Origin of the sequence: Klebsiella sp. BDA134-6 (assembly GCF_015601345.1) — a bacterium.
GTDB classification, from domain to species: Bacteria; Pseudomonadota; Gammaproteobacteria; order Enterobacterales; family Enterobacteriaceae; genus Klebsiella; species Klebsiella grimontii.
The window spans coordinates 3,905,824-3,963,494 of the sequence record NZ_CP064784.1; the positions used below are offsets into that span (position 1 = coordinate 3,905,824).

The 57,671-nt window shown below is 49.4% G+C and carries 48 protein-coding genes (2 of these 48 only partly in view); 10 read left to right on the plus strand and 38 right to left on the minus strand.

Going from position 1 to position 57,671, the window contains the following annotated elements; translation table 11 throughout:
- The 18 genes from gndA to galF form a co-directional block, all read right to left on the minus strand.
- Window positions 1-811 carry the 5' portion of an NADP-dependent phosphogluconate dehydrogenase gene (gene gndA / locus IYV58_RS18040; RefSeq protein WP_142446880.1) on the minus strand. The gene continues 596 nt to the left of window position 1, outside the view, so 811 of the gene's 1,407 nt are visible here — the first part of the coding sequence; it begins with the start codon at window positions 809-811; its stop codon lies off the left edge, out of view.
- Between the two features lie 125 nt (window positions 812-936).
- Window positions 937-2,070: a polysaccharide pyruvyl transferase family protein gene (locus IYV58_RS18045; protein WP_142446881.1), complete on the minus strand. Its 1,134-nt coding sequence runs from the start codon at window positions 2,068-2,070 to the stop codon at window positions 937-939.
- Window positions 2,067-3,410 carry a Coenzyme F420 hydrogenase/dehydrogenase, beta subunit C-terminal domain gene (locus IYV58_RS18050; RefSeq protein ID WP_142446882.1) on the minus strand — a complete coding sequence of 448 codons (1,344 nt, stop codon included), beginning with the start codon at window positions 3,408-3,410 and terminating at the stop codon, window positions 2,067-2,069. The genes IYV58_RS18045 and IYV58_RS18050 overlap by 4 nt, the downstream gene beginning before the upstream one ends.
- A complete protein-coding gene (locus IYV58_RS18055) occupies window positions 3,407-4,921 on the minus strand; it encodes an oligosaccharide flippase family protein (protein ID WP_142446883.1) in 1,515 nt (504 codons plus the stop codon). The genes IYV58_RS18050 and IYV58_RS18055 overlap by 4 nt, the downstream gene beginning before the upstream one ends.
- Window positions 4,922-4,976: 55 nt before the next feature.
- Window positions 4,977-5,969, minus strand: coding sequence for a glycosyltransferase family 2 protein (locus IYV58_RS18060; RefSeq protein ID WP_142446884.1), 993 nt, complete (start codon window positions 5,967-5,969; stop codon window positions 4,977-4,979).
- Between the two features lie 21 nt (window positions 5,970-5,990).
- On the minus strand, window positions 5,991-7,238 hold the full coding sequence (locus tag IYV58_RS18065) for a hypothetical protein (protein ID WP_142469836.1): 1,248 nt from the start codon (window positions 7,236-7,238) through the stop codon (window positions 5,991-5,993).
- Between the two features lie 23 nt (window positions 7,239-7,261).
- On the minus strand, window positions 7,262-8,221 hold the full coding sequence (locus IYV58_RS18070; RefSeq protein ID WP_142446886.1) for a glycosyltransferase family 2 protein: 960 nt from the start codon (window positions 8,219-8,221) through the stop codon (window positions 7,262-7,264).
- Between the two features lie 26 nt (window positions 8,222-8,247).
- Entirely contained in the window at window positions 8,248-9,369 is a 1,122-nt protein-coding gene (locus IYV58_RS18075) for a glycosyltransferase (protein WP_131096432.1), read from the minus strand.
- A 46-nt stretch (window positions 9,370-9,415) separates the two neighbouring features.
- Window positions 9,416-10,387: an EpsG family protein gene (locus IYV58_RS18080; protein ID WP_142446887.1), complete on the minus strand. Its 972-nt coding sequence runs from the start codon at window positions 10,385-10,387 to the stop codon at window positions 9,416-9,418.
- Between the two features lie 27 nt (window positions 10,388-10,414).
- The gene (locus IYV58_RS18085) at window positions 10,415-11,263 is read right to left on the minus strand and encodes a glycosyltransferase family protein (protein ID WP_142446888.1); all 849 of its coding nucleotides are present in this window, start codon (window positions 11,261-11,263) and stop codon (window positions 10,415-10,417) included.
- A gap of 335 nt (window positions 11,264-11,598) precedes the next feature.
- On the minus strand, window positions 11,599-12,510 hold the full coding sequence (locus tag IYV58_RS18090) for a glycosyltransferase family 2 protein (protein WP_142446889.1): 912 nt from the start codon (window positions 12,508-12,510) through the stop codon (window positions 11,599-11,601).
- A gap of 27 nt (window positions 12,511-12,537) precedes the next feature.
- Window positions 12,538-13,965: an undecaprenyl-phosphate galactose phosphotransferase WbaP gene (gene wbaP / locus IYV58_RS18095; RefSeq protein ID WP_142446890.1), complete on the minus strand. Its 1,428-nt coding sequence runs from the start codon at window positions 13,963-13,965 to the stop codon at window positions 12,538-12,540.
- Between the two features lie 101 nt (window positions 13,966-14,066).
- Entirely contained in the window at window positions 14,067-16,232 is a 2,166-nt protein-coding gene (locus IYV58_RS18100) for a polysaccharide biosynthesis tyrosine autokinase (protein ID WP_142446891.1), read from the minus strand.
- 16 nt (window positions 16,233-16,248) lie between these two features.
- The gene (locus tag IYV58_RS18105; RefSeq protein ID WP_131096444.1) at window positions 16,249-16,683 is read right to left on the minus strand and encodes an arsenate reductase/protein-tyrosine-phosphatase family protein; all 435 of its coding nucleotides are present in this window, start codon (window positions 16,681-16,683) and stop codon (window positions 16,249-16,251) included.
- Window positions 16,684-16,685: 2 nt separating this feature from the next.
- Entirely contained in the window at window positions 16,686-17,822 is a 1,137-nt protein-coding gene (locus IYV58_RS18110; protein WP_131096445.1) for a polysaccharide export protein, read from the minus strand.
- A 130-nt stretch (window positions 17,823-17,952) separates the two neighbouring features.
- On the minus strand, window positions 17,953-19,386 hold the full coding sequence (locus tag IYV58_RS18115) for a capsule assembly Wzi family protein (protein WP_142469835.1): 1,434 nt from the start codon (window positions 19,384-19,386) through the stop codon (window positions 17,953-17,955).
- A 997-nt stretch (window positions 19,387-20,383) separates the two neighbouring features.
- On the minus strand, window positions 20,384-21,013 hold the full coding sequence (locus IYV58_RS18120) for a phosphatase PAP2 family protein (protein ID WP_131096447.1): 630 nt from the start codon (window positions 21,011-21,013) through the stop codon (window positions 20,384-20,386).
- Window positions 21,014-21,473: 460 nt separating this feature from the next.
- Window positions 21,474-22,370 (minus strand): UTP--glucose-1-phosphate uridylyltransferase GalF, encoded by an 897-nt coding sequence (gene galF / locus IYV58_RS18125; protein WP_024360046.1) that lies wholly within the window; start codon window positions 22,368-22,370, stop codon window positions 21,474-21,476.
- Window positions 22,371-23,328: 958 nt separating this feature from the next.
- Here galF and IYV58_RS18130 point away from each other — a divergent pair.
- Window positions 23,329-24,915 carry a TerC family protein gene (locus IYV58_RS18130; RefSeq protein WP_004122529.1) on the plus strand — a complete coding sequence of 529 codons (1,587 nt, stop codon included), beginning with the start codon at window positions 23,329-23,331 and terminating at the stop codon, window positions 24,913-24,915.
- Between the two features lie 243 nt (window positions 24,916-25,158).
- On the opposite strand, the gene asmA is transcribed toward IYV58_RS18130, so the two are convergent.
- The 4 genes from asmA to alkA form a co-directional block, all read right to left on the minus strand.
- A complete protein-coding gene (gene asmA / locus IYV58_RS18135; RefSeq protein ID WP_064362738.1) occupies window positions 25,159-27,006 on the minus strand; it encodes an outer membrane assembly protein AsmA in 1,848 nt (615 codons plus the stop codon).
- Window positions 27,007-27,033: 27 nt separating this feature from the next.
- The gene (gene dcd, locus IYV58_RS18140) at window positions 27,034-27,615 is read right to left on the minus strand and encodes a dCTP deaminase (protein WP_004122535.1); all 582 of its coding nucleotides are present in this window, start codon (window positions 27,613-27,615) and stop codon (window positions 27,034-27,036) included.
- 90 nt (window positions 27,616-27,705) lie between these two features.
- A complete protein-coding gene (gene udk, locus IYV58_RS18145) occupies window positions 27,706-28,347 on the minus strand; it encodes a uridine kinase (protein WP_004122537.1) in 642 nt (213 codons plus the stop codon).
- Between the two features lie 114 nt (window positions 28,348-28,461).
- Window positions 28,462-29,310, minus strand: a complete 849-nt coding sequence (alkA, locus tag IYV58_RS18150) for a DNA-3-methyladenine glycosylase 2 (RefSeq protein ID WP_049131073.1) — start codon at window positions 29,308-29,310, stop codon at window positions 28,462-28,464.
- Between the two features lie 136 nt (window positions 29,311-29,446).
- Between alkA and yegD the strand changes: the two genes are divergently transcribed.
- On the plus strand, window positions 29,447-30,799 hold the full coding sequence (gene yegD / locus IYV58_RS18155) for a molecular chaperone (protein WP_142446893.1): 1,353 nt from the start codon (window positions 29,447-29,449) through the stop codon (window positions 30,797-30,799).
- A gap of 124 nt (window positions 30,800-30,923) precedes the next feature.
- Here yegD and IYV58_RS18160 read toward each other — a convergent pair whose 3' ends face one another.
- The 4 genes from IYV58_RS18160 to fdnG form a co-directional block, all read right to left on the minus strand.
- Window positions 30,924-32,210 carry a citrate synthase gene (locus IYV58_RS18160; RefSeq protein WP_004122544.1) on the minus strand — a complete coding sequence of 429 codons (1,287 nt, stop codon included), beginning with the start codon at window positions 32,208-32,210 and terminating at the stop codon, window positions 30,924-30,926.
- Between the two features lie 280 nt (window positions 32,211-32,490).
- A complete protein-coding gene (fdoI, locus tag IYV58_RS18165; RefSeq protein WP_004122546.1) occupies window positions 32,491-33,120 on the minus strand; it encodes a formate dehydrogenase cytochrome b556 subunit in 630 nt (209 codons plus the stop codon).
- Window positions 33,117-34,019 (minus strand): formate dehydrogenase subunit beta, encoded by a 903-nt coding sequence (fdxH, locus tag IYV58_RS18170; protein ID WP_004122548.1) that lies wholly within the window; start codon window positions 34,017-34,019, stop codon window positions 33,117-33,119. Before fdxH ends, fdoI begins: the two co-directional genes overlap by 4 nt.
- 126 nt (window positions 34,020-34,145) lie before the next feature.
- On the minus strand, window positions 34,146-37,205 hold the full coding sequence (gene fdnG / locus IYV58_RS18175) for a formate dehydrogenase-N subunit alpha (protein ID WP_142446785.1): 3,060 nt from the start codon (window positions 37,203-37,205) through the stop codon (window positions 34,146-34,148).
- Window positions 37,206-37,918: 713 nt separating this feature from the next.
- Here fdnG and IYV58_RS18180 point away from each other — a divergent pair.
- From IYV58_RS18180 to IYV58_RS18195, 4 genes are all read left to right on the plus strand, one after another.
- On the plus strand, window positions 37,919-39,826 hold the full coding sequence (locus tag IYV58_RS18180; RefSeq protein ID WP_087829099.1) for a sensor histidine kinase: 1,908 nt from the start codon (window positions 37,919-37,921) through the stop codon (window positions 39,824-39,826).
- The gene (locus tag IYV58_RS18185) at window positions 39,823-40,521 is read left to right on the plus strand and encodes a response regulator transcription factor (protein WP_004122558.1); all 699 of its coding nucleotides are present in this window, start codon (window positions 39,823-39,825) and stop codon (window positions 40,519-40,521) included. The genes IYV58_RS18180 and IYV58_RS18185 overlap by 4 nt, the downstream gene beginning before the upstream one ends.
- 365 nt (window positions 40,522-40,886) lie before the next feature.
- Complete coding sequence (locus IYV58_RS18190; protein ID WP_004138686.1) at window positions 40,887-41,027, plus strand: small membrane protein; 141 nt, start codon at window positions 40,887-40,889, stop codon at window positions 41,025-41,027.
- A 108-nt stretch (window positions 41,028-41,135) separates the two neighbouring features.
- Window positions 41,136-41,753: a helix-turn-helix transcriptional regulator gene (locus IYV58_RS18195; protein WP_004122561.1), complete on the plus strand. Its 618-nt coding sequence runs from the start codon at window positions 41,136-41,138 to the stop codon at window positions 41,751-41,753.
- 299 nt (window positions 41,754-42,052) lie between these two features.
- Here the strand turns inward: IYV58_RS18195 and IYV58_RS18200 are convergent, their stop codons facing one another.
- The 7 genes from IYV58_RS18200 to IYV58_RS18230 form a co-directional block, all read right to left on the minus strand.
- Window positions 42,053-43,285, minus strand: a complete 1,233-nt coding sequence (locus tag IYV58_RS18200) for a dicarboxylate/amino acid:cation symporter (protein ID WP_211172223.1) — start codon at window positions 43,283-43,285, stop codon at window positions 42,053-42,055.
- A gap of 276 nt (window positions 43,286-43,561) precedes the next feature.
- On the minus strand, window positions 43,562-45,076 hold the full coding sequence (locus IYV58_RS18205) for an ABC transporter substrate-binding protein (RefSeq protein WP_004122573.1): 1,515 nt from the start codon (window positions 45,074-45,076) through the stop codon (window positions 43,562-43,564).
- Window positions 45,057-46,091, minus strand: a complete 1,035-nt coding sequence (locus tag IYV58_RS18210) for an ABC transporter ATP-binding protein (RefSeq protein WP_049113245.1) — start codon at window positions 46,089-46,091, stop codon at window positions 45,057-45,059. The genes IYV58_RS18205 and IYV58_RS18210 overlap by 20 nt, the downstream gene beginning before the upstream one ends.
- Window positions 46,091-47,071 (minus strand): ABC transporter ATP-binding protein, encoded by a 981-nt coding sequence (locus IYV58_RS18215; RefSeq protein ID WP_154902418.1) that lies wholly within the window; start codon window positions 47,069-47,071, stop codon window positions 46,091-46,093. The genes IYV58_RS18210 and IYV58_RS18215 overlap by 1 nt, the downstream gene beginning before the upstream one ends.
- Window positions 47,068-47,913, minus strand: coding sequence for an ABC transporter permease (locus IYV58_RS18220; protein ID WP_049113248.1), 846 nt, complete (start codon window positions 47,911-47,913; stop codon window positions 47,068-47,070). The genes IYV58_RS18215 and IYV58_RS18220 overlap by 4 nt, the downstream gene beginning before the upstream one ends.
- Complete coding sequence (locus tag IYV58_RS18225; protein ID WP_004122588.1) at window positions 47,910-48,848, minus strand: ABC transporter permease; 939 nt, start codon at window positions 48,846-48,848, stop codon at window positions 47,910-47,912. Before IYV58_RS18225 ends, IYV58_RS18220 begins: the two co-directional genes overlap by 4 nt.
- Window positions 48,848-49,747, minus strand: a complete 900-nt coding sequence (locus tag IYV58_RS18230) for a proline iminopeptidase-family hydrolase (RefSeq protein ID WP_049113251.1) — start codon at window positions 49,745-49,747, stop codon at window positions 48,848-48,850. Before IYV58_RS18230 ends, IYV58_RS18225 begins: the two co-directional genes overlap by 1 nt.
- Window positions 49,748-49,948: 201 nt before the next feature.
- Here IYV58_RS18230 and IYV58_RS18235 point away from each other — a divergent pair, with 201 nt between their 5' ends.
- Together IYV58_RS18235 and IYV58_RS18240 are read left to right on the plus strand one after the other, a co-directional pair.
- On the plus strand, window positions 49,949-50,701 hold the full coding sequence (locus IYV58_RS18235; protein WP_142481692.1) for a helix-turn-helix transcriptional regulator: 753 nt from the start codon (window positions 49,949-49,951) through the stop codon (window positions 50,699-50,701).
- Between the two features lie 84 nt (window positions 50,702-50,785).
- The gene (locus IYV58_RS18240) at window positions 50,786-51,718 is read left to right on the plus strand and encodes a proline iminopeptidase-family hydrolase (protein WP_049113253.1); all 933 of its coding nucleotides are present in this window, start codon (window positions 50,786-50,788) and stop codon (window positions 51,716-51,718) included.
- Here IYV58_RS18240 and IYV58_RS18245 read toward each other — a convergent pair.
- Window positions 51,690-52,808, minus strand: a complete 1,119-nt coding sequence (locus tag IYV58_RS18245) for a succinylglutamate desuccinylase/aspartoacylase family protein (RefSeq protein ID WP_087829100.1) — start codon at window positions 52,806-52,808, stop codon at window positions 51,690-51,692. The two genes, IYV58_RS18240 and IYV58_RS18245, sit on opposite strands and share 29 nt — an antisense overlap.
- A 14-nt stretch (window positions 52,809-52,822) precedes the next feature.
- Here IYV58_RS18245 and IYV58_RS18250 point away from each other — a divergent pair, with 14 nt between their 5' ends.
- Window positions 52,823-53,278 carry an Lrp/AsnC family transcriptional regulator gene (locus tag IYV58_RS18250; RefSeq protein WP_004122605.1) on the plus strand — a complete coding sequence of 152 codons (456 nt, stop codon included), beginning with the start codon at window positions 52,823-52,825 and terminating at the stop codon, window positions 53,276-53,278.
- On the opposite strand, the gene IYV58_RS18255 is transcribed toward IYV58_RS18250, so the two are convergent.
- The 4 genes from IYV58_RS18255 to IYV58_RS18270 form a co-directional block, all read right to left on the minus strand.
- Window positions 53,279-54,004, minus strand: a complete 726-nt coding sequence (locus IYV58_RS18255) for an ABC transporter permease (RefSeq protein ID WP_004122607.1) — start codon at window positions 54,002-54,004, stop codon at window positions 53,279-53,281.
- Window positions 54,001-54,693: an ABC transporter permease gene (locus tag IYV58_RS18260; RefSeq protein ID WP_024359158.1), complete on the minus strand. Its 693-nt coding sequence runs from the start codon at window positions 54,691-54,693 to the stop codon at window positions 54,001-54,003. The genes IYV58_RS18255 and IYV58_RS18260 overlap by 4 nt, the downstream gene beginning before the upstream one ends.
- Window positions 54,694-54,757: 64 nt before the next feature.
- A complete protein-coding gene (locus IYV58_RS18265; protein WP_004122619.1) occupies window positions 54,758-55,531 on the minus strand; it encodes an ABC transporter substrate-binding protein in 774 nt (257 codons plus the stop codon).
- Window positions 55,532-55,558: 27 nt separating this feature from the next.
- Window positions 55,559-56,320, minus strand: a complete 762-nt coding sequence (locus IYV58_RS18270) for a dimethylarginine dimethylaminohydrolase family protein (RefSeq protein WP_004122631.1) — start codon at window positions 56,318-56,320, stop codon at window positions 55,559-55,561.
- A gap of 383 nt (window positions 56,321-56,703) precedes the next feature.
- Here IYV58_RS18270 and IYV58_RS18275 point away from each other — a divergent pair, with 383 nt between their 5' ends.
- A protein-coding gene (locus IYV58_RS18275; protein WP_087829102.1) for an MdtA/MuxA family multidrug efflux RND transporter periplasmic adaptor subunit crosses the window boundary here: on the plus strand, window positions 56,704-57,671 show its 5' portion. It continues 277 nt past the right edge of the window; the window shows 968 of its 1,245 coding nt (coding positions 1-968); its start codon is at window positions 56,704-56,706; its stop codon lies beyond the right edge, outside the window.

Sequence of the window (57,671 nt, forward strand, 5' to 3'; positions counted from 1 at the left end):
GAGAGCTCTGGCTGGTCCATTTACCGGTACCTTTGTTTGCCGCTTCATCGAGGATCACATCGACCAGGTATTTACCCTTTTCATCCTTTTTGGTGAAGATGTCTTTTGTGATGTCAATGAGATAGCTGCTGAGCTCACCTTCATTCCATTCTGTAAAGGTTTGCGCCAGCTCTTCATTAGAAAGCGCGAGACCACCTTTCAGTAAAGCGTAGGCTTCTGCAATAAGCTGCATATCGCCGTATTCAATACCGTTGTGAACCATTTTGACATAATGACCAGCACCATCAGCACCGATATAGGTTACGCACGGCTCACCGTCTTCCGCGACAGCTGCAATCTGCTTAAGAATTGGAGCAACCAGTTCATAAGCTTCCTTCTGACCGCCAGGCATAATTGAAGGTCCTTTAAGCGCGCCCTCTTCACCGCCGGACACGCCGGTGCCAATGAAGTTAAAACCATCAGCAGAAAGCTCACGATTACGACGAATCGTATCCTGGAAGAAGGTGTTACCACCATCGATGATGATGTCACCCTTATCCAGGTAAGGCTTCAGAGAGTCGATGGCACTATCAGTGCCTGCGCCCGCCTTCACCATTAACAGGATACGGCGTGGAGTTTCGAGCGACTCAACAAACTCTTGCACTGTATAATGTGGGACCAGTTTCTTGCCTGGATTCTCGGCAATCACTTCTTCAGTCTTTTCACGGGAGCGGTTGAAAACGGAGACGGTATAACCGCGGCTTTCGATGTTGAGCGCAAGGTTACGCCCCATCACTGCCATACCGACAACCCCGATCTGTTGCTTGGACATTACATACTCCTGTCAGGTGTGGTCACTGCGACATGCTCGCAGCTTAAAGAGTTTAAACATGTTAACGTAAAGATCACAAAGAACATAGAAATAGTTGTAAACAATCACGTTAATGTAAAAAGGTGTTATTTTCGTAAAGAAGATGATAGATATTCTAAAGATTTTAATCGATATTCTTCTAAAGTTTTATTTACAGCTAAATAATTGATCTGAGTTTTTAATAAGTCAGCATTCACAGTTGACAAATCATATATCAGTCTATCTTCAAGCGAAAACATGCGCAAAAGTGATTTGAAACGGGCACTACCACGATCTTTATTACATATTGCTATAAAAGGTTTATTGAATATTATTGAGAAAACTGTCCCATGGAAAGAGTCTGTAATAATAAAATCTGCATCATTAAAAGACTTTAGCCAAGCCTCAATAGGGGGAAACTGATAATCGAATATATTAGATATACAGTCTTCAGTTTTATTATGTTTTGCTGGATAAGTCGTGAATACATTTTTTTTCAACACAGTTGAAATATTTTTAATAAACTTATTTTTTTCATCATTCAAATCAAGAACATAACTAAATATTTGTCCTGTTTTGTCTGGAATATTATTTTTCTCGAAAATTGACACATATTCGTCTTTCGACAATAACATAGTCGGATCAAGAACGTGCTCAGGATGAACTGAAAAATGAGTTTTACACATTTCAATTGCATCAGATTCTCTTACTGATAGGCTATCAAAGTCAACGATTAGTTTTCTACACACCGCAACTTCATCATCAGAATACTCCCATGAGTCAACGCCAAATGAAGCTGCGTAAGATATTTTCTTTACAGTGTTATTACGTTGTAGAAAACTTAAATAAAAAGGGGTGATCATAGGGGTATATTTAGGTCGCCATACCTGATCGCTGCCAACGATTACCGCATCAATATTGTGCTCACTAACAAATTTCTCAAGGGAGGCCTCATCATACAAAACAGGGGTTCTGTTGATATAATTATCAATAAACTCATTATGATACTTATTGATCAGCAATTGCTCTTTTAAGGTAAAAGATGATTTCTGCTTTTTAATGATGATACTCTTAATTTTAGAACCGATACGACGATAAAGATTTCGTTTAGGTGGTTGTTTTCTAAAATCTAATAGAATTGCATCATGCCCGAGATTGATTAGTGTTTTTTGCAATGCAAAGGCTTGAAGATTACCTCCATAATTAGTATGTAATGGAAGAGTAAGTGTAGCAACTTTCATAGTTTAGCCCCTAGAATCTTTGCAATTTTTATAATTACTCGATTATATTTATGGTTTAGATGTGTTAATTTTAATAGTTTTTTTAAATGAACGGTTATCTTGGCATTAAATCCTTCAATATTAGATGAATTTTTCCAACAAATGATACTCTCCTCTCTCGTTACAATCCTTTGTTTCTGTACTAAGTTAAAGAATATATTTTGTTTTGTCAAAAACCTTGAACGTTTTTGGGGCACTTTAAGACCTAATTTTTGAGCATGTCTAATACGGTATAGAAGCCCCTTATGACGATGATTGAAACTCCCCTGTTGCGATGACTTAACTGCAGCCAAGGAAATTGTATCGAGATTTAATTCATTTTCTTCAAGACCTTTTTTAATTAGTTCATCTGCTAGTTTACTACGAGTTATAATAACACTATTACCAAGACCTTCCTGATTGTAAGGTTTAATCCATGCATCGCCAAGTGATATATCAGCTAATTCAGTCATAACATCATCACAATAATCGCAGGCATTAGATTTAAATAGACCAGTACCCCACATATCACCTAGCTTATGCATTTCAACAACATGTATTCTTTCGCCATATTTATCACGACATGAAAATTTATAATCAGATGCAAAGCTAGAAGCATTTTTAACGCGATACTCAGGTTCTAAATATTCCCCCACACAACCAGCAGATTGGGCAAGAAAATCGGTATAAAAACGGCTTTTTAAGCCTCCACATATAATTCCAACTAGAAAAGGAATCTTTTGTCTATATTCAGGATGATATTTTTGCTTGAGTCTAATCGCTTTTAAAAAGCACGCCACACCAGAAACAGCAACAGTCCCATCTACTTTGTTTATTTCTGTAAAAAGAGTATCTAAACTAACAGGATAATACCTTGTCTTTGATATATTTTTGATATCATCCAAACATTGAAACAATTGATACCCATATCTGCCATTCATTTCACGAACAATAAACAAAGCATCTACAAATTTATTTTGAAGTAACTTTTCAAATATATATGTAGCTAAGCCACCCGATGAAGATGTTTGACGAAAATTTTTAGAATAACCTGCATATAAATTTTTATACAATCCTATACTAGGATCTTTAAAATCATAACCTTCAATGAATTCTTGAGCTAAAAAATCCTCATCATATTTATTTTCAATATTGAATGGGCAAACCCTTTCCATCAAGTTCCTGTCTGATGATTCCTTTAAAATAGGACGTAAAAAACCATCCTCATCCCAGTCCATATAAGATGCATTGCTTTTATCCTCGCTAATACAAACGCCACATCCAGTGCAAAAATTATCATTTATAATATCGTCAATATTCATCTTAATTTCCTTAAAACACCTTCAATAAAAAAACATCTTTCATTTTTCGATGTTGTAATCAATACAAAAACAATAAAAGTGATGCTCATATGTAATAAAAGACACAGCATGATCTTGAAGATAGAATCATATTGAAGTAGATTTTTCAGTAAAATATTAATTAGCATGGAGATGCAAGAGGCAAATATACATGGGATAATTGTTTTAACATACAATTCAGAAGCTTTAAATTTTGATTTTTTAGCTAAAAAATAAATGCGCAAATTTAAATTCAATAACGAAAATAAAGCCAAAGGTATAAATACAGAATAGACAGGCATGCCGTGGCTAAATAGAAAATAAGAGATAGGAAGACTTATAAAAACAAAGAAGCTTACTACTATTTGATAAACTTTAATCGCTCCAGTTGCTTGAATACCAGTAATGATACTCGATGAAAAGCTATCTATCAATGCAACAAGAAGTACAAAACGAACAAAAACAACTGTATATTCAGGTGGGTTAACTAACCATAAAGATAAAACTTGCGGGGTACAAATTAATAACGGTGAGCTGATTAAAAATAATAAGCTATAAGTGTATTTTGAACCGGCATTAATTAAAACCTGATAACGTGGTATATTTGCATCAGCATAAGCTTTGAATATTTGAGGCCTTATAGACATAACTAAGGCTTGAGTTAGAGATGTTAAGGCATTTAAGACTGAAGTTGATAAGGCATATGCCGCATTAACTGTTGTAGCGAAGAAAAGATTAATAGATATATTGATCCCCTGAGTGCGACAAACAAAAGCAAAGTTACCAAAGACATTCCAAAACGAAAAGGAAGTAATTTCTTTAATTATTTTAAGCGAAAGAATACCACCTTCAAAAGAGTAACGGAATCTTTTGACGCAATATCCAACATATATCATAAATACAATAAATGAAGATAAAAGTAGTAATGAGGAGTATATGTATAATTTTTCTCCATTTAATGTAGATATGAGTAGAGATATAATTAGCTTAGAAAAAACATCAAATATGGACATATAGGCGTAAAAAGACATATTTTCATGAGCTATAACAAGAGCATTAAATGGAGTCTGCAATATCGCTAATGCTATTGCCAAAACAGCAATTACATAAATTTTTTTTGCAACTACCAAAGAATTATCCGGAATATTTAAAAAATTGTAAACAATATAATCACGAAATATCAATAAAATAAAAACAAAACATGCAGATAATATTAAATAAGAAAAAATACTGTTTTTCACGATATCTTTTAGCTTTGGCAAATCACCACTACCTAAACTCATTGAAATAAATCGCTGTATAGATTCGTTCATTGCTGACGATATAAAAACAGTAAATCCCACCATACCATAAATCACGCTAAACAAACCGTAATCTGAGGCTCCTAACTGTTCAAGAACAACCCTCGTTGTATAAAATGAAACAAGAACTGAGACTATTGTTCTTGTTGCGAGGAAAATAGTATTTTTGACTATCAATGCGTTGTTTGACATTTATTACTTTTCGCTGTTTAAAGATAAAAAGAATAATCCTGTTAAAATAGCAGCATCAAATATTTTTTCTAATTTTAACTTTAATATAACGATAAAGTTTTATTAGTGGCTGATAAACCCTAAAAAAAGACAACAAACAGAATATACATTCTTTATTAGAAGAGAAAGGACATATTTTTTCAGAAAAAAAGGAGTGCTCATTCAAATAGAATTCATAAGGATCTTTATCATATTTTGTCGACAGCAAATTAGTATTTTTCATTATATGCTTTTTAATTTCATATCTAACGCTCCCTTTAACCGTTTTTAAAAAAAGGATTGTCTGGCGTTCAGCATGAATTCTATTTTGAAAAACTTTCTCACTGAAAATAGACGATAATGTACCTTCTTGATAGACATTATATTTATATATGATGACTGGTAATAGCATAACTTGCTTAGCACTTTTGAAAATGTTTAAGTTAAAATCAAAATCTTCAGAACAAATCAAGTTAGCATCGAATCTCAAGCAACTGATTGATTCACGTCGATATAACTTATCCCATAATGTTCCATCAGATGCGGGAAATATATAATTATTACTTAGATTGTTATGCTTAACGATGAAGTCTGCCCCACCATATACAGAATTCTCTCGAATAACTTTTTGTAATGAATTATCTTCTTTTTTATACACTTCATATGAGCAAACATAAACATCGATTTCTGAAACAATTAAAGTTTCAATGACACTATTAATATTAGCATTGATTTCATCATCTGGATCACAAAACCAGATAAACTTTGATTTTGCATTCTCTAAGCCAAAATTTCTCGCCGATGACACTCCACCATTGGTTTTATTAAAAATGTAATAGCTGTTATTAAGTGCATGATTATCTATAAATGATTTAACTACATCAAGCGTCCCATCAGTAGAACCATCATTTACTAAGATAACATTAATTTTGTTTGTTGAAACTTTTAGAGTTGACTCCAAGAATTTTAATAGCTTGGTTTCTTGGTTATATATAGGAACAATGATATCGATTATTTTAGCTTCAATCACTCAAACCTCCACATAATGAAATTACAAAATATACCAATTTCCATCTTTAAAAAACAATTCTTTATTTAAAGTTCCCATTAAAATAAAATTATCAGATTGATTATTTATGTTTTCATGATTATGAGGTTTAAGTGTTAGTTTATTTTTTGATAATTTACTGATTTTGACAGTAAAACCATCTATAATGGTTTTTGAGTCGGGAAGTATTAATGTAATATCATTCTTCCCTGAGACTAAATATCTTGAGTAATCCTTAGTAATATACCCATCGTCATTGATAACTTTTGTTTTATAACTGATGGATTCTATACTCCCATTAGGATCTATTGAAGAGACTATTGTTCCCGAGTTATCTTTCCATACAATTGAACTTTTAGCATTATGTCCGTCGAAAACAATCCCATAATAAGCCGATGACATATCATGAAAACTAGCATCTGGTTTATGAGCAACCGAATTCGAACTTATGAAACTTGTTTTTGCGCCTTGAGAAATAAAACCATAAGCCCATTGTTGTTTACCACCTCTGTCAGCTGAGCGAGCCAAATATGCTGCAGTACCTCCATATTTAGATTGTGGCAAAACAACAGTATCCAATCCATTAATAGCATTTGGATTCTTAACATTATTATTAATTATACCATTTTCTTGAATTACACCATTTTCTGCCCGGCCATTATTTGGAAAGAAAATATTAAAATTACTAGCCCATATTTTGGTTAACGGATTCACTATCAATCCAATACCATTCTTAGGAGTCCCTAAATGACCAGTTTTGCTATTAACCCAACCAGCTGTGACAATTTTATTGTGATGTACAGCAACAATATAAGTAGACCATTTTGGACTATGCAATGTATCAACTAACATTCCAGGTTTTAGATTTCCAATATCATATCCTATGGTGTTAAATGACGTTGGAGTGTATGTTACATTGCTAATTGTTTCCCACGGTTTAAAAGGTGGGGATGTGTTGTCAACATATAAAGCTACTGAATCACGGTCATGATATTTTGCCAATTGCATTATACCTTCAAAACCCAAAATTGGATAATCGAAGGGTCTTTCTGAATTGGCACTAAAACCAGCAACAACTGCATTCGTTCTCATACCGTAGGTATCTTTAGACGCGAGGTAACTCGATGCAATATTACTTGCTTTATATTCATTAGAAATGTCAAGCCGCCCTAGGCTATTAACCTTTAAACTTTCTGCATAATTCTGTATTGAATATAAGAACAATATAGTTAAACATATAACTTTTTTCACATGAACCTCGCGATAGAATCTAACTATTTTATACGATGCCCCAATAAAACATAAACAATAAAAAATACAAAATTCCGTATTGCCCCATATTTGACGACATCACCTTTTAGAAACAGCCTCAATCTTGAAGTCCATGATTTTTCGAAAGAATTAACATACTCATTGAGGATTTTTTTATGGCTATCATCAAGAATATCAGAAAAATCATCCAAGAAAAGGGAGGCCTGTTTTTTAGTGGCATTTATGGAATCGAGTACATTACTAAATCTTTTAAAATTAAACACAGAGGTTAAGACTATTTTTTTTGCACCGACTTGGTTATTTCCATGTTGCCTATAAAGGATGAAGGATTTTGGTATAAAAATAGTTTTACCTAAAGCGGTAGCAATTAATCCAATATACCAATCATGCATAATCGAATCTGCAACTGATGACTTTTTCAAAAGAGATAAAAGTGATCGATTGATAGCTGTCACACATCCAGTAACAGAGTTGCTAACAACTAAGTTAGGAAATGTGGGGTTAGGGTTAAGTTTTTGGTATTTGAACATAGAAATATGTACTGGGATAAGATCTTTATCTACAACACATAAATCAGAGTGAACTAGCACTGGTATATTTGTAAATCTATTTTTGCCTTCTTCGTCAAAAAAACAGTTTTCGAAAGTGGCAATTTTATTGGGAAGCCAAAAATCATCTTGATCACAAAAGAAAATTATATCAGCGTCCGCAGATGCAATTAAATAAGAAAAATTATTTTTGACCCCACCTTTACGTTCCGATGATAAGATTTTTATTTTATCGCACCAGTGGAAATGCTCCAAAACAATATCAATTGTTCTGTCTGTTGATGCATCATCGGAAATTAAAATTTCGCATTCATAAGACGGCATGCGCTCGAAATTTATTAAAACGGAATTAATTTGATCAACAATATATTTTTCACCATTATAAGTGGCTAATAAAACTTGTATTTTTTTCACAATTGTCTCTTTATAAAACTAGGTCATTAGACTTTATATAAAAAGGAAATTACCTTTGAGCACTGAAGTTCCCATGTGAGATTGGATTCAGCAAATTTACGCATATTCACAGGTGTATTTACAGGTAGCGAACAGTACCAATTTACTATATTGGCAATGTCAATCTCACTTTCGTCAGGAGCCACATTGTAAATAAAATCGCATCCGTTAAATGATTCGTCAATGTGACTTTTTATAAAAGGGATTCCTTTAGCCGTATATTCTTTTGACTTTAAAGAGCTATTATACAAATTACCACTTCTATGCCTTCCTAGAGAATCTATGCATACATGTGATTCTAAATATAATCTATCTAATTCTGAACCACTCAAAGAACCAAAAAACATAACCTTTTCGGAAATGTTTTTTTCAGAAACTAAATTTCTCAACCGAGTAAACTCAGGCTCACCATCCCCAACAATAAGCAACTTAATATCTACTTTACCTTTATAGTTACTTATAGATTCTATCATTCTATCATAACCATGCCAAAAAGATAATCTTGCAACCCCCAATAAAACAAATCCATCCGAAAAATTAGTGTTAAGCTTTTCTTTTAACAGTGGTACATGTTGAGGATCAATCCCATTTTCAATTTTAAGTGAAGGTCTTCCCCATATTTTCTCGCCTCCCTTCCCCATATAAATTATGGCATCAATTTTTTTCAGATATAGATACTTGCTCAAACCAAAAAGACATTCTGAAACTTTATGCTTAAATATTTTAATTTCATTTTTATAGGGATAGGTTGGTATCTCAAAAACAAATTTAAATTTAGGATTGTTTTTTTTGATAGTATTAACTAAAAGAAAAAGAAGTATAAAACTGGCGCCACCAAATGGTTTTCGAACATAGAGAATATCATAACTACGATCTACAATCTTTGCTAAATAGTAAAACAAAAGATCTTTATGCGTTTCCCCAACCATTAATACATTGGATTCCTTGGTTTCAAACTCCCTTTCAAGAACATAGCCATTTTTTGTTCGATATACAATATCAATAAGATAGCCAGCGTTTGAATATGCATATAATATATATTTTATTTTCTTCCAAATACCATCACTTTCATCTTTCAAAACTGTTGTTACGAAAAGTAATCTTTTCATCTATTTGCCTTTATTACCCAAGTGTACTTATTGTTGCATGAAAATTTTATGTGAGGAAGGGAATATGAATATCAAGTAGTTGGCCGTAGTTCTTTATACCTACAATTAGATATACCACAATGCATAAAATAAAGAAAAATGACTTTTTGTAAACCTTCGATAACAATATTAAGAAGAATAAATTACAAATTTCAAAATATCTCAAGGCTAAAACTGGAATGGAAAGCATAGAGTAAAAAATAGCGACTCCACAAAATGACATAACATATTCGTAGCTGAATACGTATTGCCGGGTTTTTTTATTTAAATATATAAATATTATGCTAACCAATTGCAAAAATGGTAATGTTGAAAACATATTAATTGTATCTCCAACACCTTGACTCTGTAATAACAGGTAGTTATTAATCCTGTCGATATTTATAATGCCTGAAAAGATCAATGTAGGTAATAATAAAACAATCGGTGAAAAAAGGAAGAACTTTCTATAACCAACAAATCTATGATTTACCGCAATATAAACAAGTATTGGCACAATTACAGAAAGGTGAAGTAAAATAGAAACTAAAAATACTAATAACTTTAGGGTCGTTTTTTTAGGAATAGCATATATTGCAAAACAAAATAGAGCCAAACTTAAAGCAATTCTTATTTGAATATATTCATGCAGGCATAACAAGTAAGACGAGTAAAAGAGCGTAAAAGCATAAATATTGTCTGTTGCTTTTGATATCGAAAACATTTTTATAGATAGCGTTACTAGTGCGCATACTAAAAGAAAATTAGCAAAGCCATCTCTCTGTACAGTAAATGGTTTGATTGACAATACAAAAAAAGGATCCTGTATGTTTTTAAAAATATTGCTTATGCTATTTGCTTGTGCATTCGTAAAATAATTCCAATAAACATAATAATCCTTCCAAATGTTAAAATCTTTAATACCAACTAAATATGAGCATATTATTACAAAAGTTATAATAAAAATGAACTTCAGATATCCTTTAAATGAAATGGTCATGCGGAAACCTATTATTAAAGATCTAATTTATAAACAATTACCGTTATTTTTTGCGCGAGGATGCCTACCTGTCATGTAGCAATTTACAAGTTTGTATGCATGTATGAATTTAAGTTTATACATATAGTATAAAAATATTTTTACTATTTCTGATTTAGCCATAAAATTTGGATAGTACTTGGCTGTCAGGGCAGCATCATATATTCGCTCATATTCTCTAAACTTCGAAATATTTTTATTAGCTCTGGATAAACTGTGCTTTAAGACAAAACTACATATAGCATCAATTTCTTGATGTTTCGATATTTCATGCAATCTTAAAAAAAATGATGTGTCAATCCCATATAATACAAATCTTTCATCAAAAACCGTATTATAAAACTTTAGAAATTTTTTTATAAACTTACTACTCAAGGCTAATCCGGAAGAAATTGATATTACTTTTGTGGCATCAACTGATCTTTCTGATGCTACAACCTCCTTTTGTTCAATTGGATAATAGAAACTATTATCATCAACGCTATATATTCTTGGAATTATCAAATCTGCATTCAGAGAAATTAGATTTCCAAATTTATAATTAGTCACATCAGTATCATCATCAAAAATAACATAATAAAAACTTTTATTTTCACTAATAAATTGATTATATAGTTGGCTAAGCGGAGCATTCTCAAGTCTGTTATAAAACTCAATTTTGTCAATTCTTGATGTTAAATTATCCCATAATTCTCCCTCAGGTTTAATAAATTCAGGACCATTATTTATTACTCTGAGTGATATAGATGATAAATTATGACCAGCTAAGGTTTGAAGTGTCTTGGATTGAGAAATTTTTTTATTATACAATACAATCAGAATAGAAATGCTCGACATAATTCACCCTACAAGTATAGCAATAAAATAGTTCAACATTGGCAATACAAAAAACTAATAACCATACTCTTGTTGGAAGTTGCACATAAGTTAGGATTAACGCCACTTTCACTAGCTTATTTTAAAGACACGATGTTTTTCCCAATAATGTAATAACAACGATTGAAAAATTTCACTCATCGTTAGATCAAATTTATATTTAAATCTTTGCTTTAAATATAAGTGAAATTAATTATTAATTATTAATTACGTATCGAGAAAAAATGCAATATACAAATCACCATATTTAACCACTTTTTATTCAAGTCTAATGTACTGAAAAATATTTATAAATATCAGAACCGCCAATAACGTTTATGCATGCTGCATTTCTTTACAATGGCATTGGGTAAATATTTATAATTTTGACCCAGTTTATACCCTAAAATCTTCATTGAATTATTTATAAAAGCTACAGGTATCCACAATGGTCCATTTTTCAATAAAAATTTCAGCTCAGAAATAATAAATTTTTTACCTTCTCCACCTGCACCTCCGAAGGTGTTACGGATCCATTGCTCGTTAGTGTGAAATACACCTATATCAAAGTAACGTTTAAACTCTTCTAACGGAGTATAATTATGAGAATGTTTCACTATTGCATCTGACACATAGGCAACTTTATGATTCGTTTGCACTACCTTTGCCGTGTAATACATATCTTCGCATAATATTGTATCACACGGAAACCCACCCACTTCTCTAAATGTCGATAACCTGTATGCTGAAAATGAGTTTGACATAAATACTGTTTTCAATCCCATTTCTTTAATACTCTCATACCCATAACTATATGATATGTCTGGGTAATTGAAATATCTCGCATGTATTGCTATCGGGTTTGCATCATCATGCGGCAGCTGACGACCATAAGCGCAAGCAATTTTATCATCTTTGAAAACCTCAATTATTTTTTCAATAAAACCTGGCTGGGGGATAGCATCTTGTGTTAAAAATATCACAATATCATATACATCACTAAATTTTTCAACTGCAAGATTCCTAGTACCTCCATGATTGAAGTCCTCTCCTGAGATAGTGATTACATCAAAACCTGCATCTCTTGCAATACTAGCGGTTTCATCTAAGCTACTAGAGTCAATAATATGAACCAACAAGTTTTCTGGGGCGTATTTCTGAATATTCTCGACAGCAGCCTTCCAAATATTCCCACCATTATATGTCGGTATTGCAATATAGTAATTCATAACATACTCTTTGTTGTTTAAATTAACTTAATAAGCGCCATCTTTTTTTAATACAACACCAACAGTCTTAAATAAAATTGCTATATCATTCCACATGGACCAATTTTTAACGTACCATGCGTCAAGATATACTCGAGTTTCATAATCAACATCGCTACGGCCACTGACTTGCCATAATCCTGTCATACCGGGTTTGCTTAAAAGGTAATAATCGACCTCATCATTATATCTCTCGAGTTCCGCAGTAATTATTGGCCTTGGGCCTACTAGACTCATCTCACCCTTCAAAACATTAAATAACTGAGGTAGTTCATCGAGACTCGTCCTACGAAGGAAACCTCCGATCTTAGTTATTCGTGGGTCATTCTTCAGCTTAAATGTAGCATCCCATTCTCTCTTAGCTTCAGGATTATTTTCAAGTAGATCTTCTAGAACCTCTTTGGAATTTATTACCATAGATCTAAACTTGAGACACTTAAAAGCTTGGCCATCTTTACCAATCCGCTCATGACCATAGATAGCTGGCCCGCCATCTTTTTTAACTTTACGACTAATATATATTAATGCAGGTGAGAGAATAATAATAATTGATAATGAACCAACAATATCAAACAAACGCTTAAGGAATCTAGATGACCATTTTGCTAAGTTTTGCTGGACGCGAAATATCATTACTTCGTGACTAAATATAAAAGACATATCCGTGCTATCTAGTGGCATCCCACGCAATGTAGGTATAACTGATACATACCTATATCCTTTTATCATGAAGTGTCTCAACCATGTGTTACGAATTTCGCCTTGATGAGATTCAACAGCAACTATAAATTGTGTTTTTTTGTCTATTGTTGATAGCCAGCTTGGATCATTATCTAATACAGGGATATCGTCAATATCTTTACACTTATTAACATCGTTTTCACTATCAATGAATCCCACAATTATCAAACCAAGATTATGTTCACTACTTATTGCTTTATATGCCTCTACAGCATTGTTACCGCTACCGATAATCCATGTATCTCTGCGCCATAACCCAAAGAAATCAAGCACTCGTTTAGTTATCATTCTTGTCAATGGGACAAATAACAATACAAAAAACCAAGTTAACATCCATACTATTCGAGAGAATGACCAGCTTGTAAATGCCATTACAGCAATTTCAATCACAGCAAAAATAACTAATGTCCGTAGAATCTCTTTTAACTCAAACCAGAATGTTTTACGGTAAAAGTAATGACGAAGCCTTATAGCGAACCATCCGATACAGCAAAAACCCAAAAGTAAATGAAGAGTGAACCAGCCTTCTAAAAAATTGACTGTTAATGTGTTTATGTATGCACTTGATAAAAAACCCAGCAAGCCAATTGCTATATATATAGATATATTAAAACTTATAAAATCAGATAAAGCTAATGCCAGACTGACATAAAAATTTTTGCCGAGAAGCGTCATAACTCCCTCTCATTTATTGTTTTTTTGCTTAACATTAAATTATAATTAATTAAATATGCCGAGAGAAAAGGAGCCAGGCATTTATACCTGGCTTTTCCATTTTATTTTTTATCGTCAGTATAGGAATATCCGTAATGATTATAACCATAGCTATAATAACTACTGGCTTTTTTTACAACTCCATTAAGAATACATCCTTTTACTGTTACCCCACTCTGTTCAAAGCGCTTAACACTTACATCAAGTTCCTTAGCTGTATTTAACTCAAAGCGGGCAACAAGTAAGGTTGTACCTGCATAATGACCTATAATCGCAGCATCCGTTACTGCTAGAATAGGCGGCGTATCAAGCACAACTATATCATAATTACGACTTGCCCATGAAACCAAATCATCAAAACGTTTATGCATCAATAATTCAGCTGGGTTTGGAGGAACCATTCCTCTTGAGATAAAATCAAAACCAACACCTGGAAGGGTTTTAACAGCTTTAGCTATATCAATCCTACCTGAAAGTAAGTCTGACAAACCATTTTCATTAGTAACGTTAAACAACTTATGTGTATAACCCTTTCTCAAGTCAGTATCGACAAACAATACTCTTTTACCGGTTTGTGCAATAACTGCTGCCAAATTTGAACTCACGAATGTCTTGCCAGCATTCGGACTCGCCCCAGAAATCATTAAAACATTATTTCTTGCTTCCATCATAGCAAAATGAAGACTTGTTCTTAACCCACGAATAGCCTCAATTGCCAGATCAGCTGGATTGTCAACAGCAAGAAAACCTTGGATTTCGCTTTGATTTTTTTTACGCCATCCCTGTGTTTGAGTTGCATTTTTAGCAAATGCCTCAGAAACTGGGATACTTGCGTATACGTTAATACCAAGTTCTTCAAGTTGCTCTGGAGATTCAACCCCTCGACGTAAAAAGACACGTAAAAGAACTATACCTACGGATAATACCCCCCCCAAAAATATCCCTGCTAAGACAATAATTGTTTTCTTTGGCTTGACAGGTTTTGGCTGAGTTACTGCGCTATCAACAATTCGAACATTACCTATAGCACTTGACTTAGCAATATTTAACTCTTGTTGTCTATTAAGTAATTGCATATATACTGCTCTTCCAGAATCAACATCACGGCTCAAACGCAAAATTTCCTGCTGCGTTTCAGGCATTGATGCCACCCTCTTGTTGAGCTTAATCTTCTCATCTTGTAAAGTTTTTCTTTTCTCCATTAAAGCCTTATACGTAGGATGCTCTTTTGTATAAAGTTGAGATATTTCAGACTCCCTGAATGTGAGTTCATTTAGCTGATTATCAACATTGACAATCTGATCTAAAACCGACTTTGCCTCTAATGATAAATCAACGGAATCGTTTTGCCTTCTATACAGGTTTAGTTTATCTTCAGCTATATCAAGATCACTTCTAACTTTTGGCAATTGCTGATTCAAAAAATCTAAACTTTTGGCATCCTGAGCAGCCTGTCTTGCAATGTTTTGTGCAAGGTAATTACTGCTGATACTATCGACTATGTTTGCAATAAGTATAGGATCTTCTCCAGTCAAAGAAATGGTCAGCATTCCTGTATCCTTTCCTTGATCGCTTATTGCTAATGATTGCTGAAGATTAGTTATAGCTTTAAGTTTTGAAGTATAATTTATTGTAAATTCTGTACCAGGTAAGGCATCAATAGTATCAACTTTAATAGACAAACCATCCACTTCTAATAAAGAACCAACTTTGCCTTTATAAGATTTATCGCCAACCATTAAAGTAAATAAATTATCATCCTCAACTTTTAATTTAAGTTCAGGTAACTCACTGTTATTTTCGTCTATATAGAATCGTGAGATTTTTACGGACGCAACTTTCTCCCCGGTCAACCGTGCCCAACCACGTCCAAACAATGGAAAATAATCTTGCTCAACTTTCGTTTGAAGATTAAGATCATCTACTGTCTTTCCTAAAATCATTCTAGATTGAAGTAATGCGATTTCTGGTGCAGATTGAGGTTGGCTATCAGGCAGTACTTGACTAAGACTACTTAATATCGCATTACCTTGCTTTTGTTCAACTTGAATGAGTGAATCGGCCTGGTACACTGGAGTTGCAAATATTGCATATACCAACGCCAATAGAGTAAATAACGCTGTGATCGAAATAATGAGTTTATGATGATCAATGAGTTCTCCAATGAGACGTCCCAGATCAATCTCATCTGCTTCTTTAGCAACCTTTTTATTTGCTACTGATGACATGAATGAATTCCTGAATTTATACGCCTAGTTTCTCAGCCCAACGATTTCCGGCTTGCTCAATTAGCTTATATACAGAAGCAAAGGCCTCATCACTTTTACGGTATGGATCGGGTATTTCTCTTTGCCCTAACCATTGACCAAAAAGCATAGTTTTCCCCCTAGCTTCAGGAGCAATTCGACCTATCTGTTCGATATGATATTTTTCCATTACTAATATCAAATCGTATTTACGGCTTAAAACAGAAGTGAATTGCTGAGCAATATGACCTTCGAGACTAAGGCCATGAAGTGATGCAATTTTAATCGCACTTTCATCGGCAGCATGACCAATAAGTGCACCAGTACCAGCAGAGTCGATAGTCTTAGCTGGTAACAGCTGACGTAAAAAACGCTCGCCCATGGGAGACCGGCAGATATTACCAGTGCATACAACTAGTATTGAATCAAACATAATTATGGCCAAGTTTTAATATAACGAACCGTTTCAGTCATATCATGTACACCACTGATTGTTGGTACCAACTGTGATATAACCCTATTCCAACGGACAAGAGGAGCTGTAGTTACATATACGATATCGTATGGTTGTAGATTAAACTCAGTACCTAAAACCATCGCCGAGGCATCCTGTGCATTCAACTGATAGATATCAGCTATTTTGCCTTGCTTATCCCCTTTTAATTGCCGTATAACAAAAACTCCAGTTGCATCGCTTAATGACTGAGAGATGCCCTCTGCGTTTCCTAGCGCCTCAGCTAAAGTCATACCACTTCGGTCCATTTTCATCGTACTTTGTTTTCCGACTTCCCCCATAACAAATATCTTGAGGTCATCATTACGAGGTATAAATAGTATGTCGCCAGGATACAACAAACGATTCTGTGTTAAATCTCCTTTTTGCATCAGAGAATACAACGATATTTTCGTATCCTTACCCGCATGGGTGAGTACTACATTCCGCCAATCGGCATCAGAAGCTAACCCACCAGCAGCATTAATAGCATCCATTACTGTTAAAGGAATATTCGTAATCGGTTGCTGACCTGATTTTGCGACTTCACCAGTGACGTAAACTTTCTGCGATCGAAACGCAGCAATGCTGACATCAACCTGCGGACTTTCAATATACGTAGTCAGGCGATTCGCAATCTCTTGTCTCACTTGCGTTAACGTCTTACCCGCGACCTGAACTTTGCCAATATATGGATAGAAAATAGTCCCATCAGAGTTTACCCAGTTGCCCGTATCACTTGCGCTACGATATTGACCCGCAGGGGTTGTCAACTCAGGGTGATCCCATACAGTAACCATAAGCACATCGCCAACGCCAATACGATACTCATAGCTTTTTAACAGGCTATCTAATTGAGGATTCGAACGAGCAATGACGGGTTCGGGGCGGAGTTTATCTATCAGACCCGGTGTCATGGGATAAACATTAACCAGTTTATCCAGATCGTAGTCGCTATCAGGCAGCTCAACCACATTCTTACGAAGGCTATTCAATCCCTGGCCCGGCATGATTGTACAACCCGATAAAAACCCTATAGCTAATGCCAATGCCGAAAATCTAACAATTTTTTTCTTCATAATGTCACATCATCAGTAAACTAAAAGTGTCTAATTCCCAAACTACCGCGCGTTTTTTAGCTCTTCACAGACTGCTGAAACCATCGGTCACATAACAGCCTGCTGACATCCTAAAGTTGCTGTAGCTGGGCTATAAATTAAATGGTATTTCAATCCCGGCACTGGCACCAACGTCGTCGCTATCACTGTTATCAGCATCGGTGTACCAGAGAGAAGTATTTAAACGCACTGATTTATACACATCACCGCTCCAGCCCAACTGTACTCCTTTCAGAGTATCCGATTGCGGGAAGGCTTTATTTATCGACTGACTTCTAGGATTGACCTTGGCATAGGCCAAGCGTGCGCTCCAGCGTTGATTATCTTCCGTCACCAATTCAACCTTGCCGGCGTATAATTGGCCATCGCCGCCCATTGCGTCACCCAGCGGATATCCTTGTTGATAATACCCGTCGGTATAAATATGGTGGTTGTAGCTGTAGTTCAGGCGGTCCATGTTCGATCGAGTATCATGCGCTTCCACATACCAGTTGATGGCATCTTTACCCCAACCGTGGTGTCCCTCAACTCCTCCCAAGAACATATTTGCTGAGGGAAGATAGCCGGCCTCGTCTTCACCAATAAGTTGACCATAGAAACTAATCGGCCAACCGAGCGTAGGCTCTAGCTTAAATTTAAAATCAAAACCGGCTAGCTGGTTACCCGGTTCATTGGCTGTACCGGTGTTATCTTTACCCGTAAAACCATCCCAAAAGCTGCTAAACGATTCCGGTCTCCCCTCCCCGCCCCACTGCATAATGCGCGATGCACCAAGCTCAAGGGACTGGAAAGGAGAAAACGTCAGACGACCGCCGATAATTTTGGTATGCGGTACGGCGGTATATTGATTCATCTGGCTGGCGGAAATCTGATACTGCCAAGGTCCAATCCAGCGCAGCCACCAGGTTTCCGGTGCAGCCTGTTCAGCACGCTGCATTAAAACGCCGGTCATCGGGCGCATCGCATCACCGCGGATTAGACTTCCTTCATAACCCGGTCCCCACCACTGCGGCATCTGGCCGAAGGAGATCCATTGGTTCCAAAATTTAACCGCGCCGTAGGCGCCGTTAGCATTAAAACGTGAACCGTTGCTGATGCGTTCGTCACCTTCAACATTACCCTGCAGGTGCACATCCCACCATTCGCCGCTGTTATTAAAGGCTAATGATAAAGAGCTATCCGCAGGCTGATTCTGCCCAAACCCCTGCGGCGTTCCGGGTTTATCCGTTGAGGTATAGCCACTCACCCGGAAATCAGCTTTTAAGGAATCGAGGCGTTGGTTGATTCGAGCGAGAACAACCTGTTCAGAAGAGTAAGAGGGTTTTGCTTTCTTAAGTGCCCGATTAATCTCTTCCTGGCTCAGAGGCCAGGTCGACAGGCTGAGATGAATAACGCCGCGATCGGAAAGCCACGCCAGATCGTTGCGCAGTTCGTTGTCATTCATCACTAACCCGGAGGCATAGGCAAGTGAGCTGGCAGAAGTTAGCAGCCCTAATGCGAGTGCGATTCGCGCAATTTTTATCATTGTACAAGATCCATTTAAAGCCCCGTTTTCGCAAGCTGGCGCGACAAGGGGAACACTGATAGATGCAGCGCCCTCTGACGCCAACCTTTGCTATGTTTGGTCTACAGGTTTGATCAAAGAAAACGAAAGCATGTTATCGGAATCTCATGCCAATGCTCGCTTTCGGTTCACAGGCTACCTGCAGTACACAATGTATGCGAAATTGTTATTGAAGGCCATTCCTTACGCTTCATACCCGCAGCTTCTCCTGCCCGCCGTCAAACGAACACGTTCTGAGCTGGCGACAACATGCAAGTATATACAGGTTGTAAAGATAATCACCTGTATAGCGTTCACTTTAGGAATTTCAGTCGCATGAAATGAGATGTGATATGGAGAAAACGTCCGTCCGCAGGTACGCTACCGCCCTTGGCTTAACAGCTACCAATGCACTGTACTTCTTTCCCTTTAAATTCAATCGCTGATTTCGATAAATCGGCGATTAATCCATCAAAACAACAATTTCGCGGCCATAAGTTTACGAGATTCTGCCCTCAATTGGGAGCGTAATCTTGAATTATCAGATACGCTGGCAGCACTATGAACGACCCGCCGATAAGGTTATTATTTTCCGGCTATCACGATCAAATGCCAACAGTATCGAACAACCAGATAATTTCAACCTTATGATTTTATTGCTTTTTCACCACAGAAAGTGTATTGACTTAGTTTCAAATTAATTATAGTTAGTCAACTACAAAAATTAATAGTGAAAAGAATTATGCCAGCATGCTGTTATCATTAATAAATTCGATATTTAGCCAGAAAAATTATTTAGGAAACATCCTGGCTGATTATCATTATGCTAATTATTGCGCAGAATGACCCATCACAGATTTATTTCATGGATATGAAATATTGCAACTGCAGACCATTTCACTTTAAATTTCATATCGCATGCAATGTGAACAGAACATGAGTCACTCTGAATCCTTCATCTCTCCCACGCTCCCCTGAGTCAGTAAAATCCATTATGCAGGTCGGCACGGGTAAAAGGTTTTTCCAGTGGGCCAAGCTTCACCGCTATCTCGCCCAGCAGCGATTGGGTTGGCGCTTTCGCCCCGGTATTCAGCAGAAGCGCCGGGATAATGATCATGCTCGCCAGACCGCCAAACGATAGTTGCGCTGTATGAGTATCACGAACACGCAACTGGAGTAGCAGAAAGGCTGCGCTCCCTGCGGCACCCAGCAGTAAGCCGGCAATCACTTCCGAAGTTGAATGTGCATGAACCATCAAACGGGAATACCCTACCAGCCCGGCCAGTGCATACCCTAATAAGACGGCAGTAAAACGAAGAGCTGGTGTGGCGCGCGCGCACAGCAGCCATAAGAGGATTGGCCAGAAAGCGGAAGAGAGTGCGGTGTGCCCGCTAAAGCCAGTGAAGTCCAGCTCGCGAATCCCGATACCCCAACCCATAAATGCCAGTTTTGATGCGCAAACAATGGCGCCTGTTATGCCGAACAGCAGAGCCCAGTGCCAGGCCAGCTGCTTTGAATCTTTTCGCAGAAAAAGAACGATAAACAGTACGGCCGCACTGGGTAACAGTACGGTGCTATCGCCAAAAAAAGTGACAACTTGCCAGTTCATTTCTTTTTCATCCTTTGACGATCTCTCCAGTCCGTAACGTCTTTTCCGCGACATTGGTGTGGGCATACACAATCAGTAACTTCACATTATTATGCATGCGTTACCGTTGTTTAATGCGCAAACATGATCTCAGTCAAGTTTTATTTTCGTCTCACGCCTTGACTAAGGGCCACTTACTTAAGAAAAGTCTTAGTAAGTAATTATCAGCAAAGAGTAAATTTAGCTAGTCCGACCATTTCAGCATGTTACGTCTTCTTCTACTACCAGAAGTCTCCGAACATTGCCTCATGTTCGCAAATGCTACAATATAACAAGAAAAACGCTAACCCATTGTATTGAAATGGATATTAATCTGCGATATCTGCTGAACTTACCGTTGTGAACGGCCACGAATTGTCTGTTCTTCATCAAAAAGCTTGGGCCGTTCACTCTCATCCGCTAAAAAGCCATAGCGCTGAAACTACGCCAGCAGCTTCTTAATACTCTCGCGGAATTTTGCCCCTTCTTTATGGTTACGCAGACCGTAGCTTACAAAAGCCTGCATATAGCCCATTTTTTTGCCGCAGTCATAGCTATCGCCAGTCATTAACATTGCATCGACCGACTGCTTTTTCGCCAGCTCGGCGATGGCATCGGTTAACTGGATACGTCCCCAGGCGCCCGGTTCGGTGCGCTCCAACTCGGACCATACATCGGCAGAGAGCACATAACGCCCCACCGCCATCAGGTCAGAATCCAGGGTTTGCGGTTCATCAGGTTTTTCGATGAATTCAACGATTCGGGCCACCTGCCCAGCCGATTCCAGCGGATCTTTAGTCTGAATAACAGAGTACTCGGAGAGGTCGCCTTCCATCCGTTTGGCCAGAACCTGGCTACGGCCCGTTTCATTGAAACGCGCTACCATCGCGGCAAGGTTATAGCGCAGAGGATCGGCGCTGGCGTCGTCCAGAATGATATCCGGGAGCACCACCACAAACGGGTTATCGCCAATCAGCGGGCGGGCGCAAAGAATGGAGTGACCTAACCCCAGCTGCTGGCCCTGACGCACGTTCATGATCGTTACGCCAGGCGGACAGATAGCCTGTACCTCCGCCAGAAGCTGACGTTTTACGCGCTGTTCGAGCAATGCTTCCAGTTCGTAGGAGGTGTCGAAATGGTTTTCTACCGCATTCTTGGATGAATGCGTTACCAGCACGATTTCCTTGATTCCCGCAGCTACAATTTCATCAACAATATACTGCACCATAGGCTTGTCGACGATCGGCAACATCTCTTTCGGAATGGCCTTGGTGGCGGGCAACATATGCATCCCTAATCCTGCTACCGGTATAACTGCTTTCAAACTCACCATTTTCATATCCACCCGTATGGTTATAAACCTTTTGATCCTGTCAGTTTGTATGTATCACTGGCATTTATCAGTGATGATACACGGTTGATCTCTGCCATACTGTCCGTCAAATTCTGAAATTACACGCAGAATTTAAGAATACACGCAAAGTCTACATACCAATAGACAGTTTTAAGAAAATTCTTATGCGCATTTTTTCGACGTAAATACCCAATGTTTACAATAGGTTATGCAGAAAACCTACCCCATTCAATTCATAAGATAGAGTAATGGAGTTTATCGTTTCTCCATCATTCCTCTTTTAATACCTTGTTATCTTCCACCAAGAGTTGACACAGAACAAGTGACTGCAAAAAAATAAAAATCCAGACCATATAATCGATTATAGTGATAATAAAATTATTTAACGTACAAAACCGTCTGAACTACAGCAAATTACTCGTCACTATTGGCTTCAGCGGCACCGAGGGCTGTTCCGCTAAAATCGGGCGCATTCTACTTGCTGCAAATTATACCCAGCACCGTTTTGTCGCTCTGCCTCCCCGGTAACGCGCAGCACATCCTCCGGCAAAAATTGATCTCCGACAAGCCACAACATTAAGTAGTATAAATATCTAAATTCCGGAAAATCGTTGTTATATACATCAAATCTATTGATAAACTTTACCGTTGCGGGGCCGCTTCCTGGTATAGCAACTCACCGCCTCCGTAGGATCCAGCTTAAAATCATATGGGCCCTCTCAGTCTATATCGATGGAAATTCGCACGATGACAAATAACAATCAACCGATGTGCTGATGGTTGAATATGGTTATATCCTGCGCAAGTGGCTATTTTATTTACGGGTATTACGAGGCCCGATTTTGTACCTGAGGTAATTAGCAGCAGAAAATATTGCATTTTATCTATGGCTTATCCATGATCGGTACATGGCACTCTTAGGTTGTAAAGGTTTTAACTGAATATGGAATGGATTGCCGACCCCTCGATCTGGGCCGGGCTCATCACGCTTGTCGTTATTGAGCTGGTACTCGGTATTGATAATCTGGTCTTTATCGCCATTCTCGCGGAAAAACTCCCTCCCGCGCAGCGTGACCGGGCGCGCGTGACCGGTCTGCTACTCGCAATGGTGATGCGCCTGCTGCTGCTGGCGTCGATCTCATGGCTGGTTACTCTCACCAGGCCGCTGATTACGTGGCACGATCTAAGCTTTAGCGCCCGCGATCTGATTATGCTGTTTGGCGGGTTGTTCCTCCTCTTTAAAGCCACCGTTGAGCTCAACGAACGGCTGGAAGGCAAAGATAGCGATAACCCGACCCAGCGTAAAGGCGCCAGATTCTGGGGGGTGGTAGCGCAAATCGTGGTGCTTGATGCCATCTTCTCTCTCGACTCGGTGATAACCGCGGTCGGCATGGTTGACCACCTGGCGGTCATGATGGCCGCGGTGATTATTGCTATTAGCCTGATGCTGATGGCCAGCAAGGCCCTCACCCGCTTTGTTAACAGCCATCCGACCATCGTTATTCTCTGTCTGAGCTTCCTGCTGATGATCGGCTTTAGCCTGATTGCCGAAGGCTTTGGCTTCCCCATACCCAAAGGCTACCTGTACGCGGCTATCGGCTTCTCGGTCATGATTGAATCCTTCAACCAGCTGGCGATTTTTAACCGCCATCGCTTTCTGTCGGCCAACCTGACGCTACGCCAGCGAACCACTGAAGCGGTGATGAATCTGTTGAGCGGGCGCAAAGACAGTAGCGAGCTGGATAGCGAGACCGCCTCGCTGGTTGCCGATCGCGACGATAACCCGCTGTTTAATCCGCAAGAGCGGCGGATGATTGAGCGGGTACTGAATCTCAATCAGCGTACCGTCAGCAGCATCATGACCTCGCGTCATGACATTGAACATATTGATCTCAGCGCGCCGGAAGAGGAGATCCGCGCCTTACTCGACAAAAATCAGCATACCCGCCTGGTGGTTACCGGCGGCGATGATGACGAAGATATGCTTGGCGTCGTGCACGTGATCGATCTGCTGCAGCAATCATTACGTCATGAACCGCTCAACCTGCAGGCCCTGATTCGTCAGCCGCTGGTGTTCCCGGAGATGCTGCCGCTGCTTCCGGCGCTGGAGCAGTTCCGCAAAGCCAGAACCCACTTTGCCTTTGTGGTCGATGAGTTTGGATCCGTTGAGGGCATTGTTACGCTCAGTGACGTTATGGAAACCATCGCCGGTAATCTGCCTAATGAAGTGGAAGAGATTGACGCTCGCCACGATATTCATAAAAACGGCGACGGTAGCTGGACGGTTAACGGGCATATGCCGCTGGAAGACCTGGTTCAGTATGTTCCCCTGCCGCTGGATGAGAAACGTGAATACCATACGGTCGCCGGTCTGCTGATGGAGTACCTACAGCATGTGCCCCAGGAAGGTGAAGAAGTGAACCTTGACGGCTACGTTCTGCGCACGCTGCAGGTGGAGAGCCATCGGGTGCAAAAAGTACAAATAGTGCCGCCGGCGCATGATGAAGATGAACTGGACTATGAAGTGTAATGATCTCTTCAATGAATTTTCTAAAGCCGCACGAACAATGGCAAACCGATTTTTGAGGAGCCGCTGACATTATTGCCGGGTGGCGGCTAACGCCTAACCCGGCCTACAAACCCACCCTCGCAACACATCACGCCTTACCCGTAGGCCGCGCAAGCGAAGCGCCGCCGGGCAATGCCACATGTCGCACTTTGTCAGCAAAGACGCCGACCCTGGATTATCATCCGCCGACAACAACCGCCAGACTTACAGCTTATCCAGTAGCTTCTTCACATCCTTGCCATCCTGGGTGTTTTTATTGCGTTCAGCCCATTCGCTAAGCCGTTTTTTCGCTTCATCCTGCAGCTGCTTACGGAGTATCTGGTCAACCTGCAGGCTATAGCTCAGCGTCTGCCAGTTACCATAAATTCGCAAAGGGATCGCCGTCTGCTTGAGCCTGTCGATGAGTTTACTTTCGCCCTTCCAGCCACCCAGAACCCGGACGTTGAAGCGCATATCGCAGTCCTCTTTCAGCAGGTTAAGCTCTCCCTGACCGGTTAACGCCATCAGTTCAGATTTCCCCTGCATATCCTTTAAGGTCACCTGTCCATTATCCAGCGTAAACTCGGTGCTGACGGAATCCAGCCGGGTCGCATTGTCATAGTTTTCCTGCGCCTGAACGTTGGTGCTGCGCTCGACGGCCTGCTGGACCAGCTGCTGGAAGTTGAGACCTTCAGTGCGTGTATCCGTCATCTGAATTTGCGCCTGCCCCTGCCAGCTGCGGCGGAACTCGTCGGCATCAATCTTGCCGCCGGAGAACTCACCGGTCAGCGAGAGCTTGCCGGTCAGGTTTATCGAATAATTGAACGCTTTCAGAATCGAGCCGATCTCAACGTTGTCGAGCTGTGGCTCGAAGGAGGCTCGCGGCGTTTCACCTTGCGCGTCCAGCGAGCCGGGAAGCGAGAGTCGCCCACCGTCCAGGTTCCCCTGCATCTGATGAATCGTCAGCAGCCCTTGCAGGTTGCTGATATCGCTTTTCACTTGGGTAAAATGCATGCCCCGCCACTGCAGTTGCTCAGCCGTCAGGCTCAGCCGGGCGTTAAAACCGCGCAGCGAGTTGTAATCCTGCTGAATACCGTTATCCGCAATCACCGGGCGTAGCTGCCTGGCCTGGCTTTGCCCTTGCTGGTTAACGCCATTATTGTCAGATGCAGAGGTATGAGACAGCAGGCTATCGAGGTTGAGCGTGCCCGCCTGAAGATTCAGCGTCCAGTCAGGCTGTTGGCCCAGCACCACGCTGCCGTTGCCGGCAAGGGTACTGCCGTTAGCCGTTAAGTTCAGCTTATCAAAGCTGAGCTTTTTCGCATCCTCAAGCCAGCTGGCCTGCATGCTGGCCTGGCCGCTAATCCCTTCAGGGGGAAGCTCCGCGCCGCGAAGCTGCCAGTTCAGTTGTGAAATATCCGCCTTCAGAGAATGAGGATAATCACCGCCCTGCACCTCGGCGGAAAAGGAAAGCGCCAGATCGCGCTGATCGCGGTTCACCCGGCCAGAGAAATCGACCGTTGCGCGATGGCTGCTGTCCTGCTCCATCTGCAGGCGGATATCGCGCACCGTCACCTGCTCGCCATCTTCATGCTGAAAAAAGAGCACGCTATCGGCAATCTGCAGCTTCTGGACATCGTACGACCAGCCGCGATCCTCGGGGACCTGAGGCAGCGTGTTATCATGCGGGACGACCGGAGCTCCCTTGCTTCGCACGGCTTCGGTTTTGGGGGTCAGCTGAATCACCGCCCCCTTCAACATCACCTGCTTAACCTGCAGCTGATGGGAAAGCAGTGGAAGCAGCCCGACGTCAAGGCGCATATTATCCGCACGAATAACAGGTTCTTCAGCGCCCGGGGCGGTCAGGGTCATGCGGCCTGAGAGAATGCTGAGCTGCGGCCAGACGTGCCAGCGCAGCGGCCCATTGAGTTCAAGCTGATAGCCGCTACGATCCGCCACCTCTTTAACCATATAGGCGCGAAAATCGTTGGGGTTGACCAGCAATACCAGCGCGGTAAGACCGGCGACAACTACCGCCAGTAAGATCATCAGCGTGGTCAGAATTCGTCTCATGGCATCCTCAGCAAACCGCTAAAATTATCAATCCTTGTCGATTCGACTCGCTACCGCGCCCTGCTGGTCGCGATATTTCGCATCTTCGCGGCGGTTATAAGGGCGCACCGCCGGGCCGGATAAAGGTTCAAAACTTAACGCGCCGATCAGCATCCCTGGACGCAGCGCCAGCGGCAGCTTACCCGAATTATAGAATTCCAGTACGATACAGCCGGACCAACCCGGATCGATACGGTGTGCGGTGACGTGCACCATCAGGCCCAGACGCGCCAGCGAAGAACGGCCATCAAGCCAGCCGACGAGGTCCGGCGGCAGGGTAACCGATTCAAAGGTCACCGCCAGCGCCAGCTCGCCCGGATGCAGGAAGAACGCTTCACCATCCGGCAGAACAATCTCTTCGCTCATCACGCGATCCAGCGCCGCGCTGACTTCCGCCTTCGGCCCACTCAGGTCAATAAAGCCCGCCGTGTGCCCGCGGAAAGTCCGAAACTTATTCCCCAGCCGAACATCGACCGTCGCGCCGTTAATGCGCTCAACGGGCGGGCGCGGATTAATGGCCAGACGCCCCTCATCCAACCAGGCTTCTATATCTCGGTCGCACAGACGCATGAACGTTCTCCTTTAAGGCATTGCGCCCCTACGCCTTCCGGGGATAAGGGCAAATTGGCTTCTCTTTGCACGTTACACAATTCGTTCGTGTTATTCAAAGAACTGACTGATCTTGGCCTTCAGAATATCGATGGCGATACGGTTCTTACCGCCGCGAGGCACAATAATATCGGCATACTGTTTGGAAGGGTCGATAAACTGCAGGAACATCGGGCGCACCGTTTTCTGGTACTGCGCCATCACCGAATCCATTGAACGTCCGCGCTCGTTAACGTCTCGCTTGATGCGTCGCATCAGGCAGATATCCAGCGGGGTGTCGACAAAAATGGAAAAGCTGAGTTCATTGCGCAGGCGGGCGTCGGTCAGCAGCAGAATCCCTTCAAGAATGATGACTTTCTTTGGTTCGATATGGATAGTTTCCGGCATACGGGTATGCTCAACGTAGCTATATACCGGCAACTCTATCGGCTGGCCGCTTCTCAGCATCTGCAGATGCTGAAACAGCAGACTATGATCCATGGAGCTCGGATGGTCATAGTTGGTTTTTACACGCTCTTCCATCGACAGATGACCTTGATCCTTGTAATAGCTGTCTTCCGGAATAACGCCGATATGTTCATCGCCGACCTGTTCACGTAATTCACGATATAGCGTACTGGCGATAAGGCTTTTGCCCGAAGCCGATGCGCCGGCGATGCCTATAATGACGCACTGATGAGACGTATCAGTCATAAATTTTTGCGACCTGATTAACCTGGGAATGTAGGAAGGGTGGCGGTTGACCGCCAAACGCCGCAATTATAGGGATTTCAGCGCGTCGATACCAGTGCTAAGCGCCTCTCGGGTCTATTCCTCCTCCGGCGACCAGCCTTGCGTATACCAGATATGCAATAAAGCGTACGAGCGCCAGGGGTGCCAGCGGCTGGCGTAGCGCGCAATCCGCGCCGGCGTCATGCCGGGAAAACGCTGTTTAATCAGATAATCATCCGCCAGAAAGATATCCGGCGCCTGCCAGCCGCGCAGCGCGAAATAGTTCGCCGTCCAGCGGCCTATGCCGGGCAGCGTCTGCAGCTGCTTTATTCCGGCGTCGATATTCTCCGGCGCGGAGAGGGGGAGATCGCCGCGGATAGCCGCCTGCGCCAGATGGATCAGCGCCTCCGCGCGCCGCAGGGGCATGCCCAGCGCCTTTAGCGCCAGCGGATCGGCCTGCGCCAGCCGCTGCGCGCTCGGGAAGAGATAAAAGCCCGGCGCGTCGGTCAACGGTTCCCCGAAGGCGGCCACCACTTTCCCGGTGAGCTTTGCCGCCATGGCCACGCTCACCAGTTGCCCGAGCACCGCGCGTACCGCTTGTTCAAACGCATCCAGGGATCCCGGCAGGCGCAGCCCCGGCCTTGGCAGCGCGAGGTTTCCCAGCGTCAGGCCGATCCGCTGCGGGTCGCAGGACAAATCAAATAAGCGCGCAACCCGCGCCAGGCACTCTTCCGCGACCGGCTGTAGCCCGGCGGAAAGCGTCACCCGCATGCCCTGCGCGGCGTCATCCGGCGTCACCGCGATCAGCCCGGCGTGGCCATTGAGGGCAAAGCTGCGGCAGTAGCTGTTGTCGACAAAGGTTTCAATCCCTTGCACCGTACGCGCCTCAAGAAAATGAAACATCCATTGCCAGTCGTAGGGGGGATGCCAGGGTAGCAGCGTCATCTTTTCTCCTTTTTTAGCGCTTCAATCATAGCGGCTCTGCGCCGCGGGCGCCTTGCTTTTAAATTCCAGTTGTCGCAGTGCCGTCAATCCGCTAAAGTCGCCCCCCTTCTTCACCGGCATGGGGATTTTGCAGGCTATGTTTATTGGTTTTGACTACGGTACCGCTAACTGTTCGGTGGCGGTAATGCGCGAGAATACGCCGCAGCTGCTGACGCTGGAAAACGGCAGCTCACTGCTGCCATCAATGCTTTGCGCGCCGACCCGCGAAGCGGTCAGCGAGTGGCTCTACCGCCATCACGATGTCCCGCCCAGCGGTGATGAAAACCAGGCGCTGCTGCGTCGCGCCATCAGCTTCAACCGCGAGGAAGATATCGACGTACTCGGCAACAGCGTGCAGTTTGGTCTCGCTTCGCTGCATCAGTACGTTGAAGATCCGGAAGAAGTCTACTTCGTAAAGTCGCCGAAATCCTTTCTCGGCGCCAGCGGGCTCAAGCCGCAGCAGGTGGCGCTGTTTGAAGACTTAGTGTGCGCCATGATGCTGCATATCAAACTCCAGGCGCAAACGCAGCTGCCGGAAACCATCGACCAGGCGGTTATCGGCCGGCCGATTAACTTCCAGGGGCTAGGCGGCGATGACGCCAACACCCAGGCGCAGGGCATTCTCGAACGCGCGGCAAAGCGCGCGGGCTTCCGCGACGTCGTGTTTCAGTTTGAACCGGTCGCCGCCGGTCTGGATTTCGAAGCGACGCTGAGCGAGGAAAAACGCGTGCTGGTCGTCGATATCGGCGGCGGTACCACCGACTGTTCGCTGCTATTGATGGGGCCGCAGTGGCGTGAAAAAGCCGATCGCCAGCAAAGCCTGCTTGGCCACAGCGGCTGCCGGGTCGGCGGTAACGACCTCGATATCGCCCTGGCCTTTAAATGCCTGATGCCGCTGCTGGGCATGGGCGGCGATACCGAAAAAGGCATCGCGCTACCGATTCTGCCGTGGTGGAATGCGGTGGCGATTAACGACGTTCCGGCGCAAACTGATTTTTACAGCGCAGCCAACGGTCGCCTGCTTAACGATTTGCTGCGCAGCGCCCGCGATAGCGAAAAAGTCGCGCTGCTGCTGAAGGTCTGGCGTCAGCGTCTGAGCTATCGCCTGGTGCGGAGCGCGGAAGAGAGCAAAATCGCCCTCTCCGCGCAGCCGAACGTCACTACCGGGCTGCCGTTTATCAGCGACGAGCTGGCGACAGCCATCAGCCAGCAGGGTCTGGAAGCGGCGCTGGATCAGCCGCTGACCCGCATCATGGAGCAGGTTCAGCTGGCGCTGGATAACAGCAATGACAAGCCGGATGTGATTTACCTGACCGGCGGCAGCGCTCGCTCGCCGTTGATCAAAAAAGCGCTGGCGGCACACCTGCCGGGCATTCCGGTGGCCGGAGGCGATGATTTTGGCTCGGTCACCGCCGGGCTGGCCCGCTGGGCGCAGGTGGTGTTTCGTTAATCACACGGTACGATCCCGGATTGCGGCTGACGCCTTATCCGGGCTACAGGCCGGGGTTTTGTAGGCCGGGCAAGGCGTCAGCCGCCCGGCAACAATACAAACACAACATCAAAACCGCACTCTGTTATTTCCCTTCACGCCGTGAAACGTAATCCCGCCGCTGTTCGCCGGTGTAAATCTGCCGGGGACGATAAATCGTCAGCGGCGCTTCATGCATTTCGTTCCAGTGCGCCACCCAGCCAAGCGTTCTGCCTACGGCGGTAATCACCACAAACATCGATGAAGGCAGTCCCATCGCCTTGAGGATCACCGCGGTATAGAAATCCACGCTCGGCGACAGGCCATTTTCAACAAAGTACGGGTCGGTTAGCGCCACCTCTTCGAGGGCCATCGCCACCTGCAACGGCATGTCGGACATCCCCAGTTCTTCCAGTACCCGATGACAGGTCTCGCGCAAAATAGCGGCGCGCGGGTCAAGATGACGGTAGCGAGAGTTACCGAATCCCAGACGACGGAACGTCTGCGGGTCGCGTTTCGCTTTGCTCAGGAACGCCGGAATTTGATCGACGGTGTTGATCTCCTCCAGCATCCGCATACTGGCTTCGTTCGCCCCGCCGTGGGCCGGGCCCCACAGAGACGCAAGCCCGGCGGCGATGCAGGCAAAGAGATTCGCCCCGGAGGAGCCCGCCGCCCGGACGGTGGTCGTCGATGCGCACTGGCCGTGGTCGGCGTGCAGCACCAGGATCTGGTTCATCGCCTGCTCAATCACCGGATTCAGCTGATATTGTTCCGCCGGAATAGCAAACAGCATATGCAGGAAATTCCCCGCATAGGACAGATCGTTGCGCGGATACTGCGCCGGTTGCTCAATTGAAAACTTATAGCTCATCGCCGCGAGCGTTGGCATTTTCGACAGCAGGCGGGTGGCGGCCAGCGCGCGGTGCTCAGGATTTTCAACGTCCAGCACATCGTGATAGAACGCCGCCAGGGTGCCCACCAGGGCGCACATTAAGGCCATCGGATGCGAGTCGCGACGAAAGCTGCTGCACATGCGGGCAATCTGCTCATGTACCAGGCTATGGCGGGTAATCGTGTTTTTGAAGTCCTGATAGCTGGCTTCGTCAGGCGCATCGCCGCGCAGCAGAATCCAGGCCACTTCCAGGAAGTCGCACTGGCGTGCCAGCTGATCGACCGGATAGCCGCGGTGCAGCAGAATGCTCTTTTCGGTATCGATCCACGAGATGGCTGACGTACAGCCTGCGGTGTTAGCAAAGCCGGGGTCGAAACTGCATATCCCCGCGGAAGCCAGCGGACGAATATCCATGCCGAGGTAGCCCAGGGTCCCCGAGACCGTACTCAAAGGAATTGACTGTTGTTCATCCAAAGAAAGCGTTAGCGATTTCGTCGTCATCCTGTCAGGCCCCCTTCCACAACGAATGATGAATTAACCCGGGCGTTTCTCCGGGCGCAACGGCCAACATAACCAGAGTCGTCCGGCGATTCTTTGATATGGATAACCAAAACATTCATAAAACAGCGTTATTATCAGCGGTTTTATGTTGATTGCCCTTTAATAATTACCGATAAAAATAGCGCGTAATCGCGTGTTCACCTTGCGGTTTCCCTGCCATTACGCGCGCTCGCTACGATAATATCCGCTGCATAGCCGCGAACTTATCGTATTTGTTTTATCAATCTTTCGTCCGTTTCGCTTTCACTTCACGATACCAGCGCGGGTGATGTTTCTTCGCCCAGGTCTTCGTCACCCAGCCTTCTACCATCGCGGTTATCGTGCCCTTCACCCACAGCGCAGCGTAAATATGCACCATGATCACCACAATCAGCGCCACCGCAGAGAAGGAGTGCAGCATCAGCGCGAAGCGGATAACCGGGATGGAGAAGGCCGGCGCAAAGTACGGACGCCAGATGATCACGCCGCTCACCAGCAGCAGCACCAGGAAGATAATCGCCGCCCAGAACACGCATTTCTGGCCGAAGTTATAGCGCCCGGTGTCGCCCACTTCCTCGTTGACGACAATCTTGCGAATATTTTTCGCCCAGAAAATATCGTCCCGGTTGATCAGGTTGTGGTGCCAGTAGCGGAAGAACATGATGATGAACGAAGCAAACATAATCACGCCCACGAACGGGTGCAGAATACGCGCCAGCTGCGGGGTGCCCATGATGTGCATCAGCCAGTTGAAGGACGGGAAGAAAAAGCCCAGTCCGCTCACTGCCGCCAGCACGAAGCAGAAGGCGGTGACCCAGTGGTTGATTCGCTCCGGCGCGGTGTAGCGCACGATGGTGTCACGTCTTTTCATTTGCGCACCTCGTCTTTCTCTTCATCCAGATTGTCCTCTTCCTCTTCCGCGCGGTTCGGACCGACGCCGACGTAGTGGAAGATGCTGGCGGCGAAGGTGGCCGCAAAGCCGACCGCCGCGAGAGGCTTCCAGATCCCTTTCCAGAACTTAACCGTGGCGCTGATTTCCGGGTTCTCCGGCAGGCCGTGGTACAGGTTCGGCTTGTCGGCGTGGTGCAGCACGTACATCACGTGCGTGCCGCCAACGCCGGCCGGATCGTACAGCCCCGCGTTGTCATAGCCGCGGGTTTTCAGCTCGGCGACGCGCTCGCCCGCCAGCGTTTTCATCTCCTCTTTGGAGCCAAAGTGGATAGCGCCGGTCGGGCAGGTTTTCACGCACGCCGGCTCCTGGCCAACGTTAACGCGGTCGACGCACAGCGTGCATTTGTAGACGCGGTTGTCTTCCGGATTCAGGCGCGGCACGTTGAACGGACAGCCGGCGATGCAGTAACCACAGCCGATGCACTGCTCGGACTGGAAGTCGACGATGCCGTTGGCGTACTGAATGATCGCCCCTTCCGCCGGGCAGGCCTTCAGGCAGCCCGGGTCGGCGCAGTGCATACAGCCATCCTTACGGATGAGCCACTCCAGTTTATCGTTCTGCTCCACTTCCGAGAAGCGCATCACGGTCCAGGATTTGGCGGTCAGGTCGGCGGGGTTATCGTATACCCCGACGTTGTGACCGACTTCATCCCGGATGTCGTTCCACTCGGAACAGGCCACCTGGCAGGCTTTACAGCCGATACAGGTGGTGACGTCGATAAGCTTCGCCACCTCTTCCTGGTGGTCCCGCGCGCGGGGCGCGGGGGTGAAGCCGTTAGTCGCGGAACGACGGATAATGTCCTGAGATTGATAAGCCATAATTGGTCTCCGTTTACCCTTCATCTTTCAGTTTGCAGGTTCGTTGGTTTCCTTATTCATCCCGGTCACGTAGCGTTTCTACGCTCCCGGCATTCACGGCGTCACCGCCTTCCTGCAACCTGAAATCTATTGGGTATCCACCTTTTCCACGTTCACGAGGAAAGCTTTATATTCAGGCGTCTGCGAGTTCGCGTCCCCCACCGATGGCGTCAGCGTATTGGCCAGGAATCCTTTCCGCGTCGCCCCCTCAAAACCCCAGTGGCACGGAATACCGATGGTATTCACCGTACGGCCATCAATAGTCAGCGCCTGTATTCGCTTAGTCACTACCGCTTTGGCTTTAATAAACCCGCGCTTCGACATCACTTTTACCGTGTCCCCCGCGACGATGCCCTTCTCCTTCGCCAACGCCTCGCCAATTTCAACAAACTGCTCGGGCTGAACGATGGCGTTCAGCCGCGCATGCTTGGTCCAGTGACGGAACAGTTCGGTGATTGAGTAGGTTGTCGCCACGTAGGGGAACTCATCCGCCTTGCCCATATTCGCCAGGTCATCGTGAAAGATGCGCGCTACCGGGCTGGAGACCACTTTCGGGTGCAGCGGGTTAGTGCCAATCGGCGATTCTACAGGCTCATAGTGTTCCGGGAACGGGCCATCGTTTAGTTTGTCCAGCGAGAACAGGCGCGCCACGCCTTCCGGATTCATGATAAACGGCCCGACGTTGGTGCCCGGCGCCGCCTGGCTATAGTCGGCGACGTCCATACCGGTCCAGCGTTTGCCGTCCCAGTTCAGCAGCGAGCGCTGCGGATCCCAGGGTTTACCCGCCGGGTCCGCGGAGGCGCGGTTGTAGAGGATGCGGCGGTTCGCCGGCCAGGACCATGCCCAGCCGGGCGTACAGCCTAAACCATACGGGTCGCTATTATCGCGGTTCGCCATCTGATTGCCCTGCTCGGTCCAGCAGCCGCAGTAAACCCAGCAGTAGCTGCTGGTAGAACCGTCATCTTTTAGCTGCGCGAAGCTGCTCAACTGCTGGCCTTTTTTGACAACCACCCGGCCCTGCTCGTCAACGATATCGCGCAGCGCCTTGCCGTTGGCCTCCCTGGCGACCTCTTCCGGCTGCGGGTCGAGGGGATCGTGATAATCCCAGGACATATTCAGCACCGGCGCCGGGTTTGCGCCGCCCTCTTGCCGATACAGATCGCGCAGGCGCATAAACAGGCGACCGAGAATTTTGCCATCGTGGAGCGCTTCGCCCGGCGGTTCGGCCGCCGCCCAGTGCCACTGCAGCCAGCGGCCCGAATTAGCGATCGAACCGTTCTCTTCGGCGAAGCAGGAGGACGGCAGGCGGAAGACTTCGGTCTGGATATCTGCAGGACGCACGTCGTTCATTTCGCCGTGGTTCTGCCAGAAATTCGACGACTCGGTCACCAACGGATCGATCACCACCAGATATTTAAGCTTCGCCAGCGCGCGGGCGGATTTGTTTTTATCCGGGAACGCCGCCAGCGGGTTAAATCCCTGCACCACGTAGCCGTTGATTTTGCCCTGGGCCATCAGCTCGGCCTGGGTCATGACATCGTATAAACGATCCCATTTCGGCAGCCAGTCATAGCCCCAGCTGTTTTCCGCGGTTGCGGCATCGCCCCAGAAGCTTTTCATCATGCTGACGAAAAACTTCGGCGTATTTTGCCAGTAATTCACTTCGTTCACGCCCAGCGCCGCGGGGGTGATTTGTGAAATATAGCTCTGATAATCAACCTGTTTTTCCGACGGTAGCGGCATATATCCCGGCAGATTGGTCGAAAGCAGTCCCAGGTCGGTATAACCCTGAATATTGGAGTGCCCGCGCAGCGCGTTAACGCCGCCGCCTGCCATGCCGATATTGCCCAACAGCAGCTGTAGCATCGCGGCCGCGCGGATAGTTTGCGCTCCGGTGGTGTGATGGGTCCAACCGAGGGCATACAGGATTGTCGCGGTTCGATTCGCAGCGCTGGTGCTGGCTAACAGTTCGCAAATGCGCTGAAAATCGTGTAAAGAGGTGCCGCACAGGCGGTTGACAAGTTCCGGCGTATAGCGCTCAACGTGCTGTTTCAATAGATTCCAGACGCAGCGCGGATGGTTCCACGTATCATCGCGCCTGGCGTAGCCGTTAGCGTCGAGTTCATAGTTCCAGCTGACTTTATCGTACTGACGCTTCTGCGGATCAAAGCCGCTAAACAGCCCCTCGTCGAAATCATAATCTTCCCGCACGATCATGCTGGCGTTGGTGTAGTGACGCACGTACTCATGCTGTATCCGATCGTGTTCGATCAGATAGCGGATCGCGCCGAGCAGGAAAGCGCTGTCGGAGCCGGCGCGAATGGGCGCGTACAGGTCAGCCACCGCCGCGCTGCGGTTAAAGCGCGGATCAACGACGATAACGGTCGCATTATTTTTAATTTTGGCTTCGATAACCCATTTGAACCCTACCGGATGCGCTTCCGCCGCGTTGCCGCCCATAATCAGCACCACATTGGCGTTTTTAATATCCACCCAGTTGTTGGTCATCGCCCCACGACCAAAGGTTGGCGCCAGCGCCGATACCGTCGGGCCGTGGCAAAGGCGCGCCTGGCAGTCAATCGATACCATCCCCAGCGCGCGGGTAAATTTACCGTCAAGGATCCCGGTTTCATTACTCGCCGCCGAAGAGCACAGCATGCTGGTTGAGGTCCAGCGGTTGACGGTGACGCCCTGGGCATTCTTTTCGATAAAGTTGGCGTCGCGGTCATCTTTCATCAATCGCGCGATACGATCGATGGCCTCATCCCAGCTTATACGCGTCCACTTATCCGAGCCCGGCGCGCGGTACTCCGGATAGCGTAATCGGTTATCGCTGTGAATATAGTCCAGTACGCCTGCGCCTTTTGGGCACAGCGACCCGCGGCTCACGGGATGATCGGGGTCGCCTTCGACGTGATAAATGCGTTCACGCACGTTTTTGGCGTTATCTCCGAAGCTGTACATGAGGATCCCGCAGCCGACTGAACAGTAGGTGCAGTTATTACGGGTTTCTTTAGCTTTTAAGAGTTTATATTGACGCGTCTCTGCGTGAGCGGAAAACGAGGGAAGAAAACCAAGCGATGCTACGGTCGTCCCTGCCATACCACCCGCGCAGATGCGAAAGAACTGCCTGCGACTGAGCTCCATTGTGCCTCCAGCTTAAACTTAAGACAGGAAAAGGGACAATGATTATACGGGTATTTTTGACTTTTGCATCTGCTGTTAACATTTACGACAAATAATAAACAATCAATCCTTTTTATTTCAATTAGTTAAAATCAGTCGCTTTAAAACAGCGGCCAGGAATGTTAACACCATGCTAATCATTGTTATCCCCTGCCGTCAGCAATCCTTCGAACCGTACCTAACCTCATTCGACGATGCGGGCAATGCGCCGCCTTTATCCGGCCATCAATAACAACGGTAATTAACGTTTAATATAACTATCTGGTTTTATATGCGCTGCTTAAATAATTTATTGTCAATTTTTATATAACTATCGCGTGAATTCATGGCATAACATCATAAAACCGTATGTCGCGACTGAACTTTCCGCTTGCTTATCATCCAACTCCCCCATACGTTAACTTTTATTAAGAATTTTCTTACAGCAGGTCTGGCCAGTTCTCCGGCATGTAGATAACGCTGGAATAATATCTTCGGCACCAGCAGAATGCTGCGTTGTCCAGCCCTACACGTATATTTGCCGAATGGCGGAGGGTTATCTGTGCCAGTAGCAGAGTCCCTGTTCATTTTTACCGTACTGATTTATTAATCCATGCCATAAGGGGGCGTGATTGTATCGTTTGTGCGCTTTTTTTGATCTTATTCGCAGGAGCCACAGCGCGTATTTCTGGGCAATGTGCGGCGTCATCATTTCCCTGCTGTGGTGGGCGCCGGCGCGCGCGGAAGTCCGGCAGTTGGGTATCGATATCCCGGTCTACTGGTACGCCGACGCCAGCGATACAATGTCCCTCGACGCCTTTCTTTCGCTGCCAGAGGAGGCGCTAAAAACGGCGCCGCTTATCCCGTCGTTCGGCTATTCGTCAAAGACCTACTGGCTACGCACTTCGCTCCCGGCGGCCTGGTTTGCTGGCGAACAGCGCTGGCTGCAGCTCGGTCCGTCGTTTGTCGATCGCTTGACCGTTTTTTATCGCCCCTACGCTAGCGATGCCCCCTGGAAACAAAAAGAGTTTGGCGACCACGCTTCTGCCCGCGATAACGATCTCGACTACCGCGAAAGCGTGCTAATTTTACCGCCCCCGCCCACGGCGGCTGGCTACGAGATGGTCTTCCGTCTCCAGAGCACCAGCACCCTGATCCTGCTGGCGACGCTCTCGTCACCGCAGGAGTTCGTACGTTCGGCCACCCTCGATACCGCCTTCTGGAGTTTCTATTTTGGCCTGGCGGTGATTGCCAGCGGTATCGCCCTGTGGCTTGCCGTCGCGCTGCGCCGACGCCTGCTGTGGGGGATCTGCCTGTTCTCGCTCAACTATCCGCTCGTCGCGGCCCTTCATGGCTACCCGGAATGGCTCTTTGGCGACGCCCTACTGCCGGTGCAGGATTACATGATTAGCTGCCTGTCGCTGGTGAGCTATGCCACCGCGCTGTGGTTACATAGCGAAGTTTTCGATTTGAAGAAAAACATGCCGCGGCTGTATCAACTGCTGCTGGCGGCGATCGCCTTAAACATTATTCTGCAAATCAGTATCCCGCTAGGGTTTTACGGCCAGGCAATGCAGATTGAAGCGGGGATATTCTTCATCGCCGCGCCAATTCTGTTGATCACCTCATGGATGCTGTGGCGGCGCAAAGCGGTTGATATCAATACCCTGTTGTTGGGGCTGCTGCCGCCGGTATACGTGGTCTCCGCCGGGCTGGCGCTGCTCTCTATCCACGGCGTCATTCCGTTTCATAACATGGTTTATTCCACCTGGCAGTACGCGCTGATTATCCACATCGTCACCGTCCTGATCATTGCGGTGCTGCGGGTGCGGGCGGAAAACCGTACCCTGGTGCGCAAGCAGCAGCTGGCGCGGGAGCTACAGATTGAACGCGAGGCCAGCTTCCACCAGCGCCAGTTTATGGGAATGGTGGCGCATGAGTTCAGAACGCCGCTGGCGATCCTCCAGGCCGCGCTGGAAAATCTGCGCCTGAGTCCCGCAACCGTCACCCAGAGCTTGCGCCTCGATCGCATGCAGCGCGCGACAACCCGCCTGGTGCAGCTCACCGATAACTGCCTGGCCGACGCCCGCCTCTCCTCCCGAGACCTGCACGCCGACAAGCAGGATGCCGAACTGCTGCCGGTCATCCATATGGCGGCGACCGTCGTAGATCTTTCGCTTAATCATTATTTGAATGTCACCCTTGAGGGGCAAACTGTCGGCCCGCAATCCCCTTCACCGGTGCTGTTTATTGATAGCGGGCTGCTGTGTATTGCGATCGCCAACCTGCTCGATAACGCGGTTAAATATGCCGCAGCCGGGGAGATAAGAGTCGAGATTTATCAGCAGGAAAAGCACGTTGAATTACGCATTGGCGATCGCGGTCCCGGCATCCCGCCGGAACAGGTCGAGCATATTTACGAGCGCTATCGACGCGGCGAAACTCACACTACAACGCCGGCCGGGACCGGCCTTGGGCTGTACGTCGCCCGACAAATCATCCAGGCCCACGGCGGGGACCTATGGCTGGCAGAAAATAGCTCAGCCGGATGCGAATTTGCGCTCACTCTCCCGCTGACGGGACAGCAGAAGGACAAACCATGACATTACGCGTAGCTATCATCGAAGATAGCGCAGATCTACTCGACGAGCTGCTGGCTTTTCTGCGCCATCGCGGCTTCGACGCCTGGGGCGTCGGCAGCGCCGAGGCCTTCTGGCGGCAGCTGCATCGCGATCCGGTCGATATCGTACTTATCGATATTGGCCTGCCGGGCGAAGACGGGTTTAGCGTGCTGGACTATCTGCACGAGATTGGCCAGTTCGGCCTGGTCGTCATTACCGCCAGAGGGCATGAGCAGGATCGGCTCCAGGCCTTAAACGCCGGCGCCGACCTCTATCTCATCAAGCCGGTCAACTTTTCCGACCTCGCGGAGAGCATCCACGCGCTGGGCTCCCGGCTTCGCCAGCAACAACCGGCGGAAAGCGTCAATCCGGCGCCATTAGCGGAGCGGTCAGCCCCTTCCCACTGGATACTCCAGAGCGAGCGCCTGGTGGCGCCATCGGGGCGGATCCTGCCGCTAACACAGCAAGAGTACCGGCTGCTGGAAGTCTTAATGCGTAACCGCAATGAAGTGTGCAGCAAAGTTGACCTGCACACTTCTCTGTTTACCGATGAGGGCGAACCGGAACTGCACCGCATCGACGTGGTGATCAGCCGCCTGCGGCACAAGGCCCGCCTGCAGGGCATCACCCTGCCGATTCGCGCGATTTTTGGCAAAGGGCTGGCGTTTCTCTCTTGACCTTTTCCCAGCCGGCAGCGGCGGCGCTGCCGGCTATTGTTCCGCCATCCGCCCGGAGTGATGACTAGTATGTTTCCAGCCTGGTGTTTCTTGTTAATTTTTTTCAGTTTTTGAGAGGATTGAGAGAAATGAGACTGACAGCACATTAAGAATTTTCTTACATTGACAGGGCGTCGTGAGCGTTTTGACCCACAGCGGCTGAGCTAACAGGCTATTGCTGAATTTAGCACAAGCCGAATGCAGGCCGTTTGTCAGGCGCTTTTCGTTCGCGCATCGCGAGCACGGTTTAACGAAGAGTATAAAAATATTCGCGTGCCTGTGAGGTACATTTTTAAAACCAAAAATTAAGTTAAAGGATCTCAATTATGGCCATGCAAACATGGTTAGCCTTATTACTGTGCATATTTTGCCTTTGCGTTTCTGTTTATAGTCTGGTGTCGTATATCCGCGACAGGCGAAAACAGAAATTTCCATTTTCAGCAAAGAACTCTACGCGCAGAAAATAACTAAAGCCACATTAATAATAACGAAATCTGCATAGCAACAATCACCGCATACGCCCGGAGGATTGATCACAACATGGCGTTATGTTGATATATCAGGGAAATAACGCCATGAAAAAAGTAAACATCGCAATCAACACCAGAAATACCTTTCTCAGAGAATCATTGGTTTCCGTCGTCAATGAGCTCATCAGCCGCAGCGGTAATCTCAAAGTCGCTTTTTCTTATAAGCATAATGATTTTTTAGATAAAGATATCATCATCGCTGAAGTTCTCCCCGGCGAAATCTATCTGTGCAATACCAGCATAAAGAACCGTAAACAAAATAGTTCGGTGATTATCCTGCACAGCTATGACAAGTTACCGGAAAAAGAGCTGATCGTTAACTGTCTCAAGGGCGTTATCTTTGTCTCTATCAAATCGGTCAATATCGATAAAATGTTCGAAATTATTGCCCAGGAGCTAAAAAGGAGCGAAATTCCTCCCGACGCGCAGAGAAGCGACTCCACGCTCGTCTGCACCCATTGCCCGCATAAAATGCTCTCCAAATCGCAGGCTGCCGTCGCCACTGGCATCATCGATGGCTTTGATATCATTAAAATTTCTGCCCTCAACAAAGTCACCCCTAAAACCATCACCTGGCACAAAAGCAAAATCATGGAAAAATACAGTCTTAATAACAATCATGACTTTTTCCAGTTCATTAACTTGTTAAAAGAGCGCTGGTAAGCTCGCGCCCGCGCCCGCCGGTGAGCGCATTCTGGACGTTAAAATTAGGAATTTGACGGCTTGTCAGCGACGGGATTCCGAAAAAGATCGGTAACCTCAAAAACATCTACTCAGGGGTAACAGGCTGCGGGTACCATTACCCGGTTCCTCAATGTAAAAATACCGGAGCGTATTTTTATATAATAAGAACAACGTCTTTATCGAGGAATCTGTTACTTCGTCACATTGCCCCTTGCGTGCCTGTTAGGGGCCTCTTTTTCACTGCGGAACGCGCCCCCGTCAGAGAGGGCGCGCGACGATCAGGCTTCGGCCTGCTGAGGCGCGACTTCAGCCTCCGGGACCTCTTCCTGCAGTTGACCTTCATTTTTTGACAGCATCGCCGTCGCAATCCCGTTACCCAGCACGTTAATCGCTGAGCGCCCCATATCGAGGAAATGGTCAATGCCCATCAGCAGCAAAATACCCGCCACCGGAATATTGAAGCTCGGGATGGTGGCGGCCAGCACCACCAGCGCCGAACGCGGTACCCCGGCAATCCCTTTCGAGGCCAGCATCAGCGTCAGCATCATCACGGTAATTTCGCTAAAGCTCAGCTGAACATTATAGGCCTGAGCGATAAACATGGCGGCAAAAGAGCAGTACACCATTGAGCCGACCAGGTTAAAGGAGTAGCCGATGGGCAGCACAAACGACGCGATATTTCGCGAGCAGCCAAATTCCACCAGGCGCTCCAGGGTCTTCGGATAGGCCGCTTCGGAACTGCTGGTGGTGAACGCCACCAGCACCGGGTCTTTCAGCATATTCAGCAGGCGAAAAACCTCTTTCTTGAGCACCATATACCCTACCGCCAGCAGCACCGCGCTGGTCAGCAGGATCGCGACATAGTATCCGCCGATAAACGAGGCATAGTTAAGCAGGATCCCCAGCCCCTGCGAGGCGATAACCGAAGAGATAGCGGCGAAAATCGCCAGCGGCGCGACGTACATCACGTACCCGGTCACCTTCAGCATAATGTGGGAAACCACGTTGAGCGCCGCCACCAGCGGGGCATTGAATTTCTCTCCCAGCGACGCCCCGGCGATACCGAAGAACATTGAGAACACCACGATTTGCAGAATCTCGTTGCTGGCCATCGCTTCGGTAATGCTGGTTGGGATGGTATGGGTCAGAAAGCCTTTCAGGCTCATCCCGCTCACCGCCAGCCCGGTATCCACGGATTCTTTCGGGATCGCCAGGTTCAGGCCGGCGCCGGGATGCTCGAGGGTAACGATCACCAGCCCGACCAGAATGGAGAGAATTGACGAGGTAATAAACCACACCATGGCTTTACCGCCGACCCGGCCAATGGTCGCCGTTTCACCAAGGCGCATAATACCGACCGTCAGGGTACTGAAGACTAACGGCGCAATCACCATTTTAATCAGGCGCAGGAACACATCGGTCAGCAGCGTAATGTTTTCCGACCATGCGGTTATGGTCGTTTGCCCGGCGTAAGCGTGGATGGCCGCACCGGAGAGGATCCCCAGCAGCATGAAGATGACGATGAACAGCGTGAGTTTGTTTGCACTTGCCACAAAAATTAACCCCTGATTTATTTAACGTGTTGTTTTTTAATGTATATATTTTTTAATTATTGAAATACATTAAACATTCACCACATAAATTGAATAAAAGCAGGCGGGGTTACAACTCTTTTTTAGTTTTTATAGTAAAAGTTAATGTACTGGTTGATATGCATCAAACCGCGTCGTGCCGCCGGTAAGATGAAAAAGGCGCCGGCGTCAGAGACCAACCGGCGCAAAGAGGCATTAGCGTTTTACGGTATCCTCCAGGAAGAAACGTCCCAGCGGATTCTGATAAAAACCATCGATATTTTTGCGGCTGACGTTACGGTACGGGCTGTAGTAGAGGTCAACCCAGTTCACGTCGGCCTTAGCCATTTTTTGCAGGTCGATATACATCTGCTCGCGCTTTTTACCGTCCATTTCGACGCGCGCGGCAGCCACCAGCGCTTTTACCTGCTCGTTATGATAGCGAGTCATATAGTTCATATTGGCATCGTGACCAAGCACGAAAGTGGTTTTCTGATCGGGGTCGAGAATATCGTTGGTCCAGTACATCACCGAAATATCGTACTCTCCGGCCACCAGCATATCCCAGCTCTGGCTCGGGTCGACTTTTTGCAAATTCACCGTCACCCCGGCTTTCGCCAGCTGCTGTTGCAGCAAAATGGCAATCTGCTCATCGACTTCATCCCCGGCGTTGACCACGTAGTTCAGCTTCAGATCGGCAGCGCCCGCCGCTTTTAGCATCGCTTTGGCCTTCTGCGGATCGTAAGGCCGACGAAGATTATCCTGATAGTGGTAAAGCGCCCCGGCGGGAATATAGGAGTTGGCCACCTGGCCGTATCCAAAGGTCACGGTCTTCACGATCGCGTCTTTATCAATCGCGAAGTCCAGCGCCTGGCGCACCTCTACCTTGCCCAGCGCGCCGTGAGAATGGTTGATCAGCAGATGGTCCTCGCGCGTGGAGGGGTCCAGCTCCACCTTCAGATTGGCATCCTTTTGTAACGATGCAATGCGCGAGAAAGGCACGGTCAGCGCGGCGTCGAGCTCGCCGGCCTGCACCTTCAGCATGCGGGTATTATCGTCCGGAATGGTTAACCACTCCACGCCATCGAGGCTAACGTTTTTCGCCTGCCAGAAGTGCGGGTTCTTCACCAGCACGATCTTTTCCCCGCGCAGCCACTCTTTCACGCTAAACGCGCCGGAGCCCACGGGTTTTTCGGCAAACGCCTCTTCGCCTTCCGCTTTCATCGCCTTCTGCGAAATCACCGAGGCGTTCGGCAGGGCAAGCTGCGACAAGAACGGCGCTGACGGCGATTTCAGCGTCACTACCAGCGTGCGCGGGTCCGGGGCTTCCGCTTTGGCAATAATGCTATAGGAGTCGCGCCACAGCGAGCCTTCATCATCGCGGATACGAATTAAGCTAAACGCCGCATCGCTGGCGGTCAGCGGTGTGCCGTCAGAGAAGGTCGTGTCGCGAATTTTAAAAGTGTAGACCTTGCCATCCGGAGAAATCGTCCAGCTCTCAGCCACGCCCGGCTCCAGCTTCGTCCCGCTCTTATCTACCCGCACCAGCGGGTCAAAAACGTTGGAAAAGACCCAGTTATCCGCGTTTTGCGCCGATTTTATCGGGTCAAACGTGGTGCTGTCCTCCCGGCGGCCAATGGTCAATACCCCCGCCGCCTGGGCCATTTCGCTCACCACGCTAAGCGCCAGAAAAACGCTCGCCGCCAGTAACTTAACTTGCCTGTGCTTCATCAAAAGATCCCCCTGTTAAAGGAAAAACGGTCTCATCACCCGCGAGGTTGAGCACGCAGGCATAAGCGCGGTCGGCAATCTGCCGGGTTGGTGGTGGTGCGCCGGTGCGGCACTGCACCTGCGCATAAGGGCAGCGCGGATGAAATGCACAGCCTTGTGGAACGGCAACGGGGCTGGGCGGCTCGCCCCCCAGCAAATTCTTCGGTAGGGGTTTATCCGGGTCGATTTCCGGGATCGCCGAGACCAGCGCGGCGGTATAAGGATGCAGCGGACGGGTGAAGACCGCCTCTGCCGGCCCCTCCTCCACAATCCGCCCAAGGTACATTACCGCCACCCGATCGCAGAGCCGCCGCACAATCGCCAGATCGTGGGCGATAAACAGAATCGCCAGCCCCATCTTCTCCCGCAGCTCCATCAGCAGGTTGACGATCTGTCCCTGAATAGAGACGTCCAGCGCCGCGACGCACTCATCGGCCACGATCAGCCGCGGCTCCATGGCCAGCGCTCTGGCAATACCGACGCGCTGGCACTGGCCGCCGCTAAGCTGGGCTGGTTTCGCGCTGGCCTGCTGCGGACGCAGGCCGACCAGGGTGAGCAGTTCTGCTACCCGCAGCGCCTCCTGCCCGCGGGGCACTTTTTGATGCACGCGCAGCACCTCGGCGATGCTCTCTCCCACGGTCTGCCGCGGGTTTAACGAGGCAAAGGGATCCTGGAAAATCATCGCGCTTTGCTGGCGCAGACGGGCGATATCGCTGGTTAAGCCATGGGTAATACGCTGCCCCTCGAACCGCACCTCGCCATCGGCTACCCGTTCAAGCTGTAACAGCGCTCGGCCAAGCGTGCTCTTGCCGCTGCCGGACTCGCCGACCAGACCGAGCGTTTCGCCAGGAAAGATCTGCATCGTGACCTGGTTCACCGCGTGCACGACCCGCTTCGGCTGCCAAAGACCGCCCGATACCGGGAAGGTGACGCAAAGATTATCGGCCTCAAGCAGCGGCCAGTGAGCGTTAACCATTATCCCTCCTGCCGGGTCAGCGTGGGTAACCGGTGATGACAAGCCACCGCGTGGCTATGGCGATCCTGTCCGTAATGCAGCGGCGGCTGCTGCAGGCACGCTTCATCGGCGCGGCGGCAGCGCGGATGAAAGCGACAGCCTGATGGAAAGTGGTCGGCGCTCGGCGGCTGGCCGTCGATGATCGTCAGCCTCCCCCGTCCGCCTTCGCTGGCCGGCTGACAATCAATAAGCCCGCGGGTATAAGGGTGCAGCGGCCCGGCGAGCACTTCGCGTTTGTCGCCCACCTCGCAGAGCCTGCCGCCGTACATCACCGCGATCCGGTCGCAGGTTTGCGCCACCACCCCGAGATCGTGGGTGATCATAATGACCGCCAGCCCCAGCTCGGCACGTAGGTCGCTGAGCAGGCGCAAAATCTGCATCTGCACGGTGACGTCCAGCGCGGTCGTCGGTTCGTCGGCAATCAGCAGCCGCGGTTCCGGCGCGAGGGCGACGGCGATCATCACCCTCTGGCGCATCCCGCCGGAAAATTCGTGCGGATAGCTATTGAGCCGATTCTGCGGGTCCGGGATGCCGACCTGGCGCAGCAGGGCCAGCGCATCCTCCCGCGCCTGACGGCGGTTTGCCGCAAAATGGAGGCGCCGGCTTTCTGCGATCTGCTCCCCAATGGTCATCACCGGATTGAGATGGCTGGTCGGGTTCTGGAAAATCATACCGATTTCCCGCCCGCGCACCGCCGACATTTGCCCTTCGCTGAGGGGCAAAATATCCCGGCCGTCGAGCACAACCTCACCGCCGCTAATCCGCAGTCCGTCCCCCGGCAGCAGGCGCATCAGCGCCCGGCAGGTCACGGTTTTTCCCGACCCGCTTTCGCCAACCAGCCCCAGCATCTCCCCGGCTTCAAGCGCGAATGAGACGTTATCGACCAGCGCGATATCCTCGCCGCGCGTAACCGTCAGGCGATTCACCTTCAGCAAACTCATCCCCGTCCTCCTAACTTGTCGCCGAGCCCATCGGCCAGCAGGCTAAAGCCCATCGCCAGCAGCACGATGGCGAGCCCAGGAAAGGTGGTTATCCACCATGCGGTAGTGATAAAGCTCTGCCCTTCGGCCACCATAACGCCCCATTCGGCGGTTGGCGGCTGCACGCCGAGCCCGAGATAGCTCACCGCAGCTCCGTTCAGCAGCACCAGTACGCAGTCGGACATCGAAAAAACGATCGCTCCGGTTAGCGCGTTCGGCAGCAGATGGCGGAACAAAATCCGCAGATGGCCGTAGCCCAGACTGCGGGCCGCCAGAATAAAATCGCGCTGTTTCAGCGTCAGTACCTGAGCGCGCACCAGCCGGGCGTATGAGACCCAGCCCACCATCGCCATCGCGATGTAAAAGCTGCTCAGCCCCGGCCCGAGAATGGCGATGATTGCCAGCATCAGCACCAGAAACGGAAAGGCCAGCACGATATCAATAACCCGCATCACCAGCGCATCGACCACGCCGCCAGAATAGCCGGCAAGCGCCCCCAGCGCGGTGCCGAGCATAAAGGGGAACAGCACCCCCAGCAGGCAGATTTGTAGATCGACCCGCGCTCCCCACAGCACGCGGGAAAAAACGTCGCGGCCAAAGTTGTCGGTACCGAAGAGATGCGCGCCGCCCGGCGACAGCAGGCTGGAAGAGGCGTCCTGGGCAATCGGATCGAACGGCGCGATCCACGGCGCCAGACAGGCGACCAGCAGCCATAGCCCGACGATCGCCAGTCCGGCACAGAGCGCCTGCTGACGCGGGATAGCCCGCTGACGCAGGCGGGAAAACGTCGCTATCGCCTTCATAGTTTTATCCTCGGGTCGAGGGCTACGGTAAGAATATCCGCCAGCAGGCTGACCGCTACGGTCGCGAGAGCAAAGACCATCACCACGCCCTGTACCACCATGTAGTCGCGGCTAAAAATCGCTTTAACCAACAGCTGTCCGAGGCCAGGGATGGCAAAGACGCTTTCGATCACCACCGTACTGCCGATGAGCCAGCCAATATTCACCGCCAGCAGATTGATGGTCGGCACCAGAGAGTTCGGCAGCACGTGCCGCCAGAAGATACGTCTTTCCTGCTGCCCCCGCGCCCGGGCCGCCACCACATAGTCGCTATTCATCTCCATCAGCAGGCTGGCGCGCAGGTTGCGAATCAATACCGCCGACAGCGCCAGCGCCACGGTCAGGCACGGCAGAACCATATGGTGCAGCTGGTCTAAAAAATCGCTGCCGTAGCCGGAGACCGGAAACCAGCCGAGCACGATACTGAACAGCAGAATCAACATGATACCGAGCCAGAACGCCGGAAACCCGAGCCCGGCGGTCGTAAACAGACGAATCAGCCGATCGGCGAGGCGCCCGCGCTGGCGGGCGGCTATCGCCGCCAGCGGTACCGTCAACGCTATTGCCAGCAGAACGCTGCCGAGCACCAGCCATAGCGTCGGTTCCAGACGCGAAGTAATCAGCTTCAGGGTATCGACCCGGTAAACAATTGACTTACCCAGCTCGCCCTGCAGCAGATTGCGCAGAAAATAGCCGTACTGAACCCACAGCGGTTCATCAAGGCCAAACTGCGCGCGGATGCGGGCCAGCGCCGCCGGCGTGCTGCGCACCCCGAGCAGAATACGCGCCGGATCGCCAGGGATGGCGCGCACCATCATGAAGGTGATCAGGCTGATACCCAGCAGAACCGGCAGCAGCTGTAGCGGGCGAAGAAGCAAAAAGCGGTAACGGTGCATCAACAGCCTCCCGCGTCGCGCTGGCGCGCCAGAAAATCGAGCAGTACCGGGTAGTAAGCCTGCGGCTCTTCGTAAAACGGCATATGGCTGCTGTTGGCAAAAATGGCAATTTCGGCGTTCGCCAGCCCCTGCTTCATTTTCAGGGCGCAGGCGGGCGTCAGTTCATCGTGCTGGCCGCTGGTGATCAGACAGGGCGCGCGGATTGACGCCAGTTCAGCGCTGCGGTTCCAGTTTTTCAAATTGCCGGTATAGAGGAATTCGTTCGGCCCCTGCATGGTGGTATACGGCCCCATATTCCAGTCCCCAAGCGAGCGGATAACCGGCTCTGGCCAGACGTCAAGACGGCACACGTGGCGATAATTCAGCAGAGTAATCGCCGCCTGATAGGCCGGATGATCCAACCAGCCGAGCGCTTCGTAGCGCTGCATCATCGCGACGGTTTCTGGCCCCAGCGCCCCGCGCAGACGGTTTAGCTCCTGCACCAGATGCGGCATATCAGCGACGGTGTTTTCCAGAATCAGCGAGCGAATTGCGCCAGGATGGTGCAACGCCACTTCAATCGCCAGCCATCCGCCCCACGAGTGACCAAGCAGATGCACCTTACCGAGCCCCAGCGCCTGACGCACGGTCTCCACTTCACGCACGTAGCGCGCCATCGTCCACAGGCTGGCATCATCCGGCCGATCGGACTTGCCGGTACCCAACTGGTCAAACGCGATCACCCGATAACCGTGAAGCTTCAGGCAGGAGTGGGCTTCGCGCAGATAATCGCAGGGCAGCCCCGGCCCGCCGTTGAGGCAGAGAACGGTCTCCTCGCCGTCGCCAAACTGATAGGCCACGACGTTATATCCCTCCACCGCAATGTTATGGCACTGATCGGGCGCTATTTCGCTCCACATGGTGTACTCCTCATCGTCAATAGCGCGGTTCTGGCGTTGCGTTAACGCTAACGGCAACGCCGGAGGCTGAACAGTTAGCAAAAATACTAGTTTTGCGCGGCGCCGGTGCGGCACCGGAATTGCATGCCTTTTGCGCTAACTATTGACGGATTTGCACAAATCGTGCCCGTCGCAGGTCTCGTTTTAGATGAAGGGGGTTATATGCGACTGGAATTTGAACGCCCCGGCAGCGCGCGGGCGGCCAGCCTGGATGAGGCATTCAGCGGACTTTTTCAGGCCACCCGGAAGTTAGGATTTGACGCGGTCATTTACGACTACACGCCGGTCCCGCGTTCTTTGGAAGGGGAGCTGATTACGCCTTCGCTGCTGAAAACGTGCAATGTGCCGGAAGATATGCGCCAGCTATGGTGCGAGCGCGGATATTACCAGGTTGATCCGGTGCAGCACTGCGCGCTAGAAAGCTGCGCGCCTTTTGTCTGGTCCTATCAACGACCGGACAACAGCATGCTGCGCGGGAGGTTGAACAATCACGCCACCGCGGTCACCGACTATATGCGCGAACATAATATGCCCTGCGGGGCGACGGTTCCCCTGCATCTCCCCAACGGCAGTTTCGTCACTCTCACCGGCATCCATACCGGCCAGCGTCAGGAACGGGAAATCAGCGCCACCCTGGCGCAGCTGATGCTGCTCGCCCACCAGTTTCAGGAGTCGGCGTTTCCGCTGTTCGACAGCACCCTGCTTACCTGCCGTCATGTGAAGCTAAGCAACCGCGAGCGCGAATGCCTGGCGTGGTCCGCCGAAGGACTTACCGCCAAAGAGATCGCCCGCAAGCTGCACCGCTCGGTGGCGACGGTGACGCTGCATCTTAATACCGCAGCCAAAAAGCTCGGCGCCAGCAACCGCGTACAGGCGGTAGTCCGCGCCCTGCACTACCGTCTGCTCGACAGCTAAGAACTAGCATTTTTGCTAGTGTTCAGCCGCGGTTGCCACCCTTTACCCTGAAAGCCGGTCCACTTAGCAGGGTAAAGATGATTCATGTATACCATCAGCGAAGGTTACGCCCCGTTTCGACGCTATCAAACCTGGTTCCGCGTTTGCGGCGATATCGATAGCGGGCTCACGCCGCTGGTCATCGCCCACGGCGGGCCGGGGTGCACGCATGATTATGTTGATGCGTTCCGCGATATCGCCCTCAGCGGGCGGGCGGTGATCCACTACGATCAGTTAGGCAACGGGCGCTCAACCCATCTCCCGCAGCAGCCCGCCGACTTCTGGCAACCGGCGCTGTTCCTCGACGAACTGGCTAACCTGCTGCAGCATCTCAATATTGCCGATAATTACGCCCTGCTCGGCCAATCGTGGGGAGGTATGCTCGGCGCGGAGCACGCCGTGACGCGGCCAAAGGGGTTAAAGGCACTGATCATCGCCAACTCCCCGGCATCGATGGCGCTGTGGCTACAGGGAGCGGCCAGGCTGCGGGCGCAGCTTCCCGCCGACGTCCAGCAGACGCTGCTGGCCCATGAAGCGGCGGGAACGCTGGACAGCGCGGAATATAAGGCGGCAAGCCAGGTATTTTATCAACGCCACGTCTGTCGGCTCGATCCCTGGCCGGCGGAAGTGCGGCGTACCTTCGATGCCATGGATGCCGATCCGACGGTTTATCACGCCATGAATGGCCCAACCGAATTTCACGTCATCGGCAGCATGAAAGCGTGGACGATTATCGACCGCCTCGCGCGCATTACGGTTCCGGTCCTGCTGATTTCGGGGCGCTACGATGAAGCCACCCCGGAGGTGGTACAACCCTTTATGGACCACATCCCCGACGCGGAGTGGGTCATTTTCGAAGCCTCAAGCCATATGCCGCACGTCGAAGAACGCGAGCTGTGCATGAAGACAGTGAACGACTTTTTAACCCGCGCGATAAACGAAAAGCCGCTTACAGCGCCAGCCCGCCTCCGCCGCTGAACGGCCGCTCGCCGGCGATTTTCATCACTTCGGCCCCCAGGGTGACAAACGGCGCCCGACGGCTGGCATAAATCAGCCCGCCCGATGTCGGGCGGACCGCTTTGACCATATCGGTCAGCGGATCGATGATTTCCGCAACCACATCGTCGGCGCTGACCCACTCGCCGGGCTGTTTTAACAGCACCAGGATGCCGGTGGCCGGGGCGGTAACAATCTCCCCGGCGGCAAACGGCAGCATTACCGTTTCCTGCTGCGGAATCTCAGGCCTCGAGCCAGCCAGTACGCCGCGGTACTGCAGGTAGCGATAAAGACGTTCGGCATCGTCGCAAGCGGTGGCGTGATCCACCTCCTGCTGGCCGCGCAGTTCGACGGTCACCGCCATACAGCCGGGCTGCTGCTGCGACTGCAATGAATCAAGCGCCGTCAGGCGCTGCCACGGCAGGCCGCAGGCCTCATCAAAGGAATGACCGCCGCTCTCCTGCGACAGCAGTACCGCGCCGACGCCGAGAAAAGCCGCCAGAACCTTCGCCTCGCGTTGCCAGGCCGGGTCAGCGTAGAGATGTAAAATCGCCTGGTCATCGCAGTGCAGATCGAGCACCAGATCGGCATCGCAGGCGAGGCCCAGCAGATGATGGCGCAGGGCCTGAACTTCGCTGACAACGGGCAGCGCCGCCAGCGCATCCCGCATCGCCGCGCGCACCTGCTGCAGATACTCGCGGCGCGAGCCGGGCGATGGCGGACGCAGATAGGGCTGCGCCAGGGCAGCCAGATCGGGGAAGTCGCGGTTAAAATTACGCCCGCTCGCCAGATCGAAACGACCTACGCCGCCGCTGAGCAGCACCTGGGCCAGCCCCGGCGGGTTGGCCACCGGTACGAGAATGATTTCGCCGCGCAGCTCGCCGCGCCGTTCCGCCTGGCTGAGTAATCTTTTAAGATAATGCAGAACCAGCATGCCCGGAATTTCATCGGCGTGCAGCCCCGCCTGCAGATAGACCTTCTCTCCTGTGCCGGGCGCGCCGAAATGAAAATGGCTTAATTGCCGCTGCCCACCGAGTGCATGTTCAGGTAATGTATAGTGTTTAATTTTCATTGGACGTCCTGGTTGTGGAAAAGAAAATCCGGCTTGACCGTATCGATCACAAGATCCTTGAAATCCTGCGCCGGGATGGCCGCATTTCTTATCAAAAGCTCTCGGAGCAGGTAAACCTTACCGCCCGTCCGTGCCTGGAACGGGTGCGCAGCCTCGAGCGCGACGGCATTATTCGCGGCTACAGCGCCATTGTAGAACTGCCCGAGCCGGAGCACGCGTTTGTGGTGCAGGCGCAAATCGCGCTGGCCGACCACGGGCGATCGCAGCCGGTGTTTGAACAGGAGATGCGCCAGACGCCCGAAGTGCTGGACTGCTGGCTGGTCAGCGGCAGCTTCGACTTTCTGGTGCGTATCGGCTGTCGCAGCATGGCGCACTACTGCCAGCTGGCGGATAGCTGGCTGACCAGTAAAAAGTTTCACGTTGATAAAATCGTCACCCTCACCGAACTGCAGGCCATTAAGCGATCCTGACTAGCCGCGACGGATAAACGCCAGCCAGCGCCGCTCGGCGCGCGCGAAGGTGAAAATCAGCAAAAAGGTGCAGAGCAGATACAGCGCCGCGGCCATCAGAAACGGAATAAACGGCGAATAGGTCATGGCGTAGAACGCGCGGGCCACGCCGGTAATATCCAGCAGGGTCACGGTGCTGGCCAGCGACGTGGCGTGCAGCAAAAAGACCATTTCATTATTCAGCGCCGGGATCCCGCGCCTCAAGGTCGCGGGCAGAACCAGACGGCGAATAATCTGCCATTTCCCCATCCCGTAGGCTTCTCCGGCGACCCACTCCTGGCGCGGGAAAGTCACCATCATCCCCGCCAGCAGCTCCGCGACGTACGCGGCAGTGTTGAGCACCAGCGCCAGGGTGGCGCAGAAGGTCGCATCGCGAAACAGCAGCCAGAACGGCTGGTCGTTCATCCAGCCCGTCTGTACGATATCGAACTGCGACAGGCCGTAGTAAATCAGCATCAGTTGGAGATAGAGCGGCGTGCTGCGAAAAAAATATGTAAACGCGCGAATGGGTAGCGCCAGCCCGCGCGGGCCGTACACCTGCCCCACCGCCATCGCTATCGCCAGCGCCATCCCGGGAACGATGGAGAGTAAAAACAGCTCCGCCGTGACCGCCAGTCCGCTGGCGGCGCCGTTGCCGTCGCTCCACAAAAAGCTCGGGATCGCATCGATAAAGGTTTGCAGATTCATAAGGCCGCCCCCGCCGTGGAAGAGCGCAGCGCGTAACGCTTCGCCAGGCGGCTGAACAGCCAACTGGAGAGCGCGGTAATCACCATGTAAATCAGCGAGACCAGAAAGTAGAAGAGGAACGGCTTTTGCGTGGCGCGCCCGGCCTGTTCGGCCAGCCAGACCATATCCTCAAGGCCGAGGATCGACACCAGCGCCGACGCTTTCATCAGCCCCAGCCAGTTGTTGTTGATGCCCGGGATCGCGAAGCTCAGCATCTGTGGCAGCATCACCCGGCGGAACACCGTCCAGGGTCGCATCCCGTAGGCCTGCGCGGCTTCGGTTTGCCCGCTATCGACAGTCAGAAACGCGCCGCGAAAAGTCTCGGTGTAATAGGCGCCGAAAACAAAACCAATCGCCAGCACGCCGGAGATAAAAGTATTGAAGCGTACCGGCCCCAGCCCCACCAGACCCAGCAGCAGGTTAACCAGCATCTCGCCGCCGAAAAACAGCAGCAGCATAATTACCAGCTCCGGGATCCCGCGTACCAGCGTAGTGTAGGCGGTGGAAAACAGGCGCAGCCACGGCGGGCCGAAGAGCTTAATCAGCGAGTTAATCAGCCCCAGCAGCAGAGCGACCAGTAATGAAGAGAGCATCACGCACAGCGAAAGCGCCGCGCCGCGTAACAACAGGGGTAAATAGTCTGCGACCATATTCAGCCTTCCGCGGAGGTCGTAAAGGGGCGCAGGCCAGCGCCCACGCCCGTACCTTTACGACTTATTTGCCATAAATATCAAAGCTAAAGTATTTTTTCTGAATGGCGTCATAGGTTCCGTCGGCGCGGATTGCCTTAATGGCCCCGTTCAGCGCATCGCGCAGCGCCGGATTGTCCTTATTGACCGCAATCCCGACGTCGGAGGAGATCCCGCCATCCTGGATAACCGGGCCGGCAAAGGCGAATTTCTGCCCGCGCGGCGTATCGATAAAGCCGGTCGCCGCCTGGATATTATCCTGCAACGCGGCGTCGATGCGCCCGGAGAGCAGGTCGAGATAGACATTATCCTGGTTAGCGTAACCGACAATTTTCACGCCGTGGTTGGCCCAGTTGGCCTTCGCAAACGCTTCATGGGTGGAGCCCGTCTGGACGCCGACGGTTTTGCCTTTCAGGCTGGCGGCATCCGGCAGTAGCGGGCTGCCTTTGCGCGCCACCAGCTGCGCCGCGCTGCGGTAGTAGCGGTCGGTGAAATCCACTTCCTTTTTACGTTCATCGGTAATATTGAGCGAGGCGATAATGGCATCGAACTTATGCGCGTTGAGGGCGGCGATCATGCTCTCAAAGGGCTGCTTCACGAAAACGCATTTGGCTTTTAGCTGGGTGCACAGCGCGTTAGCGATATCAATATCAAAGCCGGTGATTTCGCCGCTGGGCGCCAGCACGTCAAAAGGCGGATAGCCGCCATCGACGCCAAAGCTGATGGTGTCAAACTGCTGGGCGGCCAGCGGCGCGCTCAGCGCCATACAGGCCAGTAATGCGGCAAGGCGTATTTTCATTTTGATTCCCCGGTGTTGGCGCGATGATTAAAAACGCAGTGAGAGGCAGGTCAGGCCGCCATCCATTTTCTTAAATTCGCTGGTGTCGAGCTGCACGATAGGCATTCCCAGCTTGCTGATTTCACCGAGGGTATGGGGATAGCCCTGCGGCGTAATTAAGGTATCGTTAATCCACAGCGTATTTCCGGCGTAGGCCTCCTCTTCCGGGATGACGATGCTGTTGAAACCGCTAAACGCCGGATGGTTAACGTAGCCTTCCGTCAGCAGCAGCGTATTGCGGCCAACGTAGTTGACGATTGATTTCAGATGCAGACCGGCGCTGACTTCGATCGCCGCGACCTGATAGCCGTGCGGCTCAACGGCGGCGGCAAACTCGCGGATCCCCTGCTCATCGGTGCGCGCCGTCAGGCCGATAAAAAACTGTTTGTCCACCAGCAGCACGTCGCCGCCGTCCATATGCCCGCGCTCGCTCATCCGCACCAGCGGACGGAAACCCGCCAGCACCGGCGCAATAGTATCGACTTCGCCCTGACGGCTCGGCGCGCCCGGATGGGTAATCACCGCCAGTTCCGGCATGACCACGGCGGTATCTTCAACAAAGTGCGCATCAGGATAATCTGCCGCCGGGGGCAGGACCGTGACCTTCAGGCCAAGCTGCAGTAGGGTTTCCACATAGGCGAGAAACTGGTGGCTGGTCGTGGCGATATCCGGCGCGCCCAGCTGGGCGGTAGTTTGTCCCGCGCCGCAGGTGGCGGCCGGTAGGCGGGCGATAGCCTGGGTAAAATGCATAAAGAACCCTCTGGTATTGGTCGCATTGTTAAGGCAAAACGGTGAGTGAATTTGATTATTAATCAGATGCCGCCGCCAATCAGGCTGAATCACTTCCCCGGGCCGCTTATTCACGCTGTATATCAGTTCAGGTTCGACGTATTCCGCTGTTGGCACCCTGAAAGCGCCGAATGAGGGTAATAAGCATCCCTGTTCGCCAGGCCGGCAGCGGAAAATGACTAAGCGTAAATTGCGCGTAAATATTCACCGTAAACGGCTCAGCGAAAAGCCTTTTTTACAGACATATCTGGACAGTCTTTTCATAATTCCTCCATTTTTAAGCGGCGTTCGCTGGCTAAACTAGTATCATTCCGTGAAACGTTTCAGGATGAGATCGCAAATTAATGAAAGGTAGCAATAAAAGCCGTTGGGCAGCCGTGCTGGTGGTGGCAATCATCGCGGGTGCCGCGTACTGGTTTTGGCAGGGTCGCGAAGCGGCAAGCACGCCGTCGGCAACGTCGGCAGGTCCGGGGCCCGGCGGCGGGCGTCCTGGCCGTTTTGGCGCCGCCCTCGCGCCGGTGCAGGCGGCAACCGCCACCAGCGAAGCGGTGCCCCGCTATCTTTCCGGTCTCGGTACGGTAACGGCGGCGAATACCGTCACCGTTCGCAGCCGCGTCGACGGTCAGCTTCTGGCCATCCATTTTACCGAGGGCCAGCAGGTTAAAGCGGGCGATCTGCTCGCGGAAATCGACCCCAGCCAGTTTAAAGTCGCCCTCGCCCAGGCCGAAGGCCAGCTGGCGAAAGATCGGGCCACCCTGGCCAATGCCCGCCGCGATCTGGCGCGCTACCAGCAGTTGGTGAAAACCAATCTGGTTTCCCGTCAGGAGCTGGATACCCAGCAGTCGCTGGTCAGCGAAACCCAGGGCACGATCAAAGCGGACGAAGCCGCCGTCGCCAGCGCCCAGCTGCAGCTGAACTGGAGCCGCATCACCGCGCCGATCGACGGCCGGGTCGGCTTAAAGCAGGTGGATATCGGCAACCAAATCTCCAGCGGCGATACCACCGGGATCGTGGTGCTGACGCAAACCCACCCGATCGACGTCGTGTTTACGCTGCCGGAAAACCAAATCGCCACGGTGGTACAGGCGCAAAAAGCGGGGAAAAAGCTGGTCGTCGAAGCCTGGGACCGCACCAATAAACAGAAAATCAGCGAAGGCTCACTGCTGAGCCTCGATAATCAGATTGACGTCACCACCGGCACCATCAAGCTGAAAGCGCGCTTCACTAACCAGGACGATGCCCTGTTCCCGAATCAGTTCGTCAACGCCAGGATGCTGGTCGATACCGAGCAGAACGCGGTGGTGATCCCAAC

Excerpts from the sequence above, each read along its gene's own strand:
- IYV58_RS18045 (WP_142446881.1), bottom strand. The coding sequence starts at position 2,070 with ATGAAAGTTGCTACACTTACTCTTCCATTACATACTAATTATGGAGGT.
- IYV58_RS18050 (WP_142446882.1), bottom strand. The coding sequence starts at position 3,410 with ATGAATATTGACGATATTATAAATGATAATTTTTGCACTGGATGTGGC.
- IYV58_RS18055 (WP_142446883.1), bottom strand. The coding sequence starts at position 4,921 with ATGTCAAACAACGCATTGATAGTCAAAAATACTATTTTCCTCGCAACA.
- IYV58_RS18075 (WP_131096432.1), bottom strand. The coding sequence starts at position 9,369 with ATGAAAAGATTACTTTTCGTAACAACAGTTTTGAAAGATGAAAGTGAT.
- IYV58_RS18080 (WP_142446887.1), bottom strand. The coding sequence starts at position 10,387 with ATGACCATTTCATTTAAAGGATATCTGAAGTTCATTTTTATTATAACT.
- IYV58_RS18085 (WP_142446888.1), bottom strand. The coding sequence starts at position 11,263 with ATGTCGAGCATTTCTATTCTGATTGTATTGTATAATAAAAAAATTTCT.
- IYV58_RS18090 (WP_142446889.1), bottom strand. The coding sequence starts at position 12,510 with ATGAATTACTATATTGCAATACCGACATATAATGGTGGGAATATTTGG.
- wbaP (WP_142446890.1), bottom strand. The coding sequence starts at position 13,965 with ATGACGCTTCTCGGCAAAAATTTTTATGTCAGTCTGGCATTAGCTTTA.
- IYV58_RS18100 (WP_142446891.1), bottom strand. The coding sequence starts at position 16,232 with ATGTCATCAGTAGCAAATAAAAAGGTTGCTAAAGAAGCAGATGAGATT.
- IYV58_RS18105 (WP_131096444.1), bottom strand. The coding sequence starts at position 16,683 with ATGTTTGATTCAATACTAGTTGTATGCACTGGTAATATCTGCCGGTCT.
- IYV58_RS18110 (WP_131096445.1), bottom strand. The coding sequence starts at position 17,822 with ATGAAGAAAAAAATTGTTAGATTTTCGGCATTGGCATTAGCTATAGGG.
- IYV58_RS18115 (WP_142469835.1), bottom strand. The coding sequence starts at position 19,386 with ATGATAAAAATTGCGCGAATCGCACTCGCATTAGGGCTGCTAACTTCT.
- IYV58_RS18120 (WP_131096447.1), bottom strand. The coding sequence starts at position 21,013 with ATGAACTGGCAAGTTGTCACTTTTTTTGGCGATAGCACCGTACTGTTA.
- galF (WP_024360046.1), bottom strand. The coding sequence starts at position 22,370 with ATGAAAATGGTGAGTTTGAAAGCAGTTATACCGGTAGCAGGATTAGGG.
- IYV58_RS18130 (WP_004122529.1), top strand. The coding sequence starts at position 23,329 with ATGGAATGGATTGCCGACCCCTCGATCTGGGCCGGGCTCATCACGCTT.
- asmA (WP_064362738.1), bottom strand. The coding sequence starts at position 27,006 with ATGAGACGAATTCTGACCACGCTGATGATCTTACTGGCGGTAGTTGTC.
- dcd (WP_004122535.1), bottom strand. The coding sequence starts at position 27,615 with ATGCGTCTGTGCGACCGAGATATAGAAGCCTGGTTGGATGAGGGGCGT.
- udk (WP_004122537.1), bottom strand. The coding sequence starts at position 28,347 with ATGACTGATACGTCTCATCAGTGCGTCATTATAGGCATCGCCGGCGCA.
- alkA (WP_049131073.1), bottom strand. The coding sequence starts at position 29,310 with ATGACGCTGCTACCCTGGCATCCCCCCTACGACTGGCAATGGATGTTT.
- yegD (WP_142446893.1), top strand. The coding sequence starts at position 29,447 with ATGTTTATTGGTTTTGACTACGGTACCGCTAACTGTTCGGTGGCGGTA.
- IYV58_RS18160 (WP_004122544.1), bottom strand. The coding sequence starts at position 32,210 with ATGACGACGAAATCGCTAACGCTTTCTTTGGATGAACAACAGTCAATT.
- fdoI (WP_004122546.1), bottom strand. The coding sequence starts at position 33,120 with ATGAAAAGACGTGACACCATCGTGCGCTACACCGCGCCGGAGCGAATC.
- fdxH (WP_004122548.1), bottom strand. The coding sequence starts at position 34,019 with ATGGCTTATCAATCTCAGGACATTATCCGTCGTTCCGCGACTAACGGC.
- fdnG (WP_142446785.1), bottom strand. The coding sequence starts at position 37,205 with ATGGAGCTCAGTCGCAGGCAGTTCTTTCGCATCTGCGCGGGTGGTATG.
- IYV58_RS18180 (WP_087829099.1), top strand. The coding sequence starts at position 37,919 with ATGTGCGGCGTCATCATTTCCCTGCTGTGGTGGGCGCCGGCGCGCGCG.
- IYV58_RS18185 (WP_004122558.1), top strand. The coding sequence starts at position 39,823 with ATGACATTACGCGTAGCTATCATCGAAGATAGCGCAGATCTACTCGAC.
- IYV58_RS18190 (WP_004138686.1), top strand. The coding sequence starts at position 40,887 with ATGGCCATGCAAACATGGTTAGCCTTATTACTGTGCATATTTTGCCTT.
- IYV58_RS18195 (WP_004122561.1), top strand. The coding sequence starts at position 41,136 with ATGAAAAAAGTAAACATCGCAATCAACACCAGAAATACCTTTCTCAGA.
- IYV58_RS18200 (WP_211172223.1), bottom strand. The coding sequence starts at position 43,285 with ATGCTGCTGGGGATCCTCTCCGGTGCGGCCATCCACGCTTACGCCGGG.
- IYV58_RS18205 (WP_004122573.1), bottom strand. The coding sequence starts at position 45,076 with ATGAAGCACAGGCAAGTTAAGTTACTGGCGGCGAGCGTTTTTCTGGCG.
- IYV58_RS18210 (WP_049113245.1), bottom strand. The coding sequence starts at position 46,091 with ATGGTTAACGCTCACTGGCCGCTGCTTGAGGCCGATAATCTTTGCGTC.
- IYV58_RS18215 (WP_154902418.1), bottom strand. The coding sequence starts at position 47,071 with ATGAGTTTGCTGAAGGTGAATCGCCTGACGGTTACGCGCGGCGAGGAT.
- IYV58_RS18220 (WP_049113248.1), bottom strand. The coding sequence starts at position 47,913 with ATGAAGGCGATAGCGACGTTTTCCCGCCTGCGTCAGCGGGCTATCCCG.
- IYV58_RS18225 (WP_004122588.1), bottom strand. The coding sequence starts at position 48,848 with ATGCACCGTTACCGCTTTTTGCTTCTTCGCCCGCTACAGCTGCTGCCG.
- IYV58_RS18230 (WP_049113251.1), bottom strand. The coding sequence starts at position 49,747 with ATGTGGAGCGAAATAGCGCCCGATCAGTGCCATAACATTGCGGTGGAG.
- IYV58_RS18235 (WP_142481692.1), top strand. The coding sequence starts at position 49,949 with ATGCGACTGGAATTTGAACGCCCCGGCAGCGCGCGGGCGGCCAGCCTG.
- IYV58_RS18240 (WP_049113253.1), top strand. The coding sequence starts at position 50,786 with ATGTATACCATCAGCGAAGGTTACGCCCCGTTTCGACGCTATCAAACC.
- IYV58_RS18245 (WP_087829100.1), bottom strand. The coding sequence starts at position 52,808 with ATGAAAATTAAACACTATACATTACCTGAACATGCACTCGGTGGGCAG.
- IYV58_RS18255 (WP_004122607.1), bottom strand. The coding sequence starts at position 54,004 with ATGAATCTGCAAACCTTTATCGATGCGATCCCGAGCTTTTTGTGGAGC.
- IYV58_RS18260 (WP_024359158.1), bottom strand. The coding sequence starts at position 54,693 with ATGGTCGCAGACTATTTACCCCTGTTGTTACGCGGCGCGGCGCTTTCG.
- IYV58_RS18265 (WP_004122619.1), bottom strand. The coding sequence starts at position 55,531 with ATGAAAATACGCCTTGCCGCATTACTGGCCTGTATGGCGCTGAGCGCG.
- IYV58_RS18270 (WP_004122631.1), bottom strand. The coding sequence starts at position 56,320 with ATGCATTTTACCCAGGCTATCGCCCGCCTACCGGCCGCCACCTGCGGC.